Raw genomic sequence first — 57,671 nt, forward strand, 5'->3', positions numbered from 1 at the left:
CCACGCGATCGCCGAGGCCGCTCTCGACGGACAGCTCTCCGGCTCCCACCTGCGCACGCTCCAGCCGGCCGAGGCCTTCGTCCAGGTGCAGAGCATCCTGGGGATGGGGCCGTTCTCGGCCGAGCTCGTCGTGATCCGCGGCGCGAACTTCCCCGATGTGCTGCCGCGCAACGAAGGCAAGCTCAGCGATGAAGTCATGAAGCGTTACGGCGCCGATCGCTCGATCGACGAGATCGCCGAGACGTGGAAGCCGTTCCGCTCGTGGGCCGCCGTGCACCTGCGTGCGCTGCGGGCGCTCGCGGACTAGACGAGCGACTACCGGCATTCCCCGTGGCGGCGCGGTCGAGAAGTGGGGACTTCGCCGACGCCGAGAGCAGGACCCGCCGGCTCATCGTTCCTCTGAAAGATCCCCGAACGGAACGCCGCCGACACTGCGGATCGGGCGACCTCCCCGGTCGCTCGGGGGAAGCACTCGCCACGCTCACGGGATGTTCGGCCGATCGCAGTGGCGCATTCGATCTGACGCATTGGCCCGTGAGCCTGGGGTCCCGCCGATGGCCGGTCAGGTCGCTCATCGGAGGGCACGCTCGGAGCGCGGATGCGAAGTCGAGATCTGAGGCGCAGGGGCGGCAGCCGTTCGTCCGGAGACTCTTCACCTCCCCCGGTTCGAGCGGCAGTCGCTGAGACCTGCGAGACATGCTAACTTTTTTTTGTTAGCGTCCGACTGGCGCTCATCGACTCATCAGGAGCAGCCATGTCCGTTCAGAAACCCACCTCGGCGCACATCGCCGACCTCGCAGCCGAAATCGGCTACACCGACATCGCCGAAGCTCCCGAGGAGTACACCGCGATGATCTCTGGAATGGTCGGCGTGCTGGACGCCCTCAACGCCATTCCGGAGCCCGAGGTCCTCTCGAGCCGCGACGCGGTGGACTACACGGTCCCCACCTCCGATGAGGATCCGCACCACGCGTGGGAGGTCCGCACCTCGATCCCGGGCGCCGACTCGGGCCTGCTCGCCGGCACCCGCCTCGGCGTGAAGGACAGCATCCTGGTCGCCGGCGTCCCGATGCGCAACGGCTCGAAGGAGCTCGAGAGGTTTGTCCCCCATGAGGACGCGACCGTCGTCACGAGAGCCCTCGCCGCTGGCGCCGAAGTGATTGGAAAGACCACCAACGAGTACTTCTGCATGTCCGGCGGAAGCCACACCGCCGCAACGGGCGTGGTGCACAACCCGCACCGCATGGGGTACTCCTCCGGCGGATCCTCCAGCGGCAGTGCGGTCGCACTCGTGACCGGCGACGCGGACATGACCCTCGGCGCCGATCAGGCCGGTTCTATCCGCATGCCGGCCTCCTGGTCCGGCGTCGTGGGCCTGAAGCCCACGTACGGTCTCGTCCCCTACACCGGCATCGGCGCCCTCGACGGCTACTTCGACCACGTCGGTCCGATGACCCGCACCGTTGCCGACAACGCCCGGCTCCTCACCGTCATCGCCGGCTCCGACGGCATCGACTTCCGCCAGCGCGACATCGTCGTCGGCGACTACCTCGGCCGGATCAACGACGGGGTCGAGGGTCTGAGGATCGGTGTTCTCACCGAGGGCTTCGGAACCGAGAACGCCGAAGTCGAGGTCGACGAGACGGTCCGCGCCACCGTCGAGGCCCTCCGTCAGCAGGGTGCGATCGTGGAGGAGGTCTCCATCCCGCTGCACTCGCTCGGGCCGGCCCTGTGGACCGCGATCGCGATCGAGGGCATGGCCGAGACGGTGCTTCGCAACCAGGGCTTCGGCTTCGGTCGCCCCGACTACTACCCGGTCGACATGATGCAGCACCTGTTCGACCACAAGAGCGACGCCGACGCGCACCCCGCGAACGTCCGCCTGTTCACTCTCGTCGGACGCTACGTCGACCAGCAAGCAGGCCGGCTGCATTACGCGAAGGCCGTCAACCGGTCCCGCACTCTCCGCGCCGCGTACGACGGAGCGCTCACGCGTGTCGACGTGCTGGTCACCCCGACCACTCCGCAGACCGCCCGCCCGCTCCCCGACCCCGCTCACGGTGCCGGCGCCGCGATCGGCGCCTCCATCGAGATGTCCACGAACACCACCCCGTTCAACATCACCCACCACCCCGCGATCAGCGTCCCGTGCGGCACCGTCGACGGACTCCCCGTCGGAATCCAGCTCATTGGAAAGCACTTCGATGAGGCGACCCTGTTCCGGGTGGGGCAGGCGATCGAGAACCTCTGACACATCCGAGCCGGTGAGATCATGGACGCGAGTCGAGATCTCACCGGCTCTGCTATTCCCCGAGACGGAAGGCGAGCGTTGACTCGTTCTGAGGAGATGCGAATCCGCATCCTCGACACCGCGCACGACCTTCTGAACACTGAAGGTCGCGACGCCGTCACCACGCGCGCGCTCACCTCCACCCTCCGCATCCAGGCACCGACGATCTACCGGATCTTCGGCGACAAGCAGGGACTCCTCGACCAGGTCGCGCTCCACGGCTTCTCGGCCCATCTCGCGACCTGGACGGGATGGACGCCCGGCGTCGACCCCATCGACTCGCTCCGTCAGGGATGGGACATGCACATCGACTGGGGTCTGCTTCACCCACGGGTGTACTCGATCGCCTATGGAGAACCACGCACCGGCACCTCCTCCCCCGCAGCCGATGCCATCGATGCGATCCTCCGCACGCAGATCGAGGAAGCCGCGAAGAACGGGATGCTGGCGGTTCCCGTCTTCGACGCCGTCAACATGATCCGCGCGACCGGAGTGGGAGTCGTGTTCACTCTCCTCGCGATGCCCGATGATTCCAGGGACATGTCTCTGTCCACTCGAGCGCGCGAAGCGACGTTGGCGGCGATCCTCGCCGAACCGGTCAGCCACGACGACCGGGACGGCGCCGCGATGCGGCTCAAACAGCAGCTCGAAAGCACGACGGTACTGACGGACAACGAGCGCGCCCTCTTCGGCGACTGGCTCGACCGCCTCGCGAAATAGGCAGCACGAACGATCCGACGAGTTCCGCCGCGCCAGCAGCGAGGGGAAGGGCGTCCCGGTTCACTGCGTCGAAGATGACGCGACCGCCGATGATCACCCTGACAGCGATTCCGAGGAGAACACGCTCCGCCGGCGCTCCTGCGCTACCGAACCAGCTCCACTGAGGAAGCCGCACCTCGGACGCCGAGCGTCCCTGCCGCGATCGCGCACCTCTTCCCTCTCGTTCAGCCTGCGGTTCCGGACACCCGAGGCCAAGGCCCGGCCGACGATCCCCCGAGGGACGATTCATCCGTTTCGCCCGCCGCTCCGAAGATCGACAGCGCGTCCTGGTGCCGATGGGGCGGCGTTCGACCCGATCGAACGCCGCCCTCAAGGAGCCTCTGTCCTGCTCGACGCAACAGGCCCCCGCGCGACCATCGCTGACCGGCCGCCTCGGAAGCGACGAACGACGCAACGAATCACCGGCCGCAGTCGTCCCGTGTGTGGAGCTGCTCCGCGGGTGGCGTTGTCCTGTGATCGCTCCGTGTCGCTGACCAGTCTTCGATGGCGGGAAAGACGGCGGCGGTTTTGATCATCACTCAATCGCGAAGGGGTTGCCGTCGGCGACGTCCACGAAGTACTTCTCATGGAAGACATCACCCGCCGACATTCGCTTGCGTTCGGGGAGGACCGTCGGGCCGACGCTTAGCCACCCGAACCCAGGCGATTGAGTAGCGAACCACCCGTGTGCACTCCCGATTTGCGTCATCCGGAGGGAGACCTGCGGCGCCGGAATCTCTCCGTCGACGAGGTCAGTCACGGTAACGCTCTCCGAGGTCGTCCCAATGATCGCACCAGCACCGAGCAAATTAACGCTTTCCCACCTCCCTGCGCTCGGATCGAATCCGAACTCGCGGGGGAAGCGAATGCCTAGTCCGTGATAATTGACCATCCGACCGCGGTGTTCTTCGCTCCAGATGCTTTGCCGCAACTCCGTATCGCGGAGTACCTCGAAGTCTGCAGACCAGGTCCAGCGGATGAAACCAGCCTCTAGCCAGGAGCAAGAAATCACGCGCCTCTCGCAAAAAGTTGCTCTCCCTCCGTCGGCGTCCGTCCACACCAACTGCTGCGATATTTCCGCATCGCCTGTCTGCTCAGTGGCATCAATGCGCTGTACACCCGGCGTGTCGACATAGCCGTCAACTGCAACTTCCTCCCACCAATTCACGTCTGTCGCGGTGAGCGCATACATGAGACCTTTGTGGTGACGATGGTCGGACGGCATCGCCAGCGACAGTGTCCGTCCTCCGATAGTGCGGAGGGGGTGAAGGAAGGGCTTGTACGCGTCGTCGAGCACGTAATTTCCGACCTCAGCGGAGTCGATCCAGAATTGAGCCGCCTCTCGCGTCAGTGAAACGGATGCCGATTTCACCACTGCTCGACCTGCACCGACCGCCCCTCTCGAGCGCTCCGCATGAGCGCCTCGATGCAAGCGATCGTGTTGAAGTTGTTCGCGAGCGTAACGACCGGTTCCGCACCCTCGCGCACAACGTCGATCAGGTGTCGTTGTTCGTTCCCGAAGGGGTTGGCGTCGAGCGTTTCGAGGCCGACGGGAGGCTCGACCTCGGCCCAGCCGTCGTACTGGTCCTTTCCAACGGTCGGGGCGGCGCCGTGTGCGGAGCTGATCATGACGGGGCCCTCTGTCTCGCCGATGTTTCGGGCGTGCTGGGCTATGGAGCCGTAACGCCCGATGATGGTGAGGGATTCTCCGAATGGCGCCTTTGTGGCGGCGTAGGACGCCTGCATAGTCCCCACACCTCCGTTACCGAGCTCGAGCGTGGCTACCATGGCGGATTCCGCGCCGTTGATGAATGGCAGCTCGTACTGGGCCGCGGCGCTCACGCGCACGTAGTCGGAACCGCTGAGGTAGCGAACGAGGTCGAGTTGGTGGATGGCTAGGGAAATGACGACGCCGCCGCCCGCGAGCTTCGCGTCGAGGAGCCAGTGATTGGCGCCGCGCGTGTATGCCCTGATGTCTTGGAAGCTCTGAAGAGAGAACGTGGTCACCTCACCCACAAGGCCGGGGTCGGCGTCGAGAGCCGCGCGAGCCCAACGAGTCTCTCGGATGAAGCGTCGGGTCTGCCCGGGAAGCACGTAGGCCCCGGAGGCTTCAGACGCGGCTGCGAGCGCGCGGACATCTGAAGTCGTGGAGACGACAGGCTTCTCTACCAGTACTGGGATCCCGCGGGTCACAAACGCCATCGCCTGTTCGAGGTGCAGATGGTGTGGCGTCGCGATGATTGCCGCATCGAAACCGCCGGCGTCGATGAGGTCGTCAATGGACGAGAATCCACGGGCTTCCGGTACGCGCGCGCGCAGATTCTTGATGCCCTCATCCCGCGGATCGCAAACTGCCACAACCTCAGCGACATCAGGCTGAGCAAGCATCCCGTCGACGTGTGCAGTGGCGATGGCTCCGGCACCGACTATCGCGAAGCGGAACGTCTCCCCGCTCATCGAGCCCGCTCCTGCATCATCGAGATCGACGTGGATTTGCGCGCGGTGATGAGACCCTGGAGATATTCGATGCTTGTTGCAGCCTGATCAATCGTGCCACATTCGACGGACAGGGTGAGGTCGCTGTCGATTGGATCAAGTAGATGAAGGATCCGGTCCCAGTCCACGACGCCCTCGCCGCAGGCGCAGCCGACGGGCGTTCCGGTGACAGAGCCTCGATCACTCTCGGCCTGTTCGAAGCTGATGTCCTTGGCATGAACGTGAATGACGCGGTCGCGCACGGTCTCGAGTGCCTCGTATGGGTCCTCGATTCCGGCGAGGTATGCGTTCCCTGTGTCCCAGTTCACTCCAATCCAGGGAGAAGGAACGAGATCGACGATCTTCAAGAGCCCAGCAGCGGTCTTGGTGTAAGTGCCGTGAGGTTCGATTCCCAAAAAGATCCGGTGTCGCCGAGCGACGAGTTCGAACTTCGAGAGCGTGTAGCGCATCGCCTCATGTGCGCGCTCGTCGTCCATCCAGTCGGGTTTCAGCATCTCGTCCGAGTTTAAGATGTTTGTACCGACGTAATCCGCCAGGACTGCGGCGCGCGTCAGACGCGGGACGGCCGCTTCGGGCTTCATGAGGGGACTATGAGCGGATAGAGACGAGACTTTCACGCCGTGGCGATCGCAGATCTCCTTCATCAGCAACGGGTCTTCCTCCATGGAAAAAGAGTGAAAGTAGCCGACTTCGCTAAGCAATTCCCAACCGGTATGTACCATCGGCTCGACGTATTCGTAGCCGAGCTCCGCGGCGACCTTCACTCCCGCTTCGAAACTGAGGTCCGCGCTCCGAACGAATTCCATATTCGCTGAAATTTTGTAGTTCGCCATGGTGACGAATCTCCTTATCCTGCATTAAATTGAGGTTCCGGCGAGGTGCCGGATGCCATGAAGGTGTCTTTATGGTGATACGTCAGCTTTTACGTGGCCGTCACCATGTTGTCGCTGCCGGTATCCGCCAAGACCGCCAGGGCGCGATCGTCGGATAGGCAAAGCTGCCAGTAGCGGGGGGAAATTTCTTCCGGTGGAACGACGTCGCCGCCGGTGTGACGAAGTTGGACAACCTGCTAGTCATGGTGCGAGGTCCCGATGGTTGGGATGGCGCGTCTTTGTTCTCGATGACGACTACCCCCTTTCGAAAGGGTTCTCGCTGGTGGAACTGCGGGTAGGCGGGCGGTGCGGTCGGGTCGTCCGCTGGGAGCGCGGCGACGTCAAAGGCTGAGCAGTGCTTGGGCGTGCTGCCACCAGGCGTTGGCGATGGTGTCGTGGCCGACGGCGGACGGGTGCACGCCGTCCTCGACCACGCTGTAGGGGTCGTCGTCGGTGATGGCGTCCGCGAGGATGGTTTGCAGCGGGACGAAGAGCAGCCCGTGTTCGTCGGCGATTTCTTTTGCGACGGCGCGCTTAGGGTCGAGGTCGTCGGATTTCCAGGTCTGTTGCTCATCGTTGATGGGGATCACAAACGGTTCGAGGATGATGATCCGTCTGATGCCAGCGTTCTGGGTGCGGTTGACGATGTCGATGTAGTCGTCTCGGTAGCTTTCGGCGGTGGTCGGGTCGTTCTCGGTGTAGCGGCGCCAGGTGTCGTTGACGCCGACGAGGATGGTGACGATGTCGGGGGTGAGCTGCAGGCAGTCCTGCTGCCACCGACGTCGTAGATCGCAGATGCGGTCGCCGCCGATGCCACGATTGACGATGTCGATGTTGCTGTCGGCGGTGATCGTGGCGAGGCGACGGACATAGCCGGCACCGAGGTGCCCGCTGGGGTCGGTGCGGCGGCCTGCATCGGTGATGCTGTCGCCGATGAACAAGGCGGTGGTGCTCATGAATACTCCGGTATGAGTAGGGTCGATGATGGCGAACGTGCCGCTATCAGGTGGCCGGATCAGCGCTTGCTGCTGTGAAGCTTGACGTCGCGATGCCGGGGTGGGCACTCGTCAGCGGCTCAGCCCGTCGAGGCGAGCGACGCCGATGTGCGCATCTGCCATGCCGTAGAAGACGTAGCTGATTCCGTCGACGGTCTCCACGGCGGTTGGGAATACCACATTCGCGACGGTCCCAGAGCGCTCTTCTTCGGTGGAGGGAGCAAGAAGGGGGTGTTCGCTTCGCTCGACGAGCCGGCTGGGGTCATCGAGGTCGAGTAGGAGCGCGCCCGCGGCATAGGTCAGGTGCTGCTGCGGTTCGAAGACACTACCGACGATGGTGCCGGCGACGCCGTGGTGGATGACGACCCAGCCGTCATTGGTTCGGATCGGTGCTGGCCCGGCGCCGATCTTCACGGCCTCCCAATTATGCATTGGCCCGGCGACGAACCGGTGCTGACTGAGGTGGGTGAGCTGGCGAATGTCTTCGAGTACCCGGTTAGCGGGAGTGTAGGAGATCCAGATGCTCTGCCGGTCGTCGGGGATGTTTGTGGGCAGGGGTGCGGGTTCGCCGTTGCGGGAGAAATGGAGGTCCCACATAGGGCGGTGCAGCATTGCGAAGCTCGGCGTCCCATCGGGGGCCGGGACGATCTCCGGGAAAACGACGACGTCTTTGTTCGGGAACAGGTTGAGGTCCGTATTCAGGGTGTCGTCGTAGTCGAACATGAGCGGTCCGAGCCGCTTCCAGGTGTCCAGGTCGCTCGAGATAGCGAGAGCCGGCGACGGGCCCAGCGGACCGAAGGCGACGTACGTCATCACCCAGCAATCGAGCGAGTCGATGCGGGTAATGCGGGGGTCCTCGACGCCGCCGTGGTGCAGCCCGTGCTCCCAGGCGCGGTCGGCCTCGAGGACAACTCCGGTGCGATGCACACCGATGGGGACGCCCTCCACGTCGAGGAGGACACGCGCGGATCCAACGCGGGATCGGTTGCCGGCGGCCACGATGCGGGGGAATAGTTCGATGGTGCCGTCGGGGCGGGTAGCCGATGCGGGGTTCAGGACCCCCTCCGCTTCCAACGGGTTGGCGGGGTCGGGAGACATGATGACTCCGACCCTTGTCATGGAGAGTCGGGAGAGCGCGGTTGTGGTACGAGAGGGAAGCATGAGTGCCTTTTCCGGGTGAGGAGTCGGGTGGGCGGGCGCCTGGGGCGGGTCAGCCCTTGACGGCGCTGCCGACGACACCGCTGATGAGGTATCGCTGCAGGAAGATGTACGCGGCGATCAACGGCGCGGCGACGATGAGGGTCGCGGCTGCGAGGAGCCCCCACTGGCTGGTGTAGGTGCCTTGAAAGGCATAAAGGCCCAACGAGATCGGTGATTTCTGTTGATCCGGCAGGAGGATCGTGGCGAGGATGATGTCGTTCCACACACCAATGGCCTGCAGGATGAAGATCGTCGCGATCGCAGGCTTGGACAGGGGAAGGACGAAGGTGATCAGATAGCGCCAGTAGCCGGCGCCGTCCATTGCGACGGCTTCGTCGAGCTCCCGGGGCAGAGACTTCACGTAGGCGGACATCAGGATTGGTCCGATACCGACGGAGGCGGCCATGATGACGATGTACCCGACCTGTGTGTTGTAGAGATTCAGGTGTAGCAACAACTGGAACTGAGTGACCAGAGCATTCGGAAGGAAAAGCAGTACGACGAACAGGCCGTTCCAGAGCCGCGGAAAGCGGAGGTAGCCGCGCGCGACAGGGAAGCCTAGAAGAACCGATATGGCGGTACCAAGCCCGGCGGCGACGAAGGTGTAGAGGACGCTGTTGAGGACATAGGCGCCGAAGTCGCCCTGCACCCACGCGGTACCAAAGTTTTCGAAAGCGGGGTGCTGCACGATGCCGATGGGGTCGGCATAGAACTCCGCGGTTGACTTCAGGGAAGTGTTCACCAAGAACAGCAGCGGGAAAACGAAACACAGCAACACGATTCCGACAAGGACGTACTTGCCGATGCTGCCCGGGTTGATCCCGTGCCGGCGTGGCGGTGTCGAGGTGGCCGCGGATCGGCTCGGGGCGTGCAGGGTTCGGGGGCGTGTCGATGTCACAGTTGCGCCTCCCGGCGTCGAAGGAAAGCGAGCACGATCACGGAGATAATGCCGACGATGAAGAACTGGATCACAGAGATCGTGGCGGCGTAACCCTGCGACGCGGCGATTCCGGCCGCGGCGTTCCCACCGAACGCTTGGGAGAAAATCGCCAGCGACAGCAGCTGCGTGGCGGGGTTGCTCGGCCCGGTCAGCACGTACGCCAACTGGTAACTCTGCAGCGACCCGACGATAGAGAGCAGAACGTTCGCGGTGATCGAGGGCGCCAATAGAGGGATGGTGACCAGCCGGAGTCGCTGCCAGCCCGAAGCACCGTCGATGGACGCTGCCTCGTAGAGGTCTTCCGGGATCGCCTGCAGCCCCGCGAGGTAGATGACCACCGCCACACCCAGGCTCGACCAGATCTGTACCAGGATCACCAACGACAGAGCCAGTTTCGGGTCCCCGAAGAACGCGGATGATCCACCGAAGAGCGCCCAGATGCTTGCTGCAGGACCCTGGGAGGGGTTGAAGAACAAAGACCAGATGAGCCCGATTACGGTGACGCCGAGGATGGTGGGCAAGAACACGATCGCGCGGTACACGTTCCGGCCGCGAAGCCGCTGGTTGAACAGGACAGCGATGCCGAGCGCAATTACGTTCGCGAAGACGGTCGATACAACGGCGTAGATGAGCGTGTTCTTCAGCGCGTTGAGGTTGTAATCGATGCGGGCCGGGGAAAAGAACTCGATGTAGTTGTCGAAGTTGATCCAGTGGATCGGGATCCCGGGCAGGCCGCGAATGTCGGTGAAGGAGATCACGAAAATTCCTACCGCGGGAACGATGACGAACACGAACAGCAGTGCTGCCGCGAGGCCGGAGCTGGTGCGCAGGGCTTTTCGGCCGCCAAAGGGGTAGGAGGTCATGATTCGGCTTTCGTTAGTTCGGGTGTGTGAACGGCTGGTGGAGCCGCCGTGAGATCCGGCGGCTCCACCGCGTTCAACCGCCAGCGGTCCAGGCCGACTGCGACGCCTTCGCTGCTTCGTCCGCGCTGGATGTCCCGAGCGGGCTCACCGCGGAGTAGTTGAACGGGAACGCTGCCGCCTGACCGGCCGTGCTGTTCGGGGTCCAGACCTGGTCCCATGCCGGAGAGAACGTCTTGGTGTACTGATCGATCGACTGCAGGAAGTCACTCGAGGGGATATTCGGCTGAGCCGGAGCGAACCCAGTTGTTGCGACGAACTTCTTGTATTCCGTCGGTGTGGAGAAGAAGTCCAGGTACGCCATCGCCGCGGTCTTGTTCTTCGAGGAGGTCGGAAGGGCCATGCGCAGCTCGACCTTGCCGCCGAGGGTGGTGTTGTCAGAGGCGTTGTCCGACGCGGGCAGCGGGAAGTAGCCGTACTCAAACTTCTGCGCAACGGCCTGATCGATCGTGGTCTGGTCCCAGGTTCCGTCGACGGTCATCGCGACCTGACCGTTTGCGAATGCGGCGGGGATCGCGTTGTAGGCAACGCCGGCGAAGTTCTCCTGACCCATGTCATACAGAGACTGCACTCGCTTCAGGACCTCGAGTTGTGTGCCCTGGCTGAGGCTGGCGTCCTTTGCCCACAGATCCTTCGCGAGGGTCTCCTTGTCGTCCGCAGTCGGGTAGAGGCTCTGGACCGAGGCGATCATCGTCAGTCCAGCCGGCCAGCCGTCCTTCCCGCCGATGCCCAGTGGTGCGACGCCGGCGTCCTGCAACTTCGCCGCCGCGTCTTGAAACTCGGACCACGTTGTGGGCACTTCGATGTTGTTCTTCTTGAACATGTCCTTGTTGTAGAACACGCCTGTGTAGTAGCTCAAGCCTGTAGGGACGGTGTAGCTCTTGCCGTCATACTTCAGCGAATCTATGACGCTCGGCGTGAAGTTCTTCAAGAACTCTTCGTTGGAGAGGTCCGTGAACAACCCGGCGTCCGCGGCGGTGTTGTCATCCGTGGCTACGGCACCCGTGACGAACGAGGGCACCTCTCGGGGTGATGCGAGCGTGACGTCGAGGTTGCCGGCTGTTAGCCGGGACGATCGAGCCGCGTTGAAGTCGTTGTTCGGGACGCTGCTGAACTCGACCGTGACGTCCGGATACTTCGCCTCGAAATCCTCATTCAGCTGCTTGAACGCTGTGTCCGAGGCGTCGGCGGAGGCGACCAGCACGTTGAGGGTGCCGCTCGGCTCTCCGGAGTCCGAGGACTCCTCGTTCGAGGATGAAGAGCAACCGCTGAGCAGACCAAGGGTCACCACGCCGGCGATGCCGAGCGCCCCGATCTTTACCAGCGCTGCGCGGGCAGGTGTGACGAGCATGTGGATGCACTCCTTCGTGTCAGTCCGAACCGTTTCGGGTTGTGGGGAACCTACGCTCCGAAGCGTTTCGTGTCAACTCTCGGCCCGATGCCGTCCAGCGCGTACAGTCATCCCATGAGCCGCACCGCGTCCGCCTCCGTCACAATCGCAGATGTGGCGCGGCAAGCTGGCGTCGCCATCAGCACCGCGTCGACAGCTTTGAATAATCGCGCTGGTGTCTCAAAGCAGACGAGAGAGCGTGTGCAGAGCGTCGCCCAATCGTTGGGGTATGTGCCATCGATTCGCGGGCGCAGTCTGTCATCGATGCGGGCGTTTGCGATCGGATTGATAGTGCAGCGCGACCCGGACGTGCTGGAATCGGACCCGTTCTTCGGAGCATTCATCGGCGGGGTCGAGGAAGTGCTTGCTCCCCGCGGCTACGCCCTGGCGCTACAGATCGCGAAGGATGAAGCCAGCAGTCTCGCCCGACACATCGAGCTCGCTGAAAGCGGTCGAGTCGACGGCCTTCTCCTTAGCGAGTTGCACATCGACGACGAACGATGGCGTGCTCTGCAGAGCCGCGGTGTCCCCGCCGTCGCGGTCAATCCCGGAAGGCGGGATAGCGATCTTCCGTCCGTGGTCCAAGACGGCGAACAGGCTATAGACGACCTCATCGGGCACCTGGTTGAACGGGGACATGAACGGATTGCACACGTCGCTGGCCCTCCGGCGTTCGTGCACGCGCGCAACCGCTCGATGGCCTGGCGTACCGCGCTCCGCGCCCGTGGACTCGAAGCGTCAGTTGAGGTGTGCGGGGACTTCACCTATGAAGGTGGTCAGCGTGCCGCAGACCTTATCCTTGACCTCAAGGAACGCCCAACGGCGGTCTTCTGCGCAAACGACCTCTCCGCGATCGGTTTCCTCAACCGGGCACTCGAGCTGGGGGTACAGGTCCCAGATGACCTCGCGATCGCTGGCTTCGATGGCATCTTGCCAGGTCAGTGGGTTCGCCCAGCGTTGACGACCATCAAAACGTCGCCCCGGTCCCTCGGAAGGGAAGCGGCACAACTGCTCCTGTTGAGTATCGACGGCGGACAACCACGCAACGTCACTATTCCCCCGGCGGCTTTTCATGCAAGTGGATCGACCGGCGGCTGAGCGGGTCAAGCTTCAGCCGTTCTGGACGACGTCAACAACGGTTCGGATACCGAGCGATGCAGCGTCGGCGATCAAGTCTTCCGCCTCCCCGAGTTGCCCGAAGTCGGGGTGGATGGCCCGGTGGTCCTCGACGTCTTAGCCGCTGTCGGCTAGCGGCGACCAGTACCACGGCGTGAGCCAGAGGGCGTCGAGGCCGAGTTCGCTGAGGTACCCGAGTCGGCTACGTTCCCCGGCAAGGTCGCCGATGCCCTCGCCAATTCCGTCCGCGAAGCCGCGGACGAAGATCTGGTAGATCGCAGCCCTGCGCCACCAGTCTCCCCGTCAGTGCCGGGCCGGCCACGTGGGCGGCGGCGGGTGACAATGGGCTGTCCTGAGCGTGATTGAGTGTCACTGATCGGATCCTTTCGGCGGCACGTGGCGGGAAGCCGCGACGCATTGAGCGCTGTACCCCCGCCGCTCCGGTTGTTTCTTCCTGCAGTGTCGTAGCAGTAGCGAGATTTCTCCGCTGCGCCAATGCGAATGGCATGAGCGGTCGGGCGCGAGGATGTCCGTTTTCGTGGTGTGGGTGCGTCTGTGTGAGACGCCCGGCCAGAGGGTTCGTGACCTGTGTCGCGATCGAGCGAGGGTCCTGAAGCTCAGTCTCTTCCCGCACCGAGCCTCCAGACCTCCCCTGGGCGTGTCTTCTACGTGCGCAACCAGACCGTCCCGACGCCCATCACGGCACCGTCTGCCAACGGGGCCGTAGCCAGTAGCAGCTGCCCGGCCGGGAGGTCGTAGGGCTCATTGCTGAAAACCGTCACGTTCGTCCAGCCGTTGGGGCGGTGAAATGCCAGGACATCTTCCCGCCCGGTTTCCAGCCAGTCGAGGCGTTCGTCGGTCTGCAGCTGTCGTCGCAGATTGAGAGCACGGCGGTACAAGTTCAGCGTCGAGTCCGGGTCCGCGTCCTCGGCATCGACGCTCGACTCCCCGAACCATCCTGGTTGCGGCAGGTGCGATCCGCCGGAACCGAATCCGAAGGACTCCCCCTTTCGCGTCCAAGGCAGCGGAACCCGGGACCCGTCACGACCGATGTCGACGCCCGGGTTCCGGAAGAACGCCGGGTCCTGTCGGTTGGCGTCGGGGATGTCACCGACCTCCTGCAAGCCGAGCTCCTCGCCCTGATAGAGGTACGCCGAACCGGGCAGTGCTAGCTCGAGCATCGTGGCGGCCTTCGCACGACGCAGTCCGAGTTCTTGATCGACGGACTCCTGCGCGCCGCCGGCAAGAAGCCAAGCGCCGCCCTGCCGCTGATCCATGGAGGAGCGTTCGGGGAGACCGTAGCGCGTGGCGTGCCGGACAACGTCGTGGTTCGACAAAACCCAGGTCGTCGATGACCCGGACTGCTCGGCGAGCTCGAGGTTCGATTGAATGATGGTCCGGAATGATCCTGCGTGAAAGTCCGCTTCGAGCAGATCGAAGTTGAACGCCTGTCCGAGACCCTCAGCACTGGCGTACCGTGCCCGGCGATCGGCGGCAACCCAGGCCTCGGCGACTGCGGTCCGGGCCGGCATGTACTCGTTGAAAACCTGCCGCCATTCAGCGTAGATCGCGTGGACGTCATCGCGGTCCCACAACGGGTGCGAACCGTCCATCGGCATCGCTTCAAGAGCGGCCGCGTCCGGTAGAACGGCGGATGTAGGGCCAAGCTCTTTCGCCAGACCGTGCGCGACGTCAATGCGGAAGCCGTCGACACCACGGTCCGACCAGAACCGCAGCGTATGTAGGAAGTCATCTCGAACCTCCCTATTTGCCCAGTTGAGATCGGGCTGTTCTACGGCGAAATGATGGAAGTACCACTGACCATCGCCCACAGATTTCCAGGCGGGGCCGCCAAACGCTGATTCCCAATCTGCAGGCGGCTCAGTTCCATTTGGGCCGGTGCCGTCGCGGAACACGTACCGGTCTCGGGCGGAGGAGCCCTTCGGTGAAGCCAAGGCCTCGCAGAACCAAGCGTGTCGGTCGCTCGTATGGTTCGGCACGATGTCGACTATCACCCGGATGGAGGCGCTGTGTAGGACAGTGATCATGGCGTCGAAGTCGTCCAGGGTGCCGAGGCGTGGATCGACGTCCCGATAGTCGTCTACGTCGTAGCCGCCGTCCGCCAAGGCGGAGGGGTAGAAGGGGCTGAGCCAGACAGCGTCAATGCCGAGCGATTTCAGATACGGAACCCGGTCGGTGATACCCCGCAGATCACCGATGCCGTCGCCGTTCGCGTCCGCGAACGACCGCGGGTAGATCTGGTAGACGCTCGCTTGGCGCCACCAATTCTCATCGGGAGCGGTGACAGCGGAAGCGCTCGAAGTGTCGGTCATTGGAAGCCTTTCAAGAAGCATGTCGCGGGGCAGCAAGAAGAGGCATCGGTCGACTCCCCCCGAAAGAAGCCGACCGACGCGATTGGAAGTCAGCAGGGATTCCAACGGGTTGGCACGACAGGGCCCCGGCCAGGGGTACGTCGTCGATGTAGCTCCAGTGATCGCCATGCGGACTGGTCGCGCTGTCGAAGCCCACATCGATGCGCACTATCGATTTGCCTGCTCCCACCGATCCGATCCAGGATCCTTCCGAACCGTTTCGGTTCGGCAAGAGTGCCACCGTGTTGCCTGGAACGCAACAGCAACGCGAGGCTGGTCGGTGCGAAGGAGCCGAGTTACCGCGGACGTCGAGCGGTGGACGCTCGAGCGACGCGACGAGGTCCCTCGAACTCGGCGTCGGCGGCTGGGACACCCGTCATCAACGAGCCCACCCGACGGCTTGGCTGTGCGCGGCGTCTTCGACATGCTGCCGTTGAGCGCCACCGAGTTCCTGGTACTGGGGCGCAGCTTCCAGAGCGGCGTCGGGTACCAAGTGCACATCTATCTCGCGTCCACCCACGGCGCGCAGAACGTTCTGGGTCAGGCTCAGCTCGCCGGCACCGGGAAGGAGATGACCAAGAGGGCAAAATCGAGGCCGGAACGAATCTCGGCAGTGGATGAGGACTCTCTGGCGTCGACCGGCGCCGAGCCCTCCGGGCACCTTGCCGCGGCTGCAGCGCTCCTGCTTGTAGGGCGCTGATGCCGATGTAGCGTCGAGCCTCGTGCTCGCGCATGGCTCGCATGGATACAGAGTGAATTCTTGCGTCTTTGGCTCACCGGTTCAGGCGTCTTCTTTGTCCGGGCGCTGCGTGTACAGCGGCGGCTGCCGATCGGGCGGAAACGCACCCTCGACCGGCGCCTCGTAGGGCAGCGCCTCCGCGATCCGGTTCTCGTCCGTGGAGTCCGCGAACGGCCCGTCCGGGGAGAGCAGGACGCTCATGTGCGGGTCGCAGTGGTTGATCCACCACGCGCTCATCCCGGCTTTCGGGTCGGCGCGTGCGGCCTCTCACGCCCGCCACAGCGCCTCGATGCGCCGCTGCGCATCCTGGGATTCCCACCAGGCCGCTTTCCATCGCAGGCCGCCACCGGAGCCTTGCGCCATGACTCGGCGCTGGTAGGTGCCGATGAGCTGCTTGCGCACGAACTCATCCGCCGATCCGAAGCGCGTCGTCGGCTCCTCCCCCGGGTCGACGTCGGCGCTTACCGCCGCAGTGGCAGGCTCGTCGGCGCCGAACGGGTCGTCGTCGTAACCGGTCATGCGTGAGTCACCGGCGCGAGGTCGTGTCCCTGCTCAGTGGACGGCGTGGGCGTCGGCGCTGTACCTGGTCGGTGGTTCGCGAGGCAGGCGTTGATCGCGGCGACGAGTGGCTTGGGGCCGTCGAACCACGGGACTGTGCGCAGGATGGCGGCGCGGGAGCCGGAGGACATCAGGAGCGCCCGCCCGATCTTGCGTCGCTTCTTCGGTGTCGGGACGTTCGCCAGCTCCGCGACGTCGAGGATCAGATCGCGCCTCAACGCACTGGTGGTGGAGCGCACGCCTTTGTTGATGCTCGCGGAGGTCGTCACGCGGTCGTAGGTGCCGATCAGCTCTGACACCATGCGCAGGAAGCCCGTATCGGAGATTCCGCCGGCGGAGATCTTCGCGTTCGCGGCCGACCAGAGCTTGTCCATGCCCTCTCGCTCGAACAGGTTCACGCCCTGCGACCAGGACTGGCACACCGACATGATCGGAATCCCACGGGAGCCGTAGTGTACGGTCGCGGCTGTCAGCGCGAGGACGAGGGGGCCGAGGCTGCCGGCGCCCTCCTGGGACAGGCTGTAGAGCGTCCCGGTGGAGCGGACGAAGGCGGCCGGATCGAACTCCGGCCGGGCGTCGTTCTCGCCCGTGCGGTTCACCCAGTGCCGGATGCCGGAGTCCTTCAAGCAGGACGCCTTGCGCCGGGCGGTGGAGTACACCGATCAGCGCTCCCGCTGCTCCAACCGTGCCGCGCCCTGCAAGCTCTTGGCCATCAACGGGAAATCGCTCGAGGCCGAGATGTCTCCGGACGTCTCATCGCCCGGTTTCGTCCTCCACGTTATACACGTCCGTGATCGGGCGGCATGCAAATGAGTAGCCGCAGCCTCGCGCTTTCGAGGACCGAGTAACCTTCCCGGCCGAGAACCGATATCATGTCAGTTCGTGGTGAGCGTACTTCCCTGTGGGGTGGTGGCGCCACTCCCGCACCGTTCGAGACGCTGCCTATCGGGGATTTCGTGAGCGATCGACCAGCCAGTTCGCAAGAACGTGTTCAAGTGGCACCACGGGATGGCGCGCTCCTCCCCATTCAATGAAGCCCCGTTGTCTCTGAGCCAAAGAGGCATCAGAAAGGACTGAGTCGAGGTCAGAGTCGTCCCCGTGAGCGATCCGGCCCATCGCCTTAGTAGCCGTGGGTTTGTCGTAACCGAGTGGGTCATCGAGGAACAGAATGGGTGGACCGTTGACCAGAATGAGTGACGGATTCGGCGCATCGCGCTGCACTTGACTATAAGGATCCTCACCGTGGAAAGCGGACGATGGTAGTATTCGACCGACGACCTCCGCTTCTCTGGTCACAGCACAGGGCAGTGCCCGTCCTAGAACATCCGGAACACGTGCCGTGAACTGGGTCAGATCCACGAGCCATCCGGTGCCGATAGTTCTCGCCTCATACTTCGTGCCGAAGAAACCGGATCTCGTCGTGAAGGCGACGATGGGACGGGGCATTTCCAGCTCACCCGCTGCGCTCGCGAAATAGGACAATGATCGCCTTGCTTCTGCGGCAGCGAGGGCGATGGCTCTGGTCTGCTCGTCGCGCTGGGAGCCGAGAGCGTCGCGTCGGCGCCTCTCAGCCTCAATCTGATCTTCAATTCCCACCGCGGCCAACTCCAAGTTCTTACGATCGACAGTTCTTCACCCTGTTGGGCGGATGACGCGATCCCCACCTCCGACGAAATGAACTTCATCCCGTCCGGTGGGATCGTGCACCTCTTCGTGCGGCTTCACGCCTCACGCGGAAACTTCAATATTCATGGCAGCACCCGCAAGTTTCTGCGGCGTGTCCGCCGTACCGTGCAGTTCGGACTCGACCGCTACTGACGGTGGAGTTCTCAGCGCGTTCACCGACGTGACGTGCGCTGATCTCAATGAGTCCGGCCAGTCAACTGACGGTCAATACGCCGATCAAATCTATCCGACCCGCGTCCTTTTCTCGGATCGAGGTCATCGCTCGGCCGAAACGCGACCACGTTTCGGCGAGAGGACCGCTCAGCGTGCCAGCCCACACCATGGCTTGAGTCGTGACATTCAAGTTTATCAGCCATTCCGACTGTCGCTCCCATACCGCCGAATCGCTGGCAACGACTACCAATGACGCCAGGATCTCGGGCAAGAGATGCCCTCCATCCTCGCTTTCATTCGTCAGATCCAGCAAGCGGTTGAGTGATCGAATCAAGACCTGCTCAGCCTCATCGGCCCACCGCGCATTGCTCAGGTAATCGTGTTCGGTCACAGGGTCCTGTAGATGCGATGCGAGTTCAGGATGCAGGCGTACCTCACGGCGCGGGCCACGATCGAACCAGCGAACTTCACCGACGTCGCGTTCGAGTGTGTCCTCGTCATCCACGAAGACATCTCGCACGATTTCAGCTAGTCCAGTCTCAACTCCTATGCGGGCAAGATGGTTGTGTGCTCCGTGGAGCTGCTGGTACTCATCGGTGACTCCGGAGGGGGTATAAGCGAGAACCTGGCTACCATCGGGAGATGTAGTCGGGTACCAATAGCGCTGATAATTCTTGAGTCCTGGTTGGTCAAGAGTGATCGGCGGAAAGGTCTTCACATAAGAATTCCTGGAAAGATCGAACAGCTTCGGTGTGGCGACGTCGCCATCATGCTCGATCGTCAAGAGAGTCGAATCGGCTGCGGGCCACCATCCTGCGTTGGCGACCCCGACGCTCACATGCCGACCGGTTGCTACGTCGACGAGGGTCGAGTCGCGGCTGCCCGCTATGAGGATCCATGCGCCGTCTCCACTGAAGGAGAGCTTCTCCCCCATGCTCAAGCCTTCGAGCACGCAGAGAATGCGACGGGTGCCTGCGTCGTCACGGAGCGTCACCGCGCCTGCAGAGGAACCCAAGAAATCGAGTGAAGAGATAGTGCCGTTCGGTCCGAATAGATCGACAGAGACGACGTTGACGCTCATATCTAGAGGGACGAGCGCGCCCGACTTGGTCGAACCGACGTAGAGAGAGACTGCTGGCATCATGACGCCTGCGGTATTTCCCGTTTTCGGAAAGGTCGCCATGTTCCGGCCGTCGATCGCACCGAGATCATAGGCCGCGTCCAATCCATAGAGCGAATGATTTGGTAGCCCTGCCGCAACGATTCGACCGGATCCTCTATCATACGCAATCGACCTCACAGACAACCAGGGCGGCGAAATGACCGCGTCGTTCGAGTCGCGTACAGCATACGAGAAGCCTGAGCCGTGTGTTGCTGCTAACTGCTCTGAAATGCGATTGAAGTTCTCAAATGTTGCGACCTCTCGAGGCAGCGACTCTTTGATTCTTTCTGTGGTGCTGAAGTGCGCCATCCGCCTGAATCCGCCAAGCGGTCGACCAGCAGGCAGGCTCCTGGTTGTGTGCTCAAGACGATTCCAGATGCCATGGGGTGGTGGCGGCTGAATCGTCTCTTGCGGCTGCGCCGCGACCGTCGGTGGATTCGCGGCGGGAAGCACTGTGTTCTGAGTGTTTCTTGCTTCGGCGGCGTGACTTTCGCGCTCGCTAGGTGTGATTTTTGTCTCGACGTGGGTTTCCTGAATGGTATCAATCGTCGCGGGAGGTCGCTTGCGCTCCTCGGTTCTCGATCGCCTGCGAATGATCAGGAACACCCCGAGGGCAATCAGTACGATGAGAAGTATTAAGGTCGGGTCCATGTTTCAGCCTTTCTCGCCACGGTCTCTGCTGGTGAACCTGGCTCCGGGGCTGCGTCATCGCTCGTAGGGGCGCTTCTCCTTCCGACCCAGCTCGTTCTTCTTTTTCCCAGTCGAGTCGCCATCTTTTCAGACCGACGAAAAGGAGAGTGATGCAGATCGTGGCCGAGTATCGTGGTATCCGCACTACCCCCGAACGGGAGGTCCGCTCGTCGTCCTCAGCCGATCCGCAGAGCTTCCCGGCCGGAGACGACTCTGTTCCGGTCTGGGTTCAACCATCGTTTGTCCGAGTTGCCCAGGCTCAGGTACTCACCAGCCGGAGAGCTTCTCGCGGTGGCGTTGGCGGCGGCCTCTGATGGCCGATCCTCCTCCGGTGTCCGTGGATGACGGCCCCGAGGCGGGACAAGACGGGTTTCACCCCTTCGCGGGCCATCGCGCATCCGATACGGGGCGTGTGACCCGTTGTAGGGGAACGCGCCGGGTGCCATGGTCATCACAGGGCGAGCAGTGCAGGCGTCCGGCTCGCTCCGTACACAGAGGAACCCGCTGATGCGTTTCACTCTCCCCCGCACTCTCGCGGTCGCCGTTCTCGCTGCCGCGCTCGTGTTCGCCGGTGCTCCCGCTCACGCAGCGCCCGCACCGACAGAGGCGTCGGCAGCAGCCCCCGTCGGCGCCCCGCTCGTCAACGCGGCATCGAAGCGGTGCCTCGACGTGCCGGGTTCGAGCACCACGAATCGCACCGTGGTGGTCATCTTCGACTGCAACAAGGGCGCCAACCAGAACTGGACGAGTGCGGCGAGCGGCGAGATCTCGGTGTACGGCGGCACGAAGTGCCTGGAGGTGCGGGGCCGCGCGACGACGGCCGGCACTGCGGTGCAGATCTCCGACTGCGTGGGCGGGGACTGGCAGAAGTGGCGGTTCGAGAGCGACGGCAGCATCCGCGGTGTCGTGTCGGGCCTGTGCATGAACGTCAAGGATCAGAAGACGGTGAACCGCACGCCGGTGGTGATCTCGGCCTGCAGCGGCGGGGCCTCGCAGAAGTGGACGACCACCGCGTCCTCGGCGGACACGACCGCTCCGTCGGCGCCGGCGAACCCGCGAGTGACGAACCTCGCGTGCCGGACGGCGACGTTCTCGTGGAACGCGTCCACAGACGCCGTCGGCGTGTCCGGGTACGACGTCTACCATGACGGTCAGTTCATGAAGTCGGTTGCCGGCACCGTCACCTCGACGGGCATCGACGTGGCGCCGGGTGCGCAGTGGGGCATGTACGTGAACGCTCGTGACGCCGCTGGCAACATCTCCCAGGCCAGCAGCACCGTCGCGGTGACGGTGCCGCAGTGCTCGGTCGACACCGAGGCGCCCACCACCCCGGCCGGCCTCACCGCCCGAGCGGCCGGCACAACCGTCACCGTCACCTGGAGCGCGAGCACCGACAACGTCGGAGTCCGCAGCTACACGGTCCTCCGTGGCACCACCCAGGTCGGGACCGTCGCCGGCAGCGGTACCGCGGCGCCGCCCACGACCTTCACCGAGAGCGGCCTGACGGCGAACACCGCCTACTCCTACACGGTCGCGGCCGTGGACGCTCAGGGCAACACCTCCGCCCGCAGCGCCGCGGTAGCCGTGACCACCGGCGCGGCCTGCTCCACCGCGATCTGCACCGTCACCCAGACCGCCACCGACACCGACATCCCCTGGGGTCTGACCACGGCCCCCGACGGGACCGTCCTGTACTCCCGACGCGACGCGCACGACCTCATCCGGTTGAACCCCACGACGGGCGTCAAGACAGTGCTGGGGACCGTGCCCAATGTGCAGAGCACGGACGGCGAGGGCGGCCTCCTGGGCATCGCGATCTCCCCCACTTTCGCGTCGGACCAGTGGCTGTACATCATGCACACCTCCCCCACCGACAACCGGGTCATCCGCCTCAAGCTCATCGGCGACCGGATCGACACGAGCACCGTGCAGGTCCTCGCCTCCGGGATCCTCCGGAACAAGTACCACAACGGCGGGCGACTGCGCTTCGGCCCGGACGGGAAGCTGTACGTCAGCACCGGCGACGGCCAGGACACCACCAGCGCCCAGAATCTGAACTCGCTCAGCGGCAAGATCCTGCGCATCAACCCCGACGGCAGCATCCCGGCCGACAACCCCTTCGGCAACGCCGTCTGGAGCTACGGGCACCGCAACCCGCAGGGCCTCTCCTTCGACTCGCAGGGGCGCCTCTGGGAGCAGGAGTTCGGCAACAGCATCATGGACGAGACGAACCTCATCGTCCGCGGCGGCAACTACGGCTGGCCCGCCTGCGAAGGGACCTCGGGCACCTGCGGCACCTCCGGCTACATCGCTCCGAAGCTCACGTTCCCCACCTCCGCGGGCTCCTGCTCCGGTCTCGCTGTGGTCCGCGACGTCGTCTACATCGCCTGCCTCCGCGGAGCCCGTCTCTACCGCGCGCCCATCGTCGGCGACACGCTCGCCACCCCCACCTCCCACTTCGTTGGAACCTACGGCCGCCTGCGCACGGTCGAGCCCGACGGCCGGGGCGGCCTCTGGCTCAGCACCTCGAACACCGGGGACAAGGACAGCACGGCGAACAACAGCAACGAGAAGATCCTCCGCGTCACCCTCGGTGGCTGAGGGGTTGCCCGGCGGGTACTCACGACCCGAGGACAGCTCGCTCGCCGGCAACCCGGTCCACTCCTGGTTCATGCGATGAATCGGAGGCCGCGATGGAGGCGGAACCGCTCCGAGCAGCGCAGACGGTGTGATCGGGCCGGCAAGGGGGCTTCGAGCAGAGTCGTCCCGGAGCCGCGATCGAGCGGGTATTACGGGCCGTGCTCGCGCGGGGCCTGTCCGGGAGGCTAATTTGAGGTGTCCCGCAACATATGTCGGGGCTCTCGGACGGAAGGAACCATCATCCGATCTCTCACCCGCGCAACGAAGCGCGCCTCATGACCGGCACGACCGTGTTCACCACCGCCACGGACGCTCCGACCTGGGAGGAGGGGCTGATCGTCGGCAGCGGCCGCGTCGGCGCCGTCGTGCACGGCCGCCCCGACGAACTGACGATCTCGCTCGCCCACGAGCGCTACTTCCTGCCCGTGAACACGCGCCCGCATGCGCCCGACCTGGCCGCGGTCCGCGACGAGATGCGCCGCGCGCTGCTCGAGGGGGACGCCGACGCGGCGAGTGCGGCCCTCGACCGAGGTGCGCGTGCGAGCGGCTACGGCGACGGCCTGATCTGGACCGATCCCCTCGGCATCTGCGCCACCGTCGTCGTGCGCTCCCCCGGCGGAGTGGCCCGGCAGCGCCGCACGATCGACCCGATGACCGGAGAGGCGTCGATCGAGTGGACCGATCTCGACGGCGGACTCCACACGCTGCGCCTCCTCGCCCCCCACGGAGGCGAGAGCGTTCTGCTCTCGCTCGAGTCGGACCGCGACACCGAGAGCGTCGTCGAGCTGGGCCTGGGGGCGGGCGACCCGACGTCGTGGGACACGGGCGTGCCCGACGCCTCCGCCGTGGTCGTCACGACGGTCGAGGGAGGCGGCACCGGTCGCCTCGTGGCCGTGGCGGGGACCGGCGACGACTCGGTGTCGGCGGTCGTCACGATGTCGAGCGGTGCGCCGTGGCATGTCGCCGACGACGTGACCCGGTCGACCGCGCAGGCGGGTCCGCACTCGACCCGCTCCCTCCGGATCGATGTCTCTCTCGACGGCAGGCCGGCCGAGACGACTCCCGCTCCGGATGCGGACTGGGACGTGCAGAGCGCCGCACACGCCCGCCTCGTCGCCACGTCGACGCTCGACCTGCGGGGCGACTCCGACGCAACCCTCACCGAGGAGCTCTGGGCCGAGGCTCGGGCAGGCGACGCGGGCGCCCGCCGCCGCGTGGTCGAGATCGCCTACCTCAGCGGCCGATCGAACATCATCGCGTCGACGGGAGAGCTGCCGCCGACTCTGCAGGGCGTCTGGCAGGGCACCTGGCGGCCGGCCTGGTCGGCCGACTACACGATGAACGGGAACGTGCAGAACGGCGCAATGGCGGGGATGGTGTCGACCGGCACGCCGGAGCTCGCCCTCACGGTCCTCGATCTCGTCCTGGCTCACCTCGACGACTACCGCGACAACGCGCGCCTCGTCTACGGCGCGGAGGGGATGCTCCTGCCCGCGCGGATGTCGACCCACGGCAGGGCGAACCACTTCGGGCATCCGTTCCCGCACCTGTTCTGGACGGGGTGCGGCGGCTGGGTGCTGAGGCTCGTCGCCGACGCCGTCTCGGCGACGGGCGACCGCTCCATCGTCGACGACCGGGTGTGGGAGCTCGCCGAGGGCGTCCTGCGCTTCGCGGAGACGGCGACGATCGTGGTCGACGGCGTCCGCCGGATCATCCCCTCCTACTCCCCCGAGAACACCCCGGGCGGTGCGCACTCGCCGCTCGCGGCCGACGCGACGATGGACGTCGCGATCCTCCGCGACGCCGCGCTCGCGACCGCGCTGCTCGGCCGAGCCCGCGGGGACGACTCGCTCGATGCACGGTGGTCGCGTCTGGTCGCCGACCTGCCCGGGTACCGCGTCGCCGACGACGGCCGGCTGGCCGAGTGGATCGACCCGCGCTGGGCCGAGGAGATCGCGCACCGCCATGCGTCGCAGCTCTACCCGCTCTGGTACGGCGTCGATCCGGCGTTCGAGGACGACGGTGAGGAGGCGGTGCGGCTGCGCGCCGCCGCGTCGGCCACGATCGCCGCGAAGATCGCCTGGCGCGCGGAGGCCCCGACGGCGCCCCCTGGACGCATGGAGATGGCGTTCGGGCTGGTGCAGGTCGGCGTCGCGGCGGCGGCCCTGGGCGATGCGGAGGCGGCGCTCACCTGCGCCGAGTGGCTCGCCGTCGATCACTGGTCCCCGGCACTCACCACTCGGCACGACGCAGGGCGGATCTTCAACCTCGACGCGAGCGGCGGTCTGCCGGGACTGGTCGCGGCCATGCTGCTGGGATCCACGGAGGACTCGCTGACCGTGCTGCCGGCGCTGCCCGCCGCCTGGCAGCGTGGATCCGTCACCGGCCTGCGTGCTCGCGGCGGGCTCGTGATCGACCGGCTCGAGTGGAGCCCCGACGGCGCCTCGCTCACGGTGCGCCGGCTGCCGGGAGCCGAGTGGCTCGCGCCGGTGGAGGGGACTCTCGTGCGCGCGACGCGCGGCACGTCCGTGCGCGTCGACGGCACGCCGCGGGGCGAGGTGCGGGTCAGGATCGGTGAGCAGCCGCTGCTCGTCGAGATCGAGTGGGACTCCGCGTCGGACTAGCGCGACGACCGGCACGGTGGAGCGGGGCGGTCGATGACGACCGCCCCGCTCTTCTTCGGCGTCGGACATGTTCCGTGATTCCCCCGATCGTCGGGGTCGTAGTAGCGGCTCCGAACTCCGCCGTGCGATCAGCGGCCACCACGAGGCGCCGCTCCGGCCCTGCTGGGTAGATCTCGGCGCGCACTCCGGCGCGGATCGCGAAGGCCTCGAGCGACCGGCCGCTCACGGCCGGTTCGACCCCGTCGGCGTCGCAGTGGACCTCGACGTCGAGATCCGAGCCCCCGAACCCCGACCAGGTCGACGGGGGGATTCCGTCGGACCACTGCCCCGCCGCGCGAGCGCGAGGCACTCGTCCACGGGGGCGCACGATCGGCGGGCACCGAGGCCGAAGGGTGCGCCGCCTCGAGCTCGAGGGCGGTGTCCCTGTCGCACCACTCCGGAGGAGCGGTGAGCACGTCCGTGCGCACCGTCGACGCTGAGGGCAGTGGATGTCCACGGGGCGGAGAGAGCGTTCGAGTCATGAGAGTCCTCCCGGGCGTCATCGTCCGAATCGAGCCGCTCAGAGAACGGATGTGCTCGACTGTACTAAACATATGATCAAGCGAGTCGGGGTCTTCTTGCGGTGTCGAGCATAAGTGTTTCTCCTTAGCGGCGCGCATCCCGACTTGCGCAACTCGCATAACGCCTGTCTACTCGGCCGCGATCTCGCCTATCGGAGCAGGAGCCCCGAAGTCCTCGACCGACCCGCTCCTTCCTCGCGCGCTGCGGCGGACTCCTCGACGTCGCGCAGGTGCGCCGCCATGCGGATGCGGGCGCGATCCGGGTCGTGCGCTCGCAGCGCCCTGAGGATGTCGAGGTGCTCGGTGTGCGCGACCAGAAGGGCGTCGCGGTCGTCGTCGGCACGCAGGAGTCGCCCCCGGAGCGTGCGGCTCACCAGACCGTCGATGAGCGCCGCGAGAGCGGGGTTGCCGCTCGCCGCCGCGACGGCGCGGTGGAAGGCCGCATCCGCGTCGACGAACGTCTCGTGCTCCAGCGCGCCCGGTGCGAGCGTGCCGCCGAGTCCTTCGAGGAGTCCGCCGAGCCGCTGGATCTCGTCGACGCTGATGGTGAGGGCGGCGAGACCGGCCGCCTCCGTCTCGAGCACCCGCCGCACGGCGAGCAGGTCGGCCGCCCGTCCCGGCTCACCGAGCTCGGAGTAGAAGCCGAGAGGGCTGAGGAGCGTCGTCGGATCGAGCTCGGTGACGTAGGTGCCGTCGCCCTGGCGCGTCTCGACGACTCCCAGCGCCGACAGAGCGCTCATGCCCTCGCGGAGCGGGCCCCGAGACACGCCCCAGCGCTCGGCGAGCTCCTTCTCGACCGGGAGGCGGTCGCCCGCCTTGACCTCGCCCGACGCGATCATGCGCTTGACGTGATCGATCACCTGAGTCGCTCGCGAGCCGCCGTCCGAGGCTCGGACGCCTGAATCGATCCGAATGATGTCGCCGTCCCTTCGCTCCGCCGAGCCCGGTGGGGACTCGCTCTCGTCTCGAGAGAAGCCCTGCTTTCGACACCGCCGGCGACAAGCCGAGGACGAGCGAATTTGCGCAAGTAAATGAGCCACCCGACATTTCGCGAGAAATCCGACAGTACCCGACGCCTAAGCCTTTGATCGTGTTGACAAGAGATAGATCACATGTTTAGTGTCATGGGCGTTCCGACTCACTGTTGATTGGATGGTCTCGACGATGATGACCCGATACGGGGCAGGCTCCGCCTGCGAGGCGACTCGGCCGCCCCTCCCACTGACACCGGTCGGCACAGCATGGTGATGCCGCTCACCGGTGCCCCCGTGGCCGGCGCCCCGGGAGGCGCGCCCGCGAAGATCAGAGGACGCTCGAACGTCCGCGGCTTCCGTGCCGCGCGGCGCAGCTTCCGCCGGCACTGGCAGCTCTACCTGCTGATCATCCCGCCGGTGCTCTACTTCATCGTCTTCAAGTACGTGCCGATGACGAACGCGATCATCGCGTTCAAGGACTACAACGTCATCGACGGCGTATGGGGCAGCCCCTGGGTGGGGCTGAAGCACTTCGAGCGGTTCTTCTCGAACCCGATCTTCTGGACGCTGCTGAAGAACACCTTCCTGCTGTCGGCCTACGTGGTGCTGGCCGGCTTCCCCTTCCCGATCCTCCTGGCACTCGCGCTCAACGAGGTCCGGCTGCGCTTCTTCCAGCGGACCGTGCAGATGGTCACCTACGCGCCCTACTTCATCTCGACCGTCGTCGTGATCTCGATGACGATCCTGTTCCTCTCCCCCAAGCTCGGGCCGGTCAGTGATGTCACGTCCTTCTTCGGGCTCGGAGCGATCGACTTCCTGGGCGATCCGGACTTCTTCCGGCACATCTACGTCTTCAGCGATGTCTGGCAGACGACGGGCTACTCCGCCGTCCTCTACATGGCGGCGCTCTCCTCCATCGACACCTCGCTCTACGAGGCGGCTCGGGTGGACGGCGCGAGCCGGCTGCAGAAGATCTGGCACGTGGACATCCCGGGCATCATGCCCACCGCGATCACGATCCTGATCCTCGGCGTCGGCAATGTGATGGCGATCGGGTTCGAGAAGGCGTTCCTCCTGCAGAACTCGCTCAACCTCTCGCAGTCCGAGATCATCCCCACCTACGTCTACAAGGTGGGCCTGCTCAACGCCGACTTCAGCCAGGCCGCAGCGATCGGGCTCTTCAACGGAATGATCAATCTGGTCCTGCTCCTCGGCGTGAACTCGCTCGCGAAGCGGATCACGGGACAGGGGCTCTGGTGACCGCACTCGATACGCCGACGACGACCGCTGCCGAGGACGAGGAGGCCCCGCGGTCGCAGCGTCGCCGGCAGCGCACGACCCGCATCAAGGATCCCCTGGTCGACCGCGTCTTCATGATCGCCGTGTACGTCCTCCTCACGACGTTCCTGCTCGCGGTCCTCCTGCCTCTGCTGTACATCCTCGCGAGCTCGTTCAGCTCACCGCTCGCCGTCTCCTCGGGCCGGGTCAGCTTCTGGCCCGTCGACTTCTCCCTCGAGGGCTACGAGCGTGCACTCGGCGACTCGACGATCATCGCGGGCTTCGGCAACTCGCTCTTCTACACGGCCGTCGGCACCTTCGTCAGCCTCGCGCTCACGGTCGCGATCGCGTACCCGCTCTCGCGGAAGAACTTCTGGGGTCGCGGCGGGATCACCCTCGGAGTGATCTTCACGATGCTCTTCGCAGGCGGCATCATCCCCACCTATCTGGTGGTGCAGCAGCTGGGCCTGCTCGACACGCGCTGGGCGCTGATCCTGCCCCAGGCGGTCGGCGTCTGGCAGGTGATCATCGCGGTGGTGTTCTTCCGCTCGTCCATCCCGGACGAGCTGTACGAGGCGGCGCAGCTGGACGGAGCGAGCGATCTGCGCTTCCTGTGGACGATCGTGCTGCCGCTCTCGAAGCCGCTGCTCGCCGTGATCGCGCTGATGTACGCGATCTACCAGTGGAACTCCTACTTCGACGCCCTGCTCTACCTCCGCGATCCGGATCTGTACCCGCTGCAGCTGGTTCTGCGGAACGTGCTGATCCTCAATCAGGCGACACCGGGCATGGACGCCGCCGCCCAGATCGAGCGGCAGCAGCTCGCCGACCTGCTCAAGTACTCCCTGATCGTCATCTCGACGGTCCCGGTCATGATCATCTACCCCTTCGTCGCCCGCTACTTCAACAAGGGCATCATGCTCGGCGCCGTCAAGGGCTGAGCACTCCCCGCCGGAGACGTCCCCACCGGGGATCGTCTCCGGCCCCCGGTCGCGCGAACGCTCTCGCGGCCTCCTCACCCATGGAAGGAAACACCTTGTTCTCTCGCACACAGCACGGCAACGGCGCCGGGCGGAGGAAGCTCCTCCTCTTCGGCGCCGTCCTCACCACCTCGATCATCGGTCTCACCGGCTGCACCGGGGAGAGCCCGGAGGCCGACCGGAAGGTCATCAGGATCTTCGGCGAGCAGGGCGCGCAGATCGACCTCAACACCAACTCGTTCACCAAGGTCCTCGAGGACAAGTTCGACGTCGACATCCAGTTCGAGACCACCGGGTACGGCGCGTCGGAGGCGACGGAGGCGCGGCAGATCTCGCTCGCCGGCGGCGACCTCCCCGAGGCCTACATGCTCGTCCCCTGGGCCTCGCAGTTCAGCCGCGCCGAGCTCCAGCGTTACGGCGACCAGGGTCTGCTCGTGCAGCTCAACGACCTCATCGACGAGAACGGCCCGAACATCAAGGCCGCCCTCGAGGCGGAGCCGGGCTTCAAGGAGCTCACCGAGACGCCCGACGGCAAGATCTGGGGCCTTCCGCAGTGGAACGACTGCTACCACTGCTCCTACCCCTACAAGTTCTGGATCAACACCGACTGGCTCGAGACACTCGGGCTGTCCGCTCCGACGACTCCCGACGAGTTCTTCTCGGTCATGGAGGCGTTCAAGACGCAGGACCCGAACGGCAACGGCGTGGCCGATGAGATCCCGCTGACCGGCAGCACCCAGCAGTCGCTCGTCCCGTACATCATGAACGCGTTCATCTACAACGCCTTCAACACTGGCTCGGGCGCGAACGGCCAGCCCGTCTCGCTCGGACTCGACGGCGACACGGTGCAGCTGCAGACCATGCAGGACGGCTGGCGCGACGGACTGACGTTCCTCAACAAGCTCTGGGACGCGGGACTCATCGACCCCGCCACCTTCTCGCAGGGCGGCGATCAGATGACCGCGACCGGCAATGCGGCCGAGGGTGTCCTCGTCGGAGGCGTCACCGCGATCCATCCCGGTCTGCTCGTGACGATCGGCCAGGAGGACGGGCGCGACGAGCAGTACGACATGCTCCCGCCGCTGACCGGCCCCGCCGGTGACGCCGCGACCTACCTCCTGCCCAGCGTCCCCGGAGCCACCTTCGTCGTCACCAAGGCTGCCGACGAGGAGGAGCAGAAGGTCATCGTCGAGATGATGGACTACCTGTTCTCGCCCGAGGGCCACATCCGCGGTGAGTTCGGCGAGGAGAACATCGGCTGGCGCGCTCCTGCCGAGGGCGAGATCGCGCTCGACCAGACCCTCGAGCCGTCCGTCGTCGACCTCAAGCTCGACGAGTCGAACGAGGCCGACTACAACGGCAACTGGGGGCCGATGGCCCAGGTCTTCGACACCGCCGAGTTCCGCAACAGCCAGGTGCAGCCGCTGGACATCTACACCGACGAGGGCTTCGAGCGCCGCCTCTACCAGGCGACCGAGCTCTACGACGGCAAGGAGACCGACGCGATGTTCCCGTACTGGAACCTCTGGGTCCCCTCGGAGGACGCGAGCGAGCTCTCGACCCTCACCGCCAACATCGAGAACAGCGTCGCGACGTCGACCGCCGAGTTCGTGACCGGGGTGCGCGACATCGAGAGCGACGCCGACTGGCAGTCCTACCTCGACGGCCTCACGAGCCTCGGCTCCGACCGCTACGTCGAGATCTGGCAGAGCGCCTACGACCAGTAGCAGGCCGGTCCCCTCTCTCCGCCGAGACGGAGGGAGGGGACTCCTCTGTCAGCACCGACGCCCCACGACCGACCGCAAGGAGCACCCCATGACCACCGCCCAGGAGTGGAACGACCCCCGCGTGTTCGAGTGGGGATCGGAGCCGGCGCATGCTGTCCTCACCCCCTTCGACACGCTCGACGCCGCGTTGCGGGGTGACAGGTCGAGCACGCCGTTCTCGCACAGCCTCGACGGGGACTGGCGCTTCCACTGGTCGCCGAACCCCGCCTCCCGGCTGATCGAATTCGCCGACGTCGGCTGGGACGACTCCGGGTGGCCCACCCTCCCCGTCCCCTCGAGCTGGCAGCTCCACGGCTACGACTTCCCGATCGGCACCAATCTCGTGCTGCCGTGGACCGGAGCGAACGGGCGGAACGAGCAGCCGGACCCGCGCGGCGACTACCCGAACGCCCCCACGCTCTACAACCCGGTCGGTCGGTACCGCACCACCTTCGACCTGCCCGAGGGGTGGTCGGACCGCAGGACGTTCCTCCAGTTCGACGGAGTCGAATCCGCCTACTCGGTGTGGATCAACGGGCACCGTGTCGGCTACCGCGAGGACAGCTACACGACGGGCGAGTTCGACGTGACGGAGCACGTGCGAGCCGGCGCCAACCTCCTCGCCGTCGAGGTCTACCGCTGGTGCACAGGCTCCTACCTCGAGAACCAGGACAACGTCCGCCTCTCGGGGATCTTCCGAAGCGTCCGTCTGCTCTCGCGAGCGCCGATCATGATCCGCGACATCACGGTGCGCACTCCTCTGAACGACGCGTTCACCGAGGGGGCGGTCGAGGTGTCGGTCGAGATCGACGCAACCGCTGAGGCTCTCGGATCCACCGGCCTCGAGATCCGGGCGCAGCTGTTCGACGGCACCGGACCCGGCTCGGAGCCGGCGGTCGAGCGGAGAGAGCCGCTCGCTCTCGGACTCGACGGCCGAGGGGAGACCCACGCGACCCTCCCGGTCTCGCGCCCTCGTCTCTGGTCGGCCGAGACTCCGGAGCTCTCCACGCTCGTCCTCGAGCTGAGCGACGCGAGCGGGGCGGTCCTCGAGCGAGTCTCGGTCCGGGTCGGATTCCGCCGGGTCGAGATCGTCGACGGAGTGCTGCTCGTGAACGGCCGCGTGGTCTCGCTCCGCGGGGTGAACCGGCACGAGTGGAACCCGCGCACCGGCCGGACCCTGACCCGCGCCGACATGATCGCGGACATCCGGCTCATGAAGCAGAGCAACATCAACGCCGTGCGCACCTCGCACTACCCCAACGACACCCAGTGGTACGACCTCGCCGACGAGTACGGGCTCTACGTCTTCGACGAGGCGAACAACGAGACGCACATCAACCGCGTCGACGACGACGGGAAGCCCTTCCTTCCCGGCGACCGCCCCGAGCTCCGCGCCCCCCTGCTCTGGCGGATGCGCAACGTGGTCGACCGAGACAAGAACCATCCGTGCGTGATCGCCTGGTCGACCGGCAACGAGTCCGGAGTCGGCACGAACATGCAGGCGATGTACGAGTGGGCGAAGGCCTACGATCCGACGCGCCCCGTCAGCTACCAGGACGCCGTGGGGTCTGGGACCTGGGTCGTCCCGTCCGGTCTCTCGGACTTCGACGGCGACTTCTATCCGCCGGTCTCCCAGTTCGTCGAACGCTCGCGACGAGACCCTCGGCCCTACGTCCTGATCGAGTACGCCTTCAGTCAGGGCAACACCTCCGGCTATCTCGAGGAGTACTGGGCCGCCGCCCGCGAGGACCCCTGTGCGATGCAGGGCGGCTTCCTGTGGGACTGGGCGGACAAGGGCCTGTGGTGGCCGCGCCCCGACCGGCCCGAGGAGGAGTTCCTCGCCTACGGAGGGGACTGGGGAGACGAGCCGAACCAGGAGAGTGCGCACATGAGCGGCCTCGTTCTCTCCGACCGCACGCCGACTCCGAAGCTGGAGGAGGCGAAGCTCGCCTACCAGCCGGTGAGCATCACCGCCGTCGACCTGCGCGCCGGCTCGCTCCTCGTCTCGAACGAGCACCTCTTCACCGGGCTCGACGGCTACGTCGTCCACTGGTCGGTCTCGGAGAACGGCGAGTCGATCCAGGAGGGGGCACTGCCCGGCGCCGACTGGGCTGTCGGCCCGCAGCAGAAGGCTCATGTCACCCTGCCCTACCTCTTCCCCGAGGCCGGAGCCGGGGAGTACCGCCTCGACGTGCGGCTGGCCCTCGCCGGGCCCACCGCGTGGGCGGACGGAGGACACCTCGTCGCCCGCGCGCAGTTCGACCTCCCGGTCGATGTCGACTCGACGCACCGTCCGATGCCTCGACAGCTGCCGCCGGTCACCGCGACCGAGGAGGGGACGACGATCGTCGTGTCGGGTCAGGCGTTCTCCGCCACCGTCGACCGCTCGACCGGCCGCTTGACGTCGCTCCGCTACGACGGTCGAGAACTGCTCGCCGGCCCGCTGACGCCGACCTACTGGCGTACCCCCAACGATCCCGAGCTCTCGATCCCCGATATCCGGCTCACCCGCCCCGAGCCGTCACTGCCGTGGCGCGGAGTCGGCGAGGAGTGGGCGGTCGACCACGTCGACGTCGAGGAGATCCCGGGGGCCGTGCGCATCACGATCGATGGCTGGGTGACGACGGCGATACCGTTCCGCCCGAGCGATCGGGTGACGATGTCCCCGCAGTCGATCGTGTACACCGTCTACGGCACGGGGCAGGTGGATGTGCGCTCGTGGTTCGCCCCGGTGGCCGGGACTCCGAATCCGCAGGTGGTCGGGACGACGTTCGGACTGGCACCCGAGCTCTCGACGCTCCACTGGTACGGCCGCGGCCCTCACGAATCGGCCGCCGATCGTCGCACCTCGGCGTTCTTCGGCCGCTACACCGGCGCCGTCTCCGAGCAGCCGACCCGCTACAGCAGGCCGCAGGACAGTGCCAACAAGGCGGACACGCGATGGGCGGCCGTCGTCGACGACTCCGGCACCGGCCTGCTCGTCGTCGCCGGCGGCAGCATGTTCTTCAACGCCCAGCCGAACAGCCCCGACGAGCTCGCCGACCGTCGGCACTGGTACGAGGTGCCGGAGTCGACTCGGACCGTGGTGCGGGTCGACGGCGCCCAGGAGGGTCTCCAGGGCGGCAACTGGGACGTGCAGACCCGACCGGAGAGGTACAGCAACACCGCGGAGAAGGGCCCCTACCGTCAGCTCTTCCGCCTCCTCCCCCTGCGCGACGGCGAGGACCCGGCGGCGGTCGCGGCCGGGATCGTGGGAGGCGGGTCGGGGCACGTCCCGGCTTAGGAGGGACGGCAGCACGGAGCGCTCCCGGCGCTCGGCGCGCGCGGTGGGCCCGGCCCGAGTACACGGCAGCAGGCGCGACAGACAACCGCATCCACGTCACGAACACCGGCAGCGACTCCATCGTCAGCGCAACGATCACCGTGCAGTTCCCCGACCCGGGGGGACGGCTACTCGTTCACCGGCTTCGGGGGCCCTGGAACGACGCCGCCCAGTCCTCCGACGGTCAGGTCGCACTCCGCGACGACGCCGCGCTCGCCGCCGGCGACGAGTCCGACCCGCTTCTGCTCTTCCTCGCCGGCGACGACCACTCGCAGACTCCGGTCCCGGTGGCGTACCCGGTGATCACCGCGCCGGGCTTCGGCATCACCGTCCTGCCGATCGGGGTCCCCTGCTGAGTCGACGCGGAACCCGGATGCCGGCTCCTTCTACCCTCGAGGTGACCTGGACGACTCGGGTCCGAGCTCAGCGGCGCCTGCTCTCTCCGGCGCCGACCCGGGTGCAGCAGCAGGAGCCGCAGCGTCACCCACGGGCGGCTCGGCCTTCAAGTACTGCGCCGAGATCACCCGGTACGAGCGCGTGAGCATCGCCGCGCCGGCCGCGACCACCATGATGATCCCGCCGGCGAGGAACACCAGGGCGATCCCCCGCCCGATGCCGTCGCCGAGCAGCCAGCCGTAGGCCGATCGGCCGGCCGACGACTCCATGTACGGGATGAGGGCGAACTCGGCGATCGGCGCGATGAGGAACGCGGTGACCGGGGCGGCAGCCGACTCGAACGCCGCGGCGAAGCCGAACACCCGCCCCTGGGTCTCGAACGGGACGACCTTCTGGATGACCGTCTGCTCGGCGGCCTCGACCGCGGGGATCAGCGTCATGTAGATCCAGATGCCGCCGGCGTAGAGCCACCACCAGTCGCGGAGGGTGAACAGCGCGCCGATCAGGCCCATCGCCATCACGAGCAGCAGCATCGTGCGGATCGGGTTCCTCCCCAGGCCGAACTTCGCGACCAGCAGTCCGCCGATGACGAAGCCCGTCGCGGTCACGCCGAGCACGATCCCCCACAGCTCCACCGGGAACAGCTCGAGCCCGTACGGATCCATCAGCGCCATGTAGACGCCGCCGATCAGGTTGTTGAACGTCGAGAAGACGATGAGCGCGAACAGGCCGGTCGCCGCCCGGACCGCCGTGACGCTCCCCCGCAGATCGATGAGCGGGCTCCGGTCGCGGGTCGATGCGGGCTCGTCCTCGGGGATCTGCAGGAACAGGAGGTGGAGCAGGGCCGCGGCGGAGGCGCCGATCGCGATCACCATCGTCCAGCCCATGCCGAGCAGGCCGATCGACAGCCCGCTGAAGACGCTCGTGACCACGAAGGCGAGGCCCTGCACGGTGCCGACCAGGCCGTTCGCGTTCGCGTGGCGCTCGACCGGGACCAGGAGGGTCACCGTCGTGGACAGCGCGATGTTGCGCATGTTCTCGATGACGGCGCCGAACAGGATCGTGCCGGAGAACAGCCAGAACCACGGTCCGCCGAAGTCGAGCAGCGCCGACTCCGGCAGCGCGAGGAACAGGCCGCCTGCGACACCGAACGACACCAGCGTGACGGCGCCGGCGAACAGCATCACCCGGTACTTCCGGTGCCGATCCACGATCGTGCCGAAGGCCATCGAGAAGATCGCGACGAGCAGCATGTACGCGCCGCCGATGATGCCGGTCGCGAGCACCGACCGGGTCTCGAGGTACACCCAGAACGTGAGCGCGAACCAGAGGAAGCTCGTGGTCACGTTCGCGACCGCGGTGTTCACGAGGATCTGGTGGAAGGTGCGGACGCTCGCCGCACTCGGAGAAGCGGTCTCGGAGGCGGGTGAGGTCGAGGACATGTCTTCCCTCCGCTCGAGGACGCCACCGTCCGGCTTCGGACTCTCCAGGCCGTCGCAGCCACTGTAGGCCCGCGCCGGCGGGCCGTCGAGGAGGAGGGCACTCGTGCGGGGTGGTCAGTGCGGGGCTGCCGGCAGCCGGACCGAGACGACCAGGCCGCCCTCTGAGCGCGGAACGAGCGAGAGCGATCCTCCGTGCACCTCGGCGATGCGGCGCACGAGGGCGAGGCCGAGGCCGTGCCCGCCTCCCGCGGTCCGGCCGGAGCCGCGGAGGAAGGGCTCGGACAGCCTCGCCGCAGTCTCTGCGTCGAGAACGCTGCCGGTGCTCTCGATCCGCAGCTGGACGAGCTCGTCGGAGCGATGGGCACTGATCGAGGCGCGACCGCCGTGACCGCTGTGGCGGACCGCGTTCTGCACGAGGTTGCCGACGAGGAGCGAGAGGAGAGCCGGATCGCCGATGAGCACCGCCGGAGTGAGCCGGGGCGTCAGCTCGACCTCGCGGTGAGCCGCTTCGTCGGCGTTCTCCGCGATGCTCGCCCGCACGAGTCCCGCCAGATCGACGGGCTCGGCGGCCACGGCCTCCGCATCGGCGAGCCTCAGCAGCGACTCCGTGAGCCCCACGGCCCGCTCCGTGGTGAGGCGCAGGCGCTCGAGGAGTCGCGGGTAGTCCTGCCCGTCGGGATTCCGGGCCGCCACCTCGAGCATCGTGGACAGGACGGCGAGTGGGGTCCGCAGCTCGTGCGACGCGTTGGCGGCGAAGCGCTCCTGCACCTCGAGCGACTCGCGCAGCCGATCGAGCATCTCGTCGAACGTGTCCGCGAGATCGGACAGCTCGTCCTGCCTCCCCGGCAGACGGACCCGGAGGTCGAGGGCTCCGTCGCGGACCGCCCTCGCCGTGCCGGTGATCCGGCGGAGCGGCCTCAGCATCCGCCCGGCGACCAGCCATCCGCCGCCGAGCCCGACCACGGCGAGCGCCAGCAGCGCGAGCAGGGCGTATCGGACGAACACCTCGAGGAGATCGGAGCGGGAGGGGGCCATCCCTCCCCCGCTGACCTGGATGAGGGCCCCCTCCGGCACGAAGCGCAGCAGCAGCAGGCCGACGACGAAGAAGGCCGCGCCCACCACGACGAGGAAGCCGGCGTAGCTCAGCGTCAGCCGGGCCCGCACCGACAGGCCCCGGGGCCGAACGGAGCGGGTCACTCCGGGTCCCGCAGCCGGTAGCCCGCGCCCGGGACCGTCTCGATGGGATCCGGTGACCCGAGTGCCCGGCGGAGTGTCGACATGGTCACGCGGGGCGCGCTCGTGAAAGGGTCGGCGTTCTCGTCCCACGCCTTCTCGAGCATCGTCTCGGCGCTGACCACTCCGCCGCGCGCCTGCATCAGCAGCTGCAGCACGGCGAACTGCTTGCGCGTGAGGCGGAGGTACCGGCCGGCGCGGTAGGCCTCCTGACGGAACGGGTCGAGCCGCAGCTCGCCGACCTCGAGCACCGGGGGCGTCGCGGCGGTCGGTCGCCGGGCGAGCGCGTGCAGGCGGACGAGGAGCTCCTCGAGCGCGAACGGCTTGGTGAGGTAGTCGTCGGCGCCGAGCTCGAAGCCGGCGACCTTGTCCTTCAGGCGGCTCGCGGCCGTGAGCATCAGCACCCGCACGGCCGGGTGGTCGCGGGCGATGATCCGGCACACCTCGTCACCGTGCGTACCCGGGATGTCGCGGTCCAGGACGACCACGTCGTAGGCGGTGACGGCGAGGCGCTCGAGGGCGTCGTCGCCGTCGAAGGCGACATCCGCGGCGATCGACTCGTGACGCAGTCCCGCCTGCAGCGATTCCGCGAGGAACACCTCGTCCTCGACGACCAGTACCCGCATGCCCGTCCCTCCGCTCGACGGTGCTCAGTGTGGCAGCCGCCGTGTTGCGGAAACATCTCGTGATCGCGCAACGGCCCTGCAACAGCCGTGCTGGTGGAGTCGTTCCTGCGCCGGCGGAGCGACCGCTCGGTGCAGGGAGGACAGCATGGAGAACCACACCCGGAGGCGGGCGCTCGCCGCCCTCGTGCTCATCGCGGCCGCCGGCCTCGGCCTCGCCGCTTGCGCCGCGTCGGGCGGGCGGCCTCTCCTCGGCGTCTCGGAGCTCCCCTCCGGGAGTGACGCCCTCTCCCCCGACAGCGGGTACGTCCCCGATGACGCGCCGCTGTCGATCTTCGACGAGAGCGCTCCCGCCGTCTCGGGCCTCGACCCCGCGCTGAGGGCGGCGGTGCAGGCCGCCGCCGCGGCGGCCGAGGCCGACGGTCAGGAGATGTCGGTCACCTCGGGCTGGCGGAGCGCCGCATACCAGGCCGAGCTCCTCGAGGAGGCGGTCACCACCTACGGCAGCCTCGAGGAGGCGCGCAGATGGGTGAGCACGCCGGAGCTGTCGGCGCACGTCACCGGGGACGCCGTCGACATCGGCCCCCTCGACGCCCAGTTCTGGCTGATGGAGCACGGCGCCGCCTACGGGCTCTGCCAGACCTACGCCAACGAGCGCTGGCACTTCGAGCTCGCGATCGAGCCCGGCGGCACCTGCCCGCTGCAGAAGGAGGACGCCTCGGGATGACGGCGCCGGCACCCCCGATGCCGATTCGGGTCCGCGATCGGCGTGGCGCGGTCGAGGATCCCGCGGAAGCGACTCCGGCATGAGGGGATGGAGTGATCCGTCCCGCTCCTCGCAGAAAGCCCGGCCATGTCACTCAGCGTGCTGTTCATCGGAGGGACGGGCATCATCAGCTCGGCCTGCGTCGTCCGCTCCCTCCAGCTCGGATACGACGTCACCGTCCTCAACCGCGGCTCCACCGCGATCCGCCCGGTCCCGGACGGCGTCCGCGAGCTGCGCGGCGACATCCGTGACGCCGACTCCGCTCGCGCGGCGCTGGGCCAGGAGACCTTCGACGTCGTCGTCGAGTTCGCGGCCTTCACTCCCGAGCACGTGCAGCGAGACATCGACCTCTTCGCCGGGCGCACCGGCCAGTACGTCTTCATCAGCTCCGCCTCGGCCTACCAGACGCCGCCGACCAGACTCCCCGTGACCGAGTCGACTCCGCTCCGCAATCCCTTCTGGCAGTACTCGCGGGACAAGATCGCCTGCGAGGACCTCCTGGTCGCCGAGTACCGGCGCAGCGGCTTCCCGATCACGATCGTGCGACCCTCCCACACCTACGACCGCACCGCCCTGCCCGTGGACGGCGGCTGGACCGTCATCGACCGGATGCGCCGCGGACTCGAGGTCGTCGTCCTCGGAGACGGCACCTCGCGCTGGACGATCACGCACACCGACGACGTCGCGGTCGGCCTGGTAGGACTGTTCGGCGCCTCCGCGGCGATCGGCGAGGCCTTCCACATCACGGGCGACGAGTCGCCGACGTGGGACCAGATCCACCACGCGCTCGCCGCGGCGGCCGGAGTCGAGGCCCGCCTCGTGCACGTGACCTCGGACGCGATCGCGGCGGCAGACCCGGAGCTCGGCGCCGGGATCATCGGCGACAAGGCCCACTCGATGGTCTTCGACAACGCGAAGATCCGGAGTGTCGTGCCCGCCTACTTCCCGTCGATCCGCTTCAGCGACGGCGCACGGCAGATCATCGAGTGGTACGACGCCGACCTGTCGCGCCAGGTCGTCGATGCCCGGATGAACACGCTCTTCGATTCGCTGATCGAGGCCTACCGGCCGCGCCCGCTCTGACGTCGCGCCGGCAGGATCGCACCATGACCGAACCCGTCACGAGAACCACGCTCCTCGAGCAGTCGCTCCCCGATCAGGTCACCGCGAGCGTGCAGGTGCGCCGGATCACGATCCCGCCGGACGTGGCTGGCGGACCTCACCACCACAACGGCCCCGTCTTCGGGATGATCGAGGCCGGCTCGGCGTACTTCCAGGTCGACGGCGGCCCGCAGACGATCCTGCGCGCCGGCGACGCCTTCTACGAGCCGGCGGGGGTGCTCATCGACCGTTTCGATGCCACGCCCGAGGGCGTCACCTTCGTGGGCTGCTTCCTCTCCGGCCCCGGCGGGACTCCGGAGCTGACGCCGGGGCCTCCGCGCGCCTGACGGGCTCTGCGCCCGACGGACTCCGGGAGGTGAGCGTCAGCTGCGCGCCGACCGCACCGCGTCGGCCGACTGCTGGGCTGCCCGGCGGACGTCGCGGTCGGGATCGCGTAGCATCGCGGTCAGCGTCTGCTCGACGCTGGCCGCGAACTCACCCTTCCCGTCGCGCCCCGACGAGGTGCCGGCGACGGCGACCGCCGAGAGTGCGCGTGCCCCGGCCGCCCGCACGCGGGGGTGCGCGTCGGTGGTGAGACGGGTGAGCTTCTTCTGGCCGCCGAGCAGGCGCTCTGCGCAGACCCGGGCGCACATCTCGCGGACGCGCCAGGAGGTGTTGGCGAGGCCCGCGGTCACGGCCTCGGCCGCGTCGTCGTCCCAGACGTAGAGCAGGGCGCGAGCGCCCCACAGCTCGGGCCAGTACAGCGACGGCGCACCCTTCAGGATGCCCTCGGCGTGCTCGCCTCCCACGGTGAGCAGGAAGGACTCGCCCTCGTAGCCGCCGGTGAGCAGGGCCGCCGAGCGCCGAGCGACGTTCCGCTCGCCCTCGCGGGCGACCTGGGCGCGCAGCCGGTCTTCGAGGGAGTCGGAGAGGGTGACGGGGGGTTCGCTGTCGGGAGTCATCTGGGTCCCCAGAGTACCTGCCGCCGCGTTCGGGACCGCCCCCGCCGAGCGGTCCCGAACCGGTGCGTCAGAGGATGAAGAGCATCTCCTGGTAGGTCGGCAGCGGCCACAGGTCGTCGGCGATGATGCCCTCGATGGCGTCGGCGGCGACCCGTACCGCGTTCATCGCCGGCAGCAGCGCGTCCTTCGCGTGCTCTGCCTCGGCGAGCGCCTCGTGACCGACCTCCTCGGCGAGCGCCGCCGTGAGAGTCGCGAGGGAGGCGCGCAGCTCGGCGACCGCGTCGCTCACCTCGGTGAGCGGGGCGAGGTCGGCCTCGACGCCGGCGGCCTTGAGGGCTCCGACGTTCACGGCGAGCTCGGTCTGGTGGCGGACGGCCGCGGGGAGGATCGAGGTGCGCCCCATCTCGAGGGTGAGCCGCGCCTCGACGCCGATGCTCAGGCTGTACTGCTCGAGCCCGATCTCGTACCGGCTGTGCATCTCGCGGTGGTTGAACACCCGGTACTTCTCGAAGAGCGCGAGCGCCTCATCGGTGATCAGCTCGGGCAGGGCGTCGAGCGTGGTGCGCAGATTCGCCAGGCCGCGCTTCTCGGCCTCGACGGGCCACGCGTCCGCGTAGCCGTCGCCGTTGAAGACGACCGCGCCGTGCTCGGTGATGATGCGGGTCAGCAGGTCCTGCACGGCCGTGTCGAAGTCGGCGCCGCCGGCGACCGCCGTCTCGAGCTCGGTCGCGGCGTAGTCGAGCGAGTCGGCCATGATCGTGTTGATCGTGACCATCGGCCCGCTCACCGACTGCATCGACCCCGGCGCGCGGAACTCGAAGCGGTTGCCCGTGAAGGCGAAGGGGCTGGTGCGGTTGCGGTCGCCGGGGTCCGTCGGCAGGACCGGCAGGGTGTCGACTCCGATCTGCATGGTGCCCTTGCCCTTCGACGACGTCGCGCGGCCCTTCGCGAGCTGCTCGAAGACGTCGCCGAGCTGGTCACCGAGGAAGATCGAGATGATCGCCGGAGGCGCCTCGTTCGCTCCGAGACGGTGGTCGTTCGACGCCGACGCGACGGACGCGCGCAGTAGACCGCCGTAGAGGTGCACCGCGCGGATCACCGCGGCGCAGAAGACGAGGAACTGCGCGTTCTCGTGCGGTGTGTCTCCGGGTACGAGGAGGGACCCGAGCTCGCTGTTGCCGAGCGAGAAGTTGACGTGCTTGCCCGACCCGTTGACCCCCTGGAACGGCTTCTCGTGGAAGAGGCACTCCATGCCGTGCTTCTTCGCGATCGTCTTGAAGGTCGTCATGAGCAGCTGCTGGTGGTCGGCCGCGATGTTACCGCGCTCGAACATCGGCGCGATCTCGAACTGGCCGGGCGCGACCTCGTTGTGCCGGGTCTTCGCCGGGATGCCGAGCTTGAACAGCTCCCGCTCGGTGTCCATCATGAAGCCGAGCACGCGCTCGGGGATGGCGCCGAAGTAGTGGTCGTCGAACTCCTGGCCCTTCGGCGGCTTGGTGCCGAAGAGCGTGCGGCCGGCGTTCAGCAGGTCGGGGCGGGCGAGGAAGAAGTGCCGGTCGATCAGGAAGTACTCCTGCTCGGGCCCGCAGAACGACACGATCCTGGCCTGCTCCGTGTGGCCGAAAAGACGCAGGATCCGCTCCGCGTGCTCGCCCATCGCCTGCTGCGAGCGCAGCAGCGGCGTCTTGTGGTCGAGCGCCTCCCCCGTCATCGAGACGAAGACGGTGGGGATGCAGAGGGTGTTGCCGTTGGGGTTCTCGAGCACGTAGGCGGGGCTCGTGACGTCCCAGCCCGTGTAGCCGCGGGCCTCGAAGGTGTTGCGCAGGCCGCCGTTGGGAAAGCTCGAGGCGTCCGGCTCGCCCTGGATGAGCGTCTTGCCGGCGAACTCGGCGAGAGCGGAGCCGTCGCCCACGGGTTCGAAGAACGAGTCGTGCTTCTCGGCGGTGAGGCCGGTCAGCGGATAGAACACGTGCGCGTAGTGCGTCGCGCCCTTCTCGAGCGCCCAGTCCTTCATCGCCGAGGCGACGGCGTCGGCGACCAGCGGGTCGAGCGTCGCGCCGTGCTCGATCGTGGCCATGACGGACTTGAAGACCGACTTCGGCAGCCGCTGGCGCATGACGATGGTGCTGAACACGTTCTCACCGAAGATCTGCCCCGGCGCTTCGGCATCCGTGAAGCTGACGGCCGGCGGCACATAGGCCTCGACGTCCTTGATCGCATCACGACGGACGGTATTTCCACTCATTGCAGCCCCTTTGCGCGGCGGTCTGCGCCCGTCGGGTCGCGGGACGCTGAGCCCCCAAGCTACGGACGGGGTGTGGCGAGGGCGTTTCGGCGGTGTGACGGTCTCGACACCGCCGTGCCAGGGTGGCCGGACCGGTGCTGCTGCGTCCCCGCTCTTCTGGCGCGGACGCAGCAGCACGACCCCCTCGCGGGAGCCGCGCCGACGGTCACCAGTCGGCGGGCCCGGCGCTCCCGGCCGGATACTCCTCGAGGGGCGCCTCACCCGCGGCCCAGGCCGAGAGCACCGGGGTGATGATGCGCCAGCACTGCTCGGCCACGTCGCCCGGCACCGACAGCAGCGTGTCGCCCTGCAGGATCTCGGCCAGGACCTGCGCATAGGGATCGAGAGTCGCCGTACCGGGCTGCGCCTCGAGCGTCACCCGATCGACGTCGGTGAGGTCGTCGGCGGAGTTGACGAACAGGTCCAGGTGCACGTCGCCGCCCTTCAGCGACATCCGCAGCACCGTCCCCGCCTCGTCCGTCGACCCGCGGAGGCCGCGGGGCGGGGTCGCCGGACGGAAGTGCACCGCGACCTCCGTGCGCGGGTCGCCGATCCCCTTGCCCGAGCGCAGGAGGAACGGCACTCCCGCCCAGCGCGGCGTGTCGACCTGCAGCAGCACCTGGGCCAGCGTCTCGGTGCCGGCGGAGGCGTCGACATCGGGCTCGTCCACGTAGGAGGGGAAGAAGCGGCCGTCGACGCGCCCCTCGGTGTACCGGGCGCGGCGCGCGGAGCTCGGGTCGTCCCGCCAGAGGCGCACGGCCCCGAGCACCTCGGACATGCGCGCGTGGACGTCGCCGGGCGCGATCTCGTCCGGGCGCTCCATCGCGGTGAGCGCGAGCACCATCAGCAGGTGGCTCTGCAGCATGTCCCGCAGGGCACCGGTCGAGTCGTAGAACGCGGCGCGCCCCTCGATCCCGAGCGTCTCGTCGTAGACGATCTCGACCTTCTCGACGTGATCCGCGTTCCAGCTCGTCTCGAGCAGCCGGTTCCCGAAGCGCAGGCCCAGCATCCCCATCACGGTCGCATTGCCGAGGAAGTGGTCCACGCGCCAGAGCCGGCCGTCGGGGATCACCTCGGCGAGTGCCGCGTTCAGGGCGACGGCATCCTCGAGATCCTCGCCGAACGGCTTCTCGATGGCGACGACGAGGTCGTCGGGGAGCTCGATCTCCGCCAGCGACTCGGCGATCGCATGCCCCATGGCAGGAGGGAGCGCGACGTACAGCACGGGCGCCGAGGGGCACGCGTCGAGCAGAGCCGTCAGCTGCTCCGGGTCGGAGGCATCGGTCGCCACGAAGCGGGCGCCCGAGACGAGCGACTCCACGGTGTGCGCCGCCGTCCCGGCGCTCTCGAGGCTGCGGCGCACGAGGGCCTTCCACTCGTCGTCGCTCTGCGGGGTCCGCGCGGCTCCGATCAGCGTGAGCTCCAGGTCGCGGGCGAGCTCGGCGACTCGGCCGAGACCCGGGAGGAGGAGTCGCTCGGTGAGGTCGCCGCCGGCACCGAGGATCGCGATGCTGCGCTTCGTCCCCTCGAGCGTGGTGGCGTCGGGGATCCCGGCCTGATCGGTCATCGTGTCTCCTTCATCGCGTCGTGGCGTCGGGCTCTCGGCGGGCGCCTCCTGCAGTGTTCACGAGCAACCTGACCGTCGGAGTCAGGAAGACCGCCGCGGTCGGTCGGCCTGCTCCGCCGCGACCGAGGCCACTCTCCGGAGCGCGGCCAGCACCGTGCGCACCGGCGTCCGTGCGAGCGCGTCCGGCCGCGCCAGCACGTCCACGTGGCGGACGAGCGTGGCGCCGACGACCGGACGCAGCACCATGCCGTCGACGGCGAGGGCCGCCGCCGTCGTGCGCGGCATCACCGCTAGCGCCGCGCCGGTGCGGACGACGTGCGCGGCGACCGAGAACTCGTTGATGCGGTGCTCGATCCGCGGCGACTCGCCGATCAGCGCCCCGAGGTGGTCGAGGACCCCGGTGAGCGGGAAGCCCTCGTGGGTCGAGATCCAGCGCTCGCCGCGCAGCTGCTCGGGGCGGATGCCGGCCTGCGCCGCGAGTGGGTGCTCGGCGTGCAGCGCGATGTCGAGCGGTTCGACGAACAACCCGGTCACGACCAGGCGGGCCAGCGGCCACGGCGGGTCGTGCGCGAGGCGGTGCGCGATGACGAGGTCGTGGTCGGCGGTGAGTCCGGCGAAGGCGTGCTGCGCGACGTCGGCGTCGGCGAGCGAGACGCGCGGGCGGTCTCCGAGCTCGCGCAGCAGCGGACCGAAGAGCGCGAGGCCCGCACTGTGGAAAGCCGAGACTCCCACTGCCCGCTCCCCCTGCTCGAGGAACGACTCGACGGCGTCCCGCGCCTCGGCGAGCGCCTCCTCCACGCGCGTGGAGGCGACCGCCAGTGCCTCCCCCGCCGCCGTCAGCACGAGGCGGCGGCCGTCCTTGACCGTCAGTGGGATCGGGATGCCCGCCTGCAGCGCAGCGAGCTGCTGCGAGACGGCCGAGGCGCTGACTCCCGTGGAGGCGGCGACGGCCGCGACGCTCCCCCGGTCGCCGAGTTCGCGGAGGAGGCGGAGTCGAGCAGGATCCATGAGCAGAATCTAATGCGTCGATGCAGGAGATCCCCGTTGTTCTTCCGCCTCGTACTCCACGAGAGTGGCTCCATGGCCGACCGCACCCGCCCCGAACCCGTCGTCGACCTCCTCCTGCTCGGCGTCGCCGCGGTCTGGGGCGCCAGCTTCCTCGCCGCGAAGGACCTCGCGGCCGACACGGGAGTACCCGCGGCGATCGCCCTCCGCTTCCTCGTCGCGGCCCTGGCCACGGCGCTGGTCTGCGCCCTCCGGCGGGAGCGCCTCCCCCGCGGCCGCGGTCTGGCGATCGCCGCCCTCCTCGGCTGCTCGCAGGCCCTGATCATCGGCCTCGAGACCTGGGGTGTGCACCTCACCTCCGCCACCAACGCGGGGCTGCTGATCAGCCTCGCCCTGGTGCTGACGCCGGTCCTCGAGGGCGTCGCCTCCCGCTCCTGGCTGCCCCGCTCGTACTTCGTCGCCGCCGTCGCCGCGGTGGTCGGAGTCGCGCTCCTCGTCTCGGAGGGCGGCCTGCGGACACCGACCTGGGGCGACGGGCTCGTGGTCGCGGCAGCCGTCGTGCGGGCGATCCACGTCACGGGCAGCGCGCATCTCACCCGCGGCCGCACCGAGGGATCCCTCGGAGTCGTGCTCGTGCAGATGCTCGTCTGCGCGTGCGTCTTCACGGCGATGGCCGGTCCGGATCTCCCCACCGCCGTCTCGCGGCTGGACGCCGGCGGATGGGCCGACGTCCTCTTCCTCGGGCTGCTGTGCTCGCTGTTCGCCTTCGTCGTGCAGCTCTGGGCCGTCCGGCGGACCTCGGCCTCGCGGGCGAGCATTCTGATGGGTACCGAGCCGGTGTGGGCGCTTCTGGTCGGAGTCGTCGTCGCCGGTGAGGCGATCGGCCCGGTGGGGATCAGCGGCGCGGTCCTGATCATCGCGGCGAGCTACGCCGGGCAGGCGATCGAGCGCCGGCACCGGGGTCGAGCGATCGAGCAGGAGGCGCCGCCGGGTCTCGCGCGCATCGCCTCCTGAGCCTCTCGAGCGACCGCGCGCCGACCGGGTACAGTGCGACGATGCCCCGCCGAGGAACCCGATGACCGCCGTCCGTCTCGTCGCGATCGGCGACTCCTTCACCGAGGGCGTCGGCGACGAGCTCCCCGACGGCACCGCGCGCGGCTGGGCCGATCTCGCCGCGCAGGGCTGGGCGGATGCGACGGGCGACCGGATCCAGTACGCGAACCTCGCGATTCGCGGCCGCCTCATCGCGCCGATCGTCGCCGAGCAGCTCGAACCGGCTCTCGCGCTCGGGCCGACGCACCTGTCCTTCAACGGAGGAGGCAACGACATGCTGCGTCCGCGTGCGGACATCGGCGTCATCGCCGACTCCTACCTCCGCGTCCTCGAGCGCTGCGACGAGGAGGGGGTGACTCTGATCGCGCTCGCGGGCGCCGACCCCTCGGCGCGCCTCCCACTCGGACGGCTGATCAAGCGCCGCGGCGACGCCCTGACCGACGCGGTACTCCGCCGGCTCGACGGTCGCACCGATGTCGTCGTGGCCGACAACTGGCACGATCCCGCGTTCCAGCGCCCGGACCTGTGGTCGGAGGACCGCCTGCACATGGGCCCGCGCGGTCACCACCGCGTCGCCTCGCGCGTGCTGTCGTCGCTCGGCCTCACCCCTCCGGTCGCGTGGCAGGAGGCGCCGGAGCAGCCGGTGTCGGCCGGTGGCGGATCGGCGCAGTACTACCGCGAGTACGTCGCTCCGTGGGTCCGGCGCCGGCTCACCGGGACGTCATCGGGCGACGGCCGCAGGGCCAAGTACCCCGAGCTCGTCCCGATCGACCCGACCCGTCAGCGCCGGCTATAGCGGCAGCGCCGACCGTAGGGCAACGCCGACCGTAGGTCAGCGCCAGCCGTAGCGGGCCGAGACGGTCTTCGCCACGGCGTCGAACCGTGCGCGGTCGAGCGCCGAGCCCTCGCGCCGCATGCCGGCGGGGTGCACGCGGAAGACGCGCTCCGGATCGACGTAGCTCGGGCGCCCCTCCGCATCCCAGGCTCCCGTGCCGATCGGCAGGTAGTCGTCGTGCTGCTTCGAGCTCAGCCGGACGGCGAGCACCGTCCCGGCCTTCTCGACGGCGAGGACGAGCACGGGCCGGTCCTTGCCCCGGCCGTCGTCCTCCTCGAACGGCACCCAGGTCCAGACGATCTCACCCGGATCGGGATCGCCGTCGGCCGTCGGGGCGTAGCCGAGGTGGACGCCGCGGACGCGGGCCGGATCGACCTCGGTCGTGCGCCCGACCCCGGTCGCGCCGGGTGCGGCTTGCGGAGTCGTCAGGAACGGGCGTTGCGGAGCCGCCGGCGCGTCGGGACGCGAGGCGCTCACCCGCCCGAGCAGCCGGAGGAGGAGGGACGCGACCGAGCGTGAGGAGGGCACCCCGGAACCCTAGCCCGGAACCAGGGGCCGCGCAGGTGGGACGCAACGCGGAGGGGGTGCCGACTCCGAAGAGCCGGCACCCCCTCCGGGTCACCGTGGTGATAGCGAGTGCTAGTCGGCCAGGACGTAGCCGTTCTCGCCGTGGACCGCGGTGTCGATGCCCGCGACCTCGTCCTCGTTCTTGACGCGGAAGCCCATCGTCCGCTGGATGACCCAGCCGATGGCGTAGGTCAGCACGAACGAGTAGGCGAGCACCGCGAAGGCGGCGATGGCCTGCTTGCCGAGCTGCTCGAAGCCGAAGCCGAAGAACAGGCCGACGTTGTTGCCGAAGAAGCCGATGTACAGCGTTCCGATGAGGCCTCCGACCAGGTGGACGCCGACCACGTCGAGCGAGTCGTCGAAGCCGAGCTTGTACTTCAGGTCGATCGCCAGCGCGCAGACCGCGCCGGTGACGATGCCGAGCACGATCGCCCAGAAGGGGGTCAGGATGTTGCAGGCGGGGGTGATCGCGACGAGACCCGCGACGGCACCCGAGGCGGCTCCGACCGAGGTCGGCTTGCCGTCCTTGATCTTCTCGATCAGCAGCCAGCCGAGGATGCCCGCGGCGGGAGCGGCGATCGTGTTGAGGAACGCGACCGCGGCGATGCCGTCGGCGGCGAGCTCGGAGCCGGAGTTGAAGCCGAACCAGCCGAACCAGAGCAGTCCTGCGCCGAGGAGCACGAACGGCGGGTTGTGCGGCTGGTGCGCACCCTTGGTGAAGTTGACGCGCTTGCCGAGGACCAGCGCGAGAGCCAGCGCCGCGGCACCCGCGTTGATGTGCACCGCCGTGCCGCCCGCGAAGTCGTTCGCGCCGACGCCGTAGGCGATCCAGCCGCCGTCGGTGATCGCACCGTCGGTGACGGTGAAGTTGAAGACCCAGGAGGCGACGGGGAAGTAGACGACGGTTGCCCAGACGCCGGCGAAGACCATCCAGGCGCCGAACTTGGCGCGGTCGGCGATCGCACCCGAGATCAGGGCGACGGTGATGATCGCGAAGGTGGCCTGGAAGCTCGCGAAGGCGAGCGTCGGGAAGGCCGTCGTGATGTCACCGCTGGTGGCCTCGTCGAAGGCGGCCTGCAGTCCGAGCTGGCTGAGGTCGATGCCGATGACGCCGTCGATGCCGACGAAGTTGCCCACACCCTCGTTCGAGAAGGTGATCGCGTAGCCGTAGAGCACCCACAGCACTCCGATGAGGCCCATGGCGCCGAAGCTGAGCATCATCATGCTGATGACGCTCTTGGCGCGGACCAGCCCTCCGTAGAAGAACGCCAGTCCTGGCGTCATCAGCAGCACGAGTGCTGCCGAGATGAGAAGGAAGGCAGTATTGCCTTGATCCATTCGTGAAACCTTTCCTCGGGTGCGCAGGAGCGGCCCGGTGAACGCCAGGGCGTCAGCGGAGTCGGGTCGCTTGAGTACGCCCGTCAGTCTGGCGGGGTGAGGTTTCGTGCCGAGGGGCCCGACGTTTCCAACGTGTTACAGGCGAGCCGCCTCGGTAAACAACGCGTTACACGGCGCTGCCAGAGAGCCGTCCACGAGCGCAGAAACGTCTGGGCGGAGCGACGGATCCTACGAAGTCCGCGGGCCGAACGGGTCCATCGAGGTGAGCGCGATGAGGCGCGACATCGAGCGGAGGTACTTCTTGCGGTACCCACCGCTGAGCATGTCGCCGCCGAAGACCTCGTCGAGGGCGGTTCCGGAGGCGAGCACGGGGATCTGAGCGTCGTAGACCCGGTCGATGAAGGCGACGAGCCGCAGGGCGTCGGTCTGGTCGGTCAGGGCCGTGACCTCGCGGAGGACGATCGCGTCGACTCCGTCGATCACCTTGATGTAGCGCGAAGGATGCACCGAGCCGAGATGGTCGACGGCGGCGCGGAACGGATCGTCGGTGAGCACCGCTCCCGGGGGTGCCTGGGCGAGCAGCCCGTCGATCTCGGAGTCGCTGCGCGTGAGGGCGTGGCCCTCGATCTCGCGACGGCGGTAGTCGGTTCCGTCGATCCGCATCGTCCGGAAGTGCTCGGCCATCGCCGAGATCTCGCGGAGGAAGTCCGCGGCGGCGAACCGCCCCTCCCCCAGCGCGTTCGGCGGCGTGTTCGAGGTCGCGGCGATCCGGGTGCCGGAGGCGACCAGCTCGCCGAGCAGGCGCGTCATCAGCATCGTGTCGCCCGGGTCGTCGAGCTCGAACTCGTCGATGCACAGCAGCGCCGAGCCCTTGAGCAGCGACACGGTCGCGGCGTAGCCGAGGGCGCCGACGAGCGCGGTGTACTCGATGAACGTCCCGAAGTAGGTGCGGCCGGGCACCGCGTGCCAGATGGCCGCGAGGAGGTGCGTCTTGCCGACGCCGAAACCGCCGTCGAGGTACACGCCCGGCTTCACGTCCGGAGCCTTCTTCCGACCGAGGCCGAAGAACCCGCCGCCGCCCCGCGAGCCGCCCCCGGCCGCGAACACGCGGAGGGCCTCGACGGCCTCGGCCTGCGACGGGTACTCCGGGTCGGGCCGGTAGCTCTCGAACGTCGCGCCCTCGAACTGGCGGGGCGGGACGAGGGTCGACGCGATCTCGTGCCCGCTGATCTGCGGCGAGCGAGCGGTCAGACTGCTCGTGGATCGGACGTCGTCGTGGGTCACGCGCACCTCGCATCATGCGTCCGGAGGGGGCCGGTCGCGGGGGTCCGACAGGCTGTCGGAGTACTGTGTCGAACTCTTACGGCGCCTTCCGTGCACCCGCCTGGCGGGGCGCGTACTGTCGCTGAAGGGCGGGCTCCAGCGTAGCCCGATCCCGGATTCACGCCCGCGCTCCGCGCACCACCCTGGAGGTCCTCCTTGTCCGTTGAACTCGATCCGTCGCCGAAGTTCGCCGCCTACGCGCACCCCGAACGACTCGTCAGCGGTGAGTGGCTCGAGCAACGGCTGGGCACGCCCGGCCTGGTGGTCGTCGAGTCCGACGAGGACGTCCTCCTCTACGAGACCGGTCACATCCCGGGCTCGGTCAAGATCGACTGGCACACCGACCTCAACGACCCCGTCGAGCGCGACTACATCGACGGTGCGGCCTTCGCCGCCCTGGTCGGCGCCAAGGGGATCTCTCGCGACTCCACCGTCGTGATCTACGGCGACAAGAACAACTGGTGGGCCGCGTACGCCCTCTGGGTCTTCACCCTGTTCGGCCACGAGGACGTCCGCCTCCTCGACGGCGGCCGCGACAAGTGGATCGCTGACGGCCGTCCGATCACCACCGAGGCCTCGTCGCCCGAGGCGGTCGAGTACCCGGTCGTCGAGCGCCGTGACGGCGACATCCGCGCCTTCAAGGAGGACGTGCTCGCGCACTTCGGCAACCCGCTGATCGACGTGCGCTCCGCCGAGGAGTTCTCGGGCGAGCGCACCACCGCGCCCGCCTACCCCGAGGAGGGCACCCTCCGCGCCGGTCACATCCCCAGCGCGCAGAACGTGCCGTGGGGCAAGGCCGCCGCCGAGGACGGCACCTTCCGCCCGCTCGACGAGCTGGACGCCATCTACCGCGCCGGAGCCGGGCTGGCCGAGGGCGACACCGTCATCGCCTACTGCCGCATCGGCGAGCGCTCCTCGCACACCTGGTTCGTGCTGACCCACCTCCTCGGCTTCGAGGGCGTCAAGAACTACGACGGTTCGTGGACCGAGTGGGGCAGCGCCGTGCGCGTCCCGATCGTCAAGGGCTCCGAGCCCGGCGAGGCCCCCGCGCCCCGCTGACGATCCGCCCGAGGACCTCGCCCGTCTCGACGGTCGGGGTCCTCTGCTCTGAGAGGATGGTCGTGATGACCTACGAACTGCCGACTGCGCTCCGCGACATCCGCGACGAGTTCCTCGCCCTCGAGAAGCCGGAGCGCCTCCAGCTCCTCCTCGAGTTCTCGAACGACCTGCCCGAGCTGCCCGAGCGCTATCGCGACCACCCCGATCTCTTCGAGCGCGTCGAGGAGTGCCAGTCGCCGGTGTTCATCGTCGTCGAGTTCGACGGCGAGCTGATCCACCTGCACGCCACCGCCCCTCGTGAGGCGCCGACGACGCGCGGCTTCGCCTCGATCCTCGCGCAGGGCCTCGACGGCCTGACCGCCGAGCGGGTGCTCGCCGTGCCCGACGACTTCCCGCAGACCATCGGGCTGTCGGAGGCGGTGTCCCCGCTGCGTCTGCGCGGCATGAGCGCCCTGCTCGGTCGCACCAAGCGTCAGATCCGCGCGCACCTGGCCGCATGATCCTCCAGCCCCTCCTGCCGGCGGGCGAGACCGTGCGTCTCGGCGAGGAGGGGGCGCGCGAGGCCATCGAGGAGGCGTACCGGCCGCCCGCCGATCTGCGCGTGCGTCTCAACATGATCGCGAGCCTGAACGGGTCGAGCATCGGGTCCGACGGCACGAGTGAGACGTTGACCAACCGGGTCGATCGGACGATCCTCGGCGTCATCCGCGCGCAGGCCGACGTCGTGCTGGTCGGCGCGGCGAGCGTCCGAGCCGAGGGCTACCGCGTTCCGAAGCGCGTTCCGCTCGCGATCGTGTCGGCCTCGGGAGACCTCGCTGGCCACCGCCTGGAGCTGCAGGAGGGGGCGCGCGTCCTCCTCCTCGTGCCGGCATCGCGCCGCCCGCCCGAGCTCCCTCGCGGCGTCGAGATCGTTCCCGTCGGGGGTGACGGCGACCGACTGAGCGTCGACGCGATGCTCGACGCGCTGGCCGAGCACGGTCTCGACCGGGTGGTCTGCGAGGGCGGAGCGACGCTGTCGGGTCAGTTCCTCGCCTCCGGCCGCGTCGACGAGGTCTGCCTGACGACCGCCCCGCGGGTCGTGCTGCCCGGGCTCCCGGTCGCCGCGACCGCGGCGGCGGTCGACGACCACTACTCCTTGACGATGCTCGCTGTCGACGACGCCGGCTTCACCTATGCGCGCTGGAGCCGGGCCGGCTGAGACCCTGCCGTGCCAGCCAGCGCTCGACCGACGACTCCCAGAGCACCGGATCGTCGTTCCACAGCCGCGTGTGCCTCGCGCCGTGGAACAGCACGATCTCGACCACGTCCGGTCGCGCTGCGGCGAGGGCCTCGGAGGGACCGCTCGGCACGAAGTCGTCGTCCACGCTGTGCATCAGGAGCACCAGCGTCGACAGCTCCGCTGCGCGAGTGACGAGATCCAGACCCGCGAGCGGGATCGGCGTGCTCTGACCGGTCAGCGCCGTCGACCACGGCCGTTGCATCACAGTGATCGCCAGCGCCGCGATCGCAGGCGGGATGCGTCGGAGGCGCGCCTGACCCCGCAGGGTCTCGCGCCAGTCGATCACCGGAGAGTCGAGCACCAGTCCCGACACGAGTGATCGCCGCGACGAGCGGAGCACCGTCTGCAGCGCGATGGCGCCACCCATCGACCAGCCCACGAGGACGATGCGCCTCGCTCCGCGCTGCTCGGCGAACCGGATCGCCGCGTCGACGTCGCGCCACTCCGTTTCGCCGAGGCCGTAGCGCTTGTCGGGGCTCGCCGGGGCGTCGCCGTCGTTGCGGTACGACACCACCAGCGAGGTCAGACCGGACCGGTGGAAGGCGTCGACCCCGCGGAGCGTCTCCTCCCGCGTCGTCGCGCGGCCGTGCACGTGGACGGCCCAGACCTCGCCGACTCCGCCGGGGGCCGGGAAGAGCCACGCCGGAGCCGCGCCGAACTGCGTCGGCACCTCCTCCGTCGAGAACGCGAGCCCCGTCTCGCGGGGCCCGAGCAGCAGCCAGCCGTTGATGCGGGCGCGTGTGCCGACTCGAAGGCTCCCCCGGTCGACTCTCTCGAGCTCGCGGACCACGCGTCCCCGGCCGGTGGCGAGCAGCCGCCCGATCCGGGCATGCCCCCGCCCCTGGTCGAACCAGAGGCTGAATCCGCCCCGGACCGACGAGTCGGCATCGGCCGCGAGCTCGATCTCGCCCGCCTCGGGGCGCACCGCGAGCACGCGAGCGTCCTGCGATCGGCGCGACGGCGGGATGACGACCCCGCGGACGAAGGCGGCGACGAGCGCGGAGGCACCGACCGCGGTCGCGGCGACGAGGGCCGGGATCGCGAGGATCCCGAGGAGGACGAGGCCGGCTCGACGCCCGCCTTCCGCGGCGTGCCTGCGGGCTTCGGGCATGCGGGAACTCTAGTCTGCGAGCGTGCCCGAATTCTCAGCGCCGTCTCAGCTCCCGGAGGAGTTCCGGGTCGCGACGGAGTCGATCCGCGCGGTCTCCCCGCGGTCCGAACTGACCGTCTCCGAGATCACCTCGCCGACCGGCCTCGCGCCCTGGGCGCTCGCGCTCTCGGGCGACGTCTCGCCTCGAGCGCACGGTCGCGACTCCGAGCTGGGCACGGGGCGGTTCATCCTCCTCTACGACCCGGAGGAGCCCGAGCAGTGGGGCGGCCCGTTCCGCGTCGTCTGCTTCGCCCAGGCCCCGCTCGAGATCGAGATCGGCACCGATCCGTTCCTCGCCGAGGTCGCCTGGTCGTGGCTGATCGACGCACTGCAGGTCCGGGGCGCCGCCTACACGGCGGCGTCGGGCACCGCGACGAAGGTCCTCTCGACCGGATTCGGCGAGCTCGCCGCCCAGGGCGACGGCGCTCAGATCGAGATCCGCGCCTCCTGGAGCCCCGAGGACGCACAGCTCGCCGCGCACGTGGAAGGCTGGGGCGAGCTGTTGTGCATGCTGGCGGGTCTCCCACCGGTGTCGGGCGACGGCGTGACCTCACTCGCCTTCCGACGGAATTCTCGTGACTGACTACCGTGTCCTCTCCACTCCCGCCGAGTTCCACGCAGCGGTCGACGCCCTGGCGGCGGGTCACGGACCCGTCGCTGTCGACGCCGAGCGCGCCTCCGGCTTCACGTACTCGCAGCGTGCCTATCTGATCCAGATGTACCGGCGCGGCTCGGGCGCGTTCCTCTTCGATCCGCCCGCGATCGGACGCATGGACGCCCTGCAGGACGTCATCGGCGACGAGGAGTGGGTGCTGCACGCCGCGAGCCAGGACCTCGCGTGCCTGCGCGAGGTCGGACTCGACCCGTCGCGCATCTTCGACACCGAGCTGGCCGCTCGCCTCCTCGGCCTGCCCAAGGTCGGGCTCGGCGCCGTCGTCGAGGATCTGCTCGGCATCCACCTCGCCAAGGAGCACTCGGCGGCCGACTGGTCGACCCGCCCCCTGCCGCAGAGCTGGCTCGTCTACGCGGCGAAGGACGTCGAGCTCCTGGTCGATCTCCGCGATCGGATGGAGGAGATGCTCATCGAGGCGCGCAAGACGCGCATCGCCCGCGAGGAGTTCGAGGCCACCCTGGCGCGTCAGCCCAAGATCGCGCCGCCCGACCCCTGGCGTCGCCTCTCGGGCGTGCACTCCCTGCGCGGACTCCGCCCCCTCGCCGTCGCCCGAGAGCTGTGGCTCGCCCGTGACGCGTTCGCCCGCGAGCGCGACATCGCGCCGGGGCGCCTGATCCCCGACGCCTCGATCATCGCGGTGGCGCGCAACATCCCGACGAGCCTCAGCCAGCTCTCGGGCAGGAGGGACTTCACGGGCCGCGCGAGCCGCGGCGAGGTGGAGCGCTGGTGGTCCGCGATCGAGCGCGGCACGACCACAGAGGATCTGCCGAGCGCCGTCCGCCCGGTGGCCGACACACTGCCTCCTCCTCGCGCGTGGGGCGACCGCAACCCGGCCGCCGACGCGCGCCTCAAGGCCGGCCGAGCCGTCGTGATCGAGATCGCCGAGCTGCTGTCGCTGCCGGTCGAGAACCTCCTCACTCCCGATCTGCTCAGACGCCTCGCCTGGAGCCCGCCGGAGCCGATCGACTCGGGCACTATCGCCGCCGAGCTCGAGCGCGCCGGTGCGCGGTCGTGGCAGATCGATGCGACCGCGGCCTCCCTCGCCACCGCCTTTGTCGAAGCGGGCCAAGCGCCGGCGGAGAGCATGGAAACCGGTTCGTAGGAAGCGGCAAAGGATTCCGGCGCGGCCCGTGCCCTTCCTACGATCGACGGCGACCGTGAGTTCCTGGGAGGCATTGTGGCCGAGAGATCCGAAGTCGTTTTCGTCGATGGAGTCCGTACTCCGTTCGGTCGAGCCGGTGAGAAGGGCATGTACTGGCAGACCCGAGCCGACGATCTCGTCGTCAAGGCGATGATCGGGCTGCTGGAGCGCAATGCTGCGCTGCCGAAGGAGCGGGTCGACGAGGTCGCCATCGCCGCGACCACGCAGCAGGGCGACCAGGGCCTCACCCTGGGCCGCACCAGCGCGCTGCTGGCGGGTCTTCCGCGATCGGTCCCCGGCTACGCCATCGACCGCATGTGCGCCGGAGCGATGACCTCCGTGACGACGACCGCCGGCGGCATCGCCTTCGGTGCCTACGACGTCGTCATCGCGGGCGGTGTCGAGCACATGGGCCGCCACCCGATGGGCTTCAACGCCGACCCGAACCCCCGCTTCCTCTCGGAGCGCCTCGTCAGCGAGGACGCCCTCAACATGGGCAAGACGGCGGAGCGGATCCACGACCGCTTCCCGCAGCTGACCAAGGAGCGTTCCGACCGTTACGCCCTGCGGAGCCAGCAGAAGCTCGCCGCCGCGTACGAGGCGGGGAACGTGCAACCCGATCTGATCCCCGTGGCGACGCGCAGCGCCTCCGGCTGGGGTCTCGCCACCGCCGACGAGGCACCGCGGCCCGAGACGACCCTCGAGGGCCTCGCCGGGCTCCGCACGCCGTTCCGGCCGCACGGCCGCGTGACCGCGGGCAACTCCTCCGGCCTGAACGACGGAGCCGCCGTGTCGCTGCTCGCGAGCGCCGACGCCGCGAAGGAGCTGGGCCTCCCGACGAAGATGCGGCTCGTCAGCTTCGCGTTCGCCGGAGTCGAGCCCGAGATCATGGGCATCGGCCCCGTCCCCTCCACCGAGAAGGCCCTGAAGAAGGCGGGTCTCGGCATCGAGGACATCGGCCTCTTCGAGCTCAACGAGGCGTTCGCCGTGCAGGTGCTCTCGTTCCTCGACCACTTCGGCATCGACGACGACGACCCGCGTGTGAACGAGTACGGCGGAGCGATCGCCGTCGGACACCCGCTCGCCTCCTCGGGGGTGCGGCTGATGATCCAGCTCGCGCGGCAGTTCGAGGCGCACCCCGAGGTGCAGTACGGCCTGACGGCCATGTGCGTCGGCCTCGGCCAGGGCGGCACCGTCGTCTGGGAGAACCCGCACTTCGACGGCAAGCACGCCAAGCGGAAGGGACGCTGATCATGCTCGAAGGATTCGAGAACTTCGCCGACCTCACCGAGGGCGAGGTCGTCACCCACTCCTACGTGCGCGACGTGCCGCTCGCCAGCGGCCGTGTGATCGCGCTGATCACCCTCGACAACGACCGCGATCACACGCGGC

Annotated in this window: 46 protein-coding genes and 3 pseudogenes (1 of these 49 running past the window's edge); 24 read left to right on the plus strand and 25 right to left on the minus strand. The window is 68.0% G+C overall.

The window, feature by feature from the left end; translation table 11 throughout:
* The 3 genes and pseudogenes from ASG06_RS20275 to ASG06_RS14275 all read left to right on the plus strand — a co-directional run.
* A pseudogene (locus ASG06_RS20275) lies at positions 1 to 307 on the plus strand (hypothetical protein); the annotation flags it as partial.
* Positions 308 to 754: 447 nt separating this feature from the next.
* Positions 755 to 2,251, plus strand: a complete 1,497-nt coding sequence (locus ASG06_RS14270; RefSeq protein WP_056043594.1) for an amidase — start codon at positions 755 to 757, stop codon at positions 2,249 to 2,251.
* 21 nt (positions 2,252 to 2,272) lie between these two features.
* Positions 2,273 to 3,010 (plus strand): TetR/AcrR family transcriptional regulator, encoded by a 738-nt coding sequence (locus ASG06_RS14275; protein ID WP_082499260.1) that lies wholly within the window; start codon positions 2,273 to 2,275, stop codon positions 3,008 to 3,010.
* Positions 3,011 to 3,584: 574 nt separating this feature from the next.
* Here the strand turns inward: ASG06_RS14275 and ASG06_RS20280 are convergent.
* The 8 genes from ASG06_RS20280 to ASG06_RS14320 all read right to left on the minus strand — a co-directional run bounded on the left by ASG06_RS20280 (position 3,585) and on the right by ASG06_RS14320 (position 11,823).
* Entirely contained in the window at positions 3,585 to 4,424 is an 840-nt protein-coding gene (locus tag ASG06_RS20280; protein WP_327205499.1) for a DUF6807 family protein, read from the minus strand.
* Positions 4,418 to 5,506 carry a Gfo/Idh/MocA family protein gene (locus ASG06_RS14285; protein ID WP_056043604.1) on the minus strand — a complete coding sequence of 363 codons (1,089 nt, stop codon included), beginning with the start codon at positions 5,504 to 5,506 and terminating at the stop codon, positions 4,418 to 4,420. Before ASG06_RS14285 ends, ASG06_RS20280 begins: the two co-directional genes overlap by 7 nt.
* The gene (locus tag ASG06_RS19585; protein ID WP_082499262.1) at positions 5,503 to 6,378 is read right to left on the minus strand and encodes a sugar phosphate isomerase/epimerase family protein; all 876 of its coding nucleotides are present in this window, start codon (positions 6,376 to 6,378) and stop codon (positions 5,503 to 5,505) included. The genes ASG06_RS14285 and ASG06_RS19585 overlap by 4 nt, the downstream gene beginning before the upstream one ends.
* A 380-nt stretch (positions 6,379 to 6,758) precedes the next feature.
* Positions 6,759 to 7,373 (minus strand): SGNH/GDSL hydrolase family protein, encoded by a 615-nt coding sequence (locus ASG06_RS14300; RefSeq protein ID WP_056043607.1) that lies wholly within the window; start codon positions 7,371 to 7,373, stop codon positions 6,759 to 6,761.
* Positions 7,374 to 7,484: 111 nt separating this feature from the next.
* Positions 7,485 to 8,510, minus strand: a complete 1,026-nt coding sequence (locus ASG06_RS14305) for a glycoside hydrolase family 130 protein (protein WP_082499312.1) — start codon at positions 8,508 to 8,510, stop codon at positions 7,485 to 7,487.
* 112 nt (positions 8,511 to 8,622) lie between these two features.
* Positions 8,623 to 9,510, minus strand: a complete 888-nt coding sequence (locus ASG06_RS14310; protein WP_082499263.1) for a carbohydrate ABC transporter permease — start codon at positions 9,508 to 9,510, stop codon at positions 8,623 to 8,625.
* Positions 9,507 to 10,415, minus strand: coding sequence for a carbohydrate ABC transporter permease (locus ASG06_RS14315; protein WP_056043616.1), 909 nt, complete (start codon positions 10,413 to 10,415; stop codon positions 9,507 to 9,509). Before ASG06_RS14315 ends, ASG06_RS14310 begins: the two co-directional genes overlap by 4 nt.
* A gap of 73 nt (positions 10,416 to 10,488) precedes the next feature.
* Positions 10,489 to 11,823 (minus strand): ABC transporter substrate-binding protein, encoded by a 1,335-nt coding sequence (locus ASG06_RS14320; protein WP_056043618.1) that lies wholly within the window; start codon positions 11,821 to 11,823, stop codon positions 10,489 to 10,491.
* 114 nt (positions 11,824 to 11,937) lie between these two features.
* On the opposite strand from ASG06_RS14320, the gene ASG06_RS19590 reads away from it, so the two are divergent.
* Positions 11,938 to 12,960 (plus strand): LacI family DNA-binding transcriptional regulator, encoded by a 1,023-nt coding sequence (locus ASG06_RS19590; protein ID WP_082499264.1) that lies wholly within the window; start codon positions 11,938 to 11,940, stop codon positions 12,958 to 12,960.
* Between the two features lie 18 nt (positions 12,961 to 12,978).
* Here ASG06_RS19590 and ASG06_RS19595 read toward each other — a convergent pair.
* Together ASG06_RS19595 and ASG06_RS14330 are read right to left on the minus strand one after the other, a co-directional pair.
* Positions 12,979 to 13,254: pseudogene (locus ASG06_RS19595) on the minus strand (alpha-amylase family glycosyl hydrolase); the annotation flags it as partial.
* Between the two features lie 389 nt (positions 13,255 to 13,643).
* The gene (locus ASG06_RS14330; protein ID WP_056043627.1) at positions 13,644 to 15,311 is read right to left on the minus strand and encodes a glycoside hydrolase family 13 protein; all 1,668 of its coding nucleotides are present in this window, start codon (positions 15,309 to 15,311) and stop codon (positions 13,644 to 13,646) included.
* A 445-nt stretch (positions 15,312 to 15,756) separates the two neighbouring features.
* On the opposite strand from ASG06_RS14330, the gene ASG06_RS20285 reads away from it, so the two are divergent.
* The gene (locus ASG06_RS20285; RefSeq protein ID WP_056043631.1) at positions 15,757 to 16,050 is read left to right on the plus strand and encodes an esterase-like activity of phytase family protein; all 294 of its coding nucleotides are present in this window, start codon (positions 15,757 to 15,759) and stop codon (positions 16,048 to 16,050) included.
* 81 nt (positions 16,051 to 16,131) lie between these two features.
* On the opposite strand, the pseudogene ASG06_RS20515 reads toward ASG06_RS20285, so the two are convergent.
* The 3 genes and pseudogenes from ASG06_RS20515 to ASG06_RS20020 all read right to left on the minus strand — a co-directional run bounded on the left by ASG06_RS20515 (position 16,132) and on the right by ASG06_RS20020 (position 20,299).
* Positions 16,132 to 16,608: pseudogene (locus ASG06_RS20515) on the minus strand (DUF4913 domain-containing protein).
* Positions 16,605 to 17,273, minus strand: a complete 669-nt coding sequence (locus ASG06_RS14350; RefSeq protein ID WP_162239029.1) for a TraM recognition domain-containing protein — start codon at positions 17,271 to 17,273, stop codon at positions 16,605 to 16,607. The pseudogene ASG06_RS20515 and the gene ASG06_RS14350 overlap by 4 nt, the downstream one beginning before the upstream one ends.
* 1,253 nt (positions 17,274 to 18,526) lie before the next feature.
* Positions 18,527 to 20,299 carry a hypothetical protein gene (locus tag ASG06_RS20020; RefSeq protein ID WP_156465994.1) on the minus strand — a complete coding sequence of 591 codons (1,773 nt, stop codon included), beginning with the start codon at positions 20,297 to 20,299 and terminating at the stop codon, positions 18,527 to 18,529.
* A gap of 546 nt (positions 20,300 to 20,845) precedes the next feature.
* Between ASG06_RS20020 and ASG06_RS14360 the strand changes: the two genes are divergently transcribed.
* Complete coding sequence (locus ASG06_RS14360) at positions 20,846 to 22,939, plus strand: PQQ-dependent sugar dehydrogenase (protein WP_056043649.1); 2,094 nt, start codon at positions 20,846 to 20,848, stop codon at positions 22,937 to 22,939.
* 314 nt (positions 22,940 to 23,253) lie between these two features.
* Positions 23,254 to 25,602 (plus strand): glycosyl hydrolase family 95 catalytic domain-containing protein, encoded by a 2,349-nt coding sequence (locus tag ASG06_RS14365; RefSeq protein WP_056043653.1) that lies wholly within the window; start codon positions 23,254 to 23,256, stop codon positions 25,600 to 25,602.
* A gap of 709 nt (positions 25,603 to 26,311) precedes the next feature.
* Here the strand turns inward: ASG06_RS14365 and ASG06_RS14370 are convergent.
* Positions 26,312 to 27,022, minus strand: coding sequence for a FadR/GntR family transcriptional regulator (locus ASG06_RS14370; protein ID WP_231727762.1), 711 nt, complete (start codon positions 27,020 to 27,022; stop codon positions 26,312 to 26,314).
* A gap of 387 nt (positions 27,023 to 27,409) precedes the next feature.
* Between ASG06_RS14370 and ASG06_RS14375 the strand changes: the two genes are divergently transcribed.
* From ASG06_RS14375 to ASG06_RS14395, 5 genes are all read left to right on the plus strand, one after another.
* Positions 27,410 to 28,396 carry an ABC transporter permease gene (locus tag ASG06_RS14375; protein ID WP_082499313.1) on the plus strand — a complete coding sequence of 329 codons (987 nt, stop codon included), beginning with the start codon at positions 27,410 to 27,412 and terminating at the stop codon, positions 28,394 to 28,396.
* Entirely contained in the window at positions 28,393 to 29,355 is a 963-nt protein-coding gene (locus tag ASG06_RS14380; protein WP_056043656.1) for a carbohydrate ABC transporter permease, read from the plus strand. Before ASG06_RS14375 ends, ASG06_RS14380 begins: the two co-directional genes overlap by 4 nt.
* A 95-nt stretch (positions 29,356 to 29,450) precedes the next feature.
* The gene (locus ASG06_RS14385) at positions 29,451 to 31,121 is read left to right on the plus strand and encodes an extracellular solute-binding protein (protein ID WP_056043659.1); all 1,671 of its coding nucleotides are present in this window, start codon (positions 29,451 to 29,453) and stop codon (positions 31,119 to 31,121) included.
* Positions 31,122 to 31,209: 88 nt separating this feature from the next.
* Positions 31,210 to 34,443, plus strand: a complete 3,234-nt coding sequence (locus ASG06_RS14390; protein ID WP_056043662.1) for a glycoside hydrolase family 2 TIM barrel-domain containing protein — start codon at positions 31,210 to 31,212, stop codon at positions 34,441 to 34,443.
* A 140-nt stretch (positions 34,444 to 34,583) separates the two neighbouring features.
* On the plus strand, positions 34,584 to 34,838 hold the full coding sequence (locus ASG06_RS14395) for a hypothetical protein (RefSeq protein WP_056043666.1): 255 nt from the start codon (positions 34,584 to 34,586) through the stop codon (positions 34,836 to 34,838).
* A 30-nt stretch (positions 34,839 to 34,868) separates the two neighbouring features.
* Here ASG06_RS14395 and ASG06_RS14400 read toward each other — a convergent pair whose 3' ends face one another.
* The 3 genes from ASG06_RS14400 to ASG06_RS14410 form a co-directional block, all read right to left on the minus strand.
* The gene (locus ASG06_RS14400; RefSeq protein WP_056043668.1) at positions 34,869 to 36,320 is read right to left on the minus strand and encodes an MFS transporter; all 1,452 of its coding nucleotides are present in this window, start codon (positions 36,318 to 36,320) and stop codon (positions 34,869 to 34,871) included.
* A gap of 114 nt (positions 36,321 to 36,434) precedes the next feature.
* On the minus strand, positions 36,435 to 37,517 hold the full coding sequence (locus ASG06_RS14405) for a sensor histidine kinase (RefSeq protein WP_056043671.1): 1,083 nt from the start codon (positions 37,515 to 37,517) through the stop codon (positions 36,435 to 36,437).
* Entirely contained in the window at positions 37,514 to 38,179 is a 666-nt protein-coding gene (locus tag ASG06_RS14410; protein ID WP_056043674.1) for a response regulator transcription factor, read from the minus strand. The genes ASG06_RS14405 and ASG06_RS14410 overlap by 4 nt, the downstream gene beginning before the upstream one ends.
* A 145-nt stretch (positions 38,180 to 38,324) precedes the next feature.
* Here ASG06_RS14410 and ASG06_RS14415 point away from each other — a divergent pair, with 145 nt between their 5' ends.
* The 3 genes from ASG06_RS14415 to ASG06_RS14425 all read left to right on the plus strand — a co-directional run bounded on the left by ASG06_RS14415 (position 38,325) and on the right by ASG06_RS14425 (position 40,390).
* A complete protein-coding gene (locus ASG06_RS14415) occupies positions 38,325 to 38,903 on the plus strand; it encodes a M15 family metallopeptidase (protein ID WP_056043677.1) in 579 nt (192 codons plus the stop codon).
* Positions 38,904 to 39,029: 126 nt separating this feature from the next.
* Positions 39,030 to 40,025 carry an SDR family oxidoreductase gene (locus ASG06_RS14420; protein WP_056043680.1) on the plus strand — a complete coding sequence of 332 codons (996 nt, stop codon included), beginning with the start codon at positions 39,030 to 39,032 and terminating at the stop codon, positions 40,023 to 40,025.
* Between the two features lie 23 nt (positions 40,026 to 40,048).
* Positions 40,049 to 40,390, plus strand: a complete 342-nt coding sequence (locus tag ASG06_RS14425; protein WP_056043682.1) for a cupin domain-containing protein — start codon at positions 40,049 to 40,051, stop codon at positions 40,388 to 40,390.
* A gap of 36 nt (positions 40,391 to 40,426) precedes the next feature.
* Here the strand turns inward: ASG06_RS14425 and ASG06_RS14430 are convergent, their stop codons facing one another.
* The 4 genes from ASG06_RS14430 to ASG06_RS14445 form a co-directional block, all read right to left on the minus strand.
* Positions 40,427 to 41,005 carry a HEAT repeat domain-containing protein gene (locus ASG06_RS14430; RefSeq protein ID WP_231727764.1) on the minus strand — a complete coding sequence of 193 codons (579 nt, stop codon included), beginning with the start codon at positions 41,003 to 41,005 and terminating at the stop codon, positions 40,427 to 40,429.
* A gap of 67 nt (positions 41,006 to 41,072) precedes the next feature.
* On the minus strand, positions 41,073 to 43,250 hold the full coding sequence (locus tag ASG06_RS14435; protein WP_056043684.1) for a glutamine synthetase III family protein: 2,178 nt from the start codon (positions 43,248 to 43,250) through the stop codon (positions 41,073 to 41,075).
* A gap of 205 nt (positions 43,251 to 43,455) precedes the next feature.
* Positions 43,456 to 44,856, minus strand: a complete 1,401-nt coding sequence (locus ASG06_RS14440; RefSeq protein ID WP_056043686.1) for a glucose-6-phosphate dehydrogenase — start codon at positions 44,854 to 44,856, stop codon at positions 43,456 to 43,458.
* Between the two features lie 81 nt (positions 44,857 to 44,937).
* Positions 44,938 to 45,864, minus strand: a complete 927-nt coding sequence (locus tag ASG06_RS14445; RefSeq protein ID WP_056043688.1) for a LysR family transcriptional regulator — start codon at positions 45,862 to 45,864, stop codon at positions 44,938 to 44,940.
* 72 nt (positions 45,865 to 45,936) lie between these two features.
* Between ASG06_RS14445 and ASG06_RS14450 the strand changes: the two genes are divergently transcribed.
* Both ASG06_RS14450 and ASG06_RS14455 read left to right on the plus strand, forming a co-directional pair.
* Complete coding sequence (locus ASG06_RS14450; RefSeq protein WP_056043691.1) at positions 45,937 to 46,875, plus strand: DMT family transporter; 939 nt, start codon at positions 45,937 to 45,939, stop codon at positions 46,873 to 46,875.
* A 61-nt stretch (positions 46,876 to 46,936) separates the two neighbouring features.
* Entirely contained in the window at positions 46,937 to 47,710 is a 774-nt protein-coding gene (locus tag ASG06_RS14455) for an SGNH/GDSL hydrolase family protein (protein ID WP_056043694.1), read from the plus strand.
* Between the two features lie 36 nt (positions 47,711 to 47,746).
* Here ASG06_RS14455 and ASG06_RS14460 read toward each other — a convergent pair whose 3' ends face one another.
* The 3 genes from ASG06_RS14460 to zapE all read right to left on the minus strand — a co-directional run bounded on the left by ASG06_RS14460 (position 47,747) and on the right by zapE (position 50,938).
* A complete protein-coding gene (locus tag ASG06_RS14460; protein WP_156465995.1) occupies positions 47,747 to 48,277 on the minus strand; it encodes a type II toxin-antitoxin system PemK/MazF family toxin in 531 nt (176 codons plus the stop codon).
* A 111-nt stretch (positions 48,278 to 48,388) separates the two neighbouring features.
* Positions 48,389 to 49,654 carry an ammonium transporter gene (locus ASG06_RS14465; RefSeq protein ID WP_056043697.1) on the minus strand — a complete coding sequence of 422 codons (1,266 nt, stop codon included), beginning with the start codon at positions 49,652 to 49,654 and terminating at the stop codon, positions 48,389 to 48,391.
* A 228-nt stretch (positions 49,655 to 49,882) separates the two neighbouring features.
* Complete coding sequence (zapE, locus tag ASG06_RS14470) at positions 49,883 to 50,938, minus strand: cell division protein ZapE (protein WP_056044570.1); 1,056 nt, start codon at positions 50,936 to 50,938, stop codon at positions 49,883 to 49,885.
* A gap of 195 nt (positions 50,939 to 51,133) precedes the next feature.
* On the opposite strand from zapE, the gene ASG06_RS14475 reads away from it, so the two are divergent.
* The 3 genes from ASG06_RS14475 (at position 51,134) to ASG06_RS14485 (ending at position 53,234) form a co-directional block, all read left to right on the plus strand.
* Positions 51,134 to 52,036: a sulfurtransferase gene (locus ASG06_RS14475; RefSeq protein WP_056043700.1), complete on the plus strand. Its 903-nt coding sequence runs from the start codon at positions 51,134 to 51,136 to the stop codon at positions 52,034 to 52,036.
* 65 nt (positions 52,037 to 52,101) lie between these two features.
* The gene (locus ASG06_RS14480) at positions 52,102 to 52,536 is read left to right on the plus strand and encodes a SufE family protein (RefSeq protein WP_056043704.1); all 435 of its coding nucleotides are present in this window, start codon (positions 52,102 to 52,104) and stop codon (positions 52,534 to 52,536) included.
* Positions 52,533 to 53,234 (plus strand): dihydrofolate reductase family protein, encoded by a 702-nt coding sequence (locus ASG06_RS14485; RefSeq protein WP_056043707.1) that lies wholly within the window; start codon positions 52,533 to 52,535, stop codon positions 53,232 to 53,234. Before ASG06_RS14480 ends, ASG06_RS14485 begins: the two co-directional genes overlap by 4 nt.
* Here ASG06_RS14485 and ASG06_RS14490 read toward each other — a convergent pair.
* Positions 53,203 to 54,426, minus strand: a complete 1,224-nt coding sequence (locus ASG06_RS14490) for an alpha/beta hydrolase family protein (protein WP_056043711.1) — start codon at positions 54,424 to 54,426, stop codon at positions 53,203 to 53,205. The two genes, ASG06_RS14485 and ASG06_RS14490, sit on opposite strands and share 32 nt — an antisense overlap.
* 22 nt (positions 54,427 to 54,448) lie before the next feature.
* On the opposite strand from ASG06_RS14490, the gene ASG06_RS14495 reads away from it, so the two are divergent.
* The 4 genes from ASG06_RS14495 to ASG06_RS14510 form a co-directional block, all read left to right on the plus strand.
* Entirely contained in the window at positions 54,449 to 55,048 is a 600-nt protein-coding gene (locus tag ASG06_RS14495; RefSeq protein ID WP_056043713.1) for a DUF3000 domain-containing protein, read from the plus strand.
* The gene (locus ASG06_RS14500; protein ID WP_056043716.1) at positions 55,041 to 56,240 is read left to right on the plus strand and encodes a ribonuclease D; all 1,200 of its coding nucleotides are present in this window, start codon (positions 55,041 to 55,043) and stop codon (positions 56,238 to 56,240) included. The genes ASG06_RS14495 and ASG06_RS14500 overlap by 8 nt, the downstream gene beginning before the upstream one ends.
* A 75-nt stretch (positions 56,241 to 56,315) precedes the next feature.
* Complete coding sequence (locus ASG06_RS14505) at positions 56,316 to 57,530, plus strand: thiolase family protein (protein ID WP_056043719.1); 1,215 nt, start codon at positions 56,316 to 56,318, stop codon at positions 57,528 to 57,530.
* A 2-nt stretch (positions 57,531 to 57,532) separates the two neighbouring features.
* A protein-coding gene (locus ASG06_RS14510; RefSeq protein ID WP_056043722.1) for a 3-hydroxyacyl-CoA dehydrogenase NAD-binding domain-containing protein crosses the window boundary here: on the plus strand, positions 57,533 to 57,671 show its 5' portion. The gene runs 1,985 nt beyond the window's last position; 139 of the gene's 2,124 nt are visible here — the first part of the coding sequence; it begins with the start codon at positions 57,533 to 57,535; its stop codon lies beyond the right edge, outside the window.

Origin of the sequence: Rathayibacter sp. Leaf185, from assembly GCF_001423885.1 — a bacterium.
Classification (GTDB): domain Bacteria; phylum Actinomycetota; class Actinomycetes; order Actinomycetales; family Microbacteriaceae; genus Rathayibacter.

Excerpts from the sequence above, each read along its gene's own strand:
- ASG06_RS14450 (WP_056043691.1), top strand. The coding sequence starts at position 45,937 with ATGGCCGACCGCACCCGCCCCGAACCCGTCGTCGACCTCCTCCTGCTC.
- ASG06_RS14420 (WP_056043680.1), top strand. The coding sequence starts at position 39,030 with ATGTCACTCAGCGTGCTGTTCATCGGAGGGACGGGCATCATCAGCTCG.
- ASG06_RS14485 (WP_056043707.1), top strand. The coding sequence starts at position 52,533 with ATGATCCTCCAGCCCCTCCTGCCGGCGGGCGAGACCGTGCGTCTCGGC.
- ASG06_RS14365 (WP_056043653.1), top strand. The coding sequence starts at position 23,254 with ATGACCGGCACGACCGTGTTCACCACCGCCACGGACGCTCCGACCTGG.
- ASG06_RS14410 (WP_056043674.1), bottom strand. The coding sequence starts at position 38,179 with ATGCGGGTACTGGTCGTCGAGGACGAGGTGTTCCTCGCGGAATCGCTG.
- ASG06_RS19590 (WP_082499264.1), top strand. The coding sequence starts at position 11,938 with ATGAGCCGCACCGCGTCCGCCTCCGTCACAATCGCAGATGTGGCGCGG.
- ASG06_RS14320 (WP_056043618.1), bottom strand. The coding sequence starts at position 11,823 with ATGCTCGTCACACCTGCCCGCGCAGCGCTGGTAAAGATCGGGGCGCTC.
- ASG06_RS14440 (WP_056043686.1), bottom strand. The coding sequence starts at position 44,856 with ATGACCGATCAGGCCGGGATCCCCGACGCCACCACGCTCGAGGGGACG.
- ASG06_RS14425 (WP_056043682.1), top strand. The coding sequence starts at position 40,049 with ATGACCGAACCCGTCACGAGAACCACGCTCCTCGAGCAGTCGCTCCCC.
- ASG06_RS14275 (WP_082499260.1), top strand. The coding sequence starts at position 2,273 with ATGGACGCGAGTCGAGATCTCACCGGCTCTGCTATTCCCCGAGACGGA.
- ASG06_RS14330 (WP_056043627.1), bottom strand. The coding sequence starts at position 15,311 with ATGACCGACACTTCGAGCGCTTCCGCTGTCACCGCTCCCGATGAGAAT.
- ASG06_RS14285 (WP_056043604.1), bottom strand. The coding sequence starts at position 5,506 with ATGAGCGGGGAGACGTTCCGCTTCGCGATAGTCGGTGCCGGAGCCATC.
- ASG06_RS14375 (WP_082499313.1), top strand. The coding sequence starts at position 27,410 with ATGCCGCTCACCGGTGCCCCCGTGGCCGGCGCCCCGGGAGGCGCGCCC.
- ASG06_RS14400 (WP_056043668.1), bottom strand. The coding sequence starts at position 36,320 with ATGTCCTCGACCTCACCCGCCTCCGAGACCGCTTCTCCGAGTGCGGCG.
- ASG06_RS14465 (WP_056043697.1), bottom strand. The coding sequence starts at position 49,654 with ATGGATCAAGGCAATACTGCCTTCCTTCTCATCTCGGCAGCACTCGTG.
- ASG06_RS14435 (WP_056043684.1), bottom strand. The coding sequence starts at position 43,250 with ATGAGTGGAAATACCGTCCGTCGTGATGCGATCAAGGACGTCGAGGCC.
- ASG06_RS20020 (WP_156465994.1), bottom strand. The coding sequence starts at position 20,299 with ATGGACCCGACCTTAATACTTCTCATCGTACTGATTGCCCTCGGGGTG.
- ASG06_RS14305 (WP_082499312.1), bottom strand. The coding sequence starts at position 8,510 with ATGTCTCCCGACCCCGCCAACCCGTTGGAAGCGGAGGGGGTCCTGAAC.
- ASG06_RS14315 (WP_056043616.1), bottom strand. The coding sequence starts at position 10,415 with ATGACCTCCTACCCCTTTGGCGGCCGAAAAGCCCTGCGCACCAGCTCC.
- ASG06_RS19585 (WP_082499262.1), bottom strand. The coding sequence starts at position 6,378 with ATGGCGAACTACAAAATTTCAGCGAATATGGAATTCGTTCGGAGCGCG.
- ASG06_RS14415 (WP_056043677.1), top strand. The coding sequence starts at position 38,325 with ATGGAGAACCACACCCGGAGGCGGGCGCTCGCCGCCCTCGTGCTCATC.
- ASG06_RS14445 (WP_056043688.1), bottom strand. The coding sequence starts at position 45,864 with ATGGATCCTGCTCGACTCCGCCTCCTCCGCGAACTCGGCGACCGGGGG.
- ASG06_RS14390 (WP_056043662.1), top strand. The coding sequence starts at position 31,210 with ATGACCACCGCCCAGGAGTGGAACGACCCCCGCGTGTTCGAGTGGGGA.
- ASG06_RS14270 (WP_056043594.1), top strand. The coding sequence starts at position 755 with ATGTCCGTTCAGAAACCCACCTCGGCGCACATCGCCGACCTCGCAGCC.
- ASG06_RS14480 (WP_056043704.1), top strand. The coding sequence starts at position 52,102 with ATGACCTACGAACTGCCGACTGCGCTCCGCGACATCCGCGACGAGTTC.
- ASG06_RS14430 (WP_231727764.1), bottom strand. The coding sequence starts at position 41,005 with ATGACTCCCGACAGCGAACCCCCCGTCACCCTCTCCGACTCCCTCGAA.
- ASG06_RS14360 (WP_056043649.1), top strand. The coding sequence starts at position 20,846 with ATGCGTTTCACTCTCCCCCGCACTCTCGCGGTCGCCGTTCTCGCTGCC.
- ASG06_RS14455 (WP_056043694.1), top strand. The coding sequence starts at position 46,937 with ATGACCGCCGTCCGTCTCGTCGCGATCGGCGACTCCTTCACCGAGGGC.
- ASG06_RS14490 (WP_056043711.1), bottom strand. The coding sequence starts at position 54,426 with ATGCCCGAAGCCCGCAGGCACGCCGCGGAAGGCGGGCGTCGAGCCGGC.
- ASG06_RS14300 (WP_056043607.1), bottom strand. The coding sequence starts at position 7,373 with ATGAGCACCACCGCCTTGTTCATCGGCGACAGCATCACCGATGCAGGC.